Origin of the sequence: Stenotrophomonas sp. 2694 (assembly GCF_040548715.1) — a bacterium.
Classification (GTDB): domain Bacteria; phylum Pseudomonadota; class Gammaproteobacteria; order Xanthomonadales; family Xanthomonadaceae; genus Stenotrophomonas; species Stenotrophomonas indicatrix.
This window is the reverse complement of record NZ_JBEPSG010000013.1, coordinates 1-56017: the sequence shown is the minus strand read 5'-3', so window position 1 is coordinate 56017 and position 56017 is coordinate 1. Positions and strand designations below refer to the sequence as shown.

The window sequence follows — 56017 nt, the reverse complement described above, 5'->3', positions numbered from 1 at the left end:
TCCAGGCGCAGCAGCTTGCTGACGTCACGGGCGATCAACAGCCAGTAGTCGGACGAATAGGGAATCAGGCGCAGGTTCAGGCGGATCGCAGGATCGACCGGCGAGGGCACGTCCAGGATCGGTTCTGCATTGCGGCCACCGGCCAGCCAGTGGGCCAGCGGCATCGGCTGCAGGCGTTCGACCAAGGCCTCACCCAGATCGCCCGGATGATGCAGGCCGAGCAGGGCCGTGGCCGCTTCGTTGAACCACTGCACGCGCTGGCTGTTGCGGTCCAGCACCACCACGGCGTCGGGCAGCGCGGCCGCTGCAGCGCGATAGCTGCGCAGCATGTCCAGCAGTCGCCGCTTGCGTACGCGCATCTCGACCTGGTTGCGGTACAGCAGGCGGTCCAGCTCGTTCCAGACGCCGGTGCCTTCGGCGGCGGTGTCCCAGCGCTGGCGCGCGGTCAGCCGGCGCAGCACGCGGCGCAGCCGCCAGTAGTGCCAGACCAGCGTCGCCAGTGCCGCCAGCGCGATGCACAGCCACAGGTGGCCAGTGAACCAACCGACCAGACCGGCCAACAGCAACACGGTGGCCACGGTGGCCAGTGTCTTCAACCAGGCAGAGCGGATGTGGCGGGGCATTGCGGTCTCGTCGTGGGTTGCGGCGGTTCACGCAGGTGAACCGGAAGTTATAGCAGAGTTGCCGACGCCGGCACCGTGGGGTGCACGGCGCCGGCACGACGAGGCTCAGGTTGCGGTGGAGAAGCGGTAACCGGCGCCGCGCACGGTCTGCACCATGTTCTCGGCGTTGAACGGTTCCAGCGTCTTGCGCAGGCGGCGGATATGCACGTCGATGGTGCGTTCTTCCACATACACGCTGCCGCCCCACACGTGGTCCAGCAACTGCGCGCGGGTATACACGCGCTCGGGGTGGGTCATGAAGAAGTGCAGCAGGCGGTACTCGGTCGGGCCGATCGGCACCGGCTGGTCGTTGGCGAACACGCGATGGGCGGCACCGTCGATGCGGATCGCACCCACCGCCACGCTGCCGTCCTCGTCATCGTCGCGGGCGCGGCGCATGACCGCGCGGATACGCGCCAGCAGTTCGCGCGCCGAGAACGGCTTGACCACGTAGTCGTCGACACCGGCTTCGAGGCCACCGACGCGGTCGTTCTCTTCGCCGCGCGCGGTCAGCATGATGATCGGCACTTCGCGGGTGAGGGTTTCCTTGCGCCAGCGCCGGGCCAGGTCCAGGCCGCTGGTGCCGGGCAGCATCCAGTCGAGCAGGATCAGGTCGGGGACGCGGTCGGCGATGGCGGTCTGGGCCTCGCGGGCGTCACCGGCGTGGACAGGTTCGTAATCGCCCTTGCGAAGGGCGAAAGCGACCATTTCGCGGATCGCGGGCTCGTCATCGACGATCAGGATGCGTTTCTGCACGAGGGCACCGTAGGGCTCAGTTACTGGAGTGGTGCCAGTAGACTACGGTTTGATGACATGTTTGTGACTGCCTGGCCGGCATCTGGCTTTGCTGCCATCTGCCGGTCATGCCGCACTCAGCGGCGGTCCAGATCCGGGTCCTGCACGCCCTGCCGGCGCAGCTCGAGCACGGTGGGCGTGATCGACTCGATCCGCGCATCCACCCGGGCCCGACCGACATAGTCCAGCGCGGGGTTGCGCTTGAGTGCCTGCAGCTGCATCAGGGCCTGTTCCGGGCGCCCGCCCAGGAACGCCGCCTCGGCATAGGCCTCGCTGGCGCGGACACTGTCGCCGGCCAGTTCACTGGCGCGGGCGTAGCGCTGCTGGAAGACCGGATCGTTACCGCTTTGCGACAGCAGGGGGCGCAGCATCGCCTGCGCGCGCTGGCCCGCGGCCTGGCCTCCCTGCTCGTTCAGGATCTCGGCGTAGGTCAGGGCCACCGGCCGGCTGTTGGGGTGTTCGTGCAGCAGCTGCTCGAAGCGCGCATTGGCCTGGGTGGATTGGCCGGTGCGCGACTCCGCTTCGGCCAGGGCCAGGGCGACCCACAGGCTGTCCGGGTGGGTCTTCAGCAGGTCGGTGAGGGTCTGTCGGGCCTGGCTGGCACCGCTGCGGCCACCGCGCATCGTGGCCAGCGCCTGGCCATAGCGCTGGGCGTCATCCAGACCGTCCTTCTGCCTGCGCGCAAGATCGGTGTACTCGCGTTGCAGGTCGGCCGGGCTGTCGGCGCTGAGCACGCGCAGGCGCTCACGGGCCCAGTTGAAATCGCCACTGGCGCCGCGGCTGAGCTGGCCGATCGGAACCCGCAGCACGCTGCCGGGCAGCAGCGGGTTGATGCCGCGCAGCAGCGGATCGCCCAGGGTCGGGTCGGCGGGATCCACTCGCTCCTTGCGCTCGCCGCTGGGCGTGCGCGTGGTCAGCAGCACCGTGTCCTTCTTCATCTGTTCGGCGCGGGCCTTGGCCTCGCTGATGCGGGTGGTGTTGACCGGGTGGGTGCGCAGGAAGTCGGGAACGCTGTAGCCGCCATCGTTGCCGCGCATCGCCGAGGACATGCGTTCGAAGAAGCCGGCCATCGCATCCACGTCGTAGCCGCTGCGCGACAGCGTGCGGATGCCCAGCCGGTCGGCCTCCGATTCGTTGGAGCGGGTGTAGTCGATCTGCCGTTGCTGCATCAGGCCCATGCCCGAGCTGATCGCGGCCATGGTCGCGTTGCCCGAGGACGAACTGTTGCTGGCCTGGGCGGCAACCACCGCCGCCAGCATCCCCAGCAGGATCGGGATCTGGTCGCGCTGGGCGCGCTCGACCCCGCGCAGCACGTGCTGCTGGGTGACGTGAGCGATTTCGTGCGACAGCACCGCCGCCACCTCGTCCTCGCGCTCGGCCGTCAGCACCAGGCCGGCATTGACGCCGATATAGCCGCCGAGGGTGGCGAAGGCATTGATCTGGCGGTCTTTCATCACGAAGAACGTGTAGGGCTGGCGTGGCTGGTCACTGTTGGATCCGAGGCGGGTGCCCATGGTCTGCAGCCAGTCGTTGACCAGGGGATCGTCCAGCAGGTAGCCATAGTTGCGCAGTTCGCGCAGCATCATCGCGCCGTACTCGGCCTGCCGGGCCGGGGTCAGCAGTTCGCCCGCCGAGGAGCCGATGTCCGGCAGCTTCTCCTGGGCCTGCGCCAGCGGGGCGGCCAGGGCCAGGGTCAGGGCAGCGGTGAGCAGCAGGGGTCGCAAGCGGTCGGTCCTCGGGCAGGGTCGGCCCAGCGTGGCAGGGCAGGGGGCAACCATTCGTTAATCAATCCACAGTGTTGCGGGCGTGGCGTGGAAATTCCAGCGCACCGGTACCATATATGGACCGTCGATCCATCGTGGAGTTTCCCGTGACAGCCCAGTCCGCCGGCGCTACCCCCGCCATCACCATCTATTCCACCGCCGTCTGCCCGTACTGCGTGGCCGCCAAGAACTTCCTCAAGAGCAAGGGCCAGCAATGGACCGAGGTCCGCATCGACCTGGACCCGGTCGAGCGCGAGAAGATGATGGCCAAGACCCGACGCACCAGCGTCCCGCAGATCTTCGTGGGCGACGTCCACGTGGGCGGCTACGACGACATGATGGCCCTGCATCGTGAAGGCAAGCTCGAGCCGCTGCTGGCCGGGCAGGGCCAGGCATGAGCGCGGCCGACGACGGCAGCAAGGACCGGATCGCCGAGTTCACCGACTTCCGCAAGCGCATGAATGAACGCATCCTGGGCGAGCCGAACCAGGTGGTGCGCCGCTTCTTCGCGCTGGATACGCAGACCTACCAGGCCGGCGCGCTGGACGTGAAGACCAAGGAGCTGCTGGGCCTGGTGGCCTCGATGGTGCTGCGCTGCGACGACTGCATCAGCTACCACGTGGCCCAGTGCAAGGACGCCGGCGTCACCCGTGAGGAGTTCTTCGAGACCTTCTCGGTAGGCCTGGTGGTCGGCGGCTCTATCGTGATCCCGCACCTGCGCCGCGCGGTGGACTTCCTCGACCAGCTCGAAGGTGGCGCCGCCGCCCCGGCAGCGCACGAGCACTGAGCCTGGCCGCTACCGCGAACCGGGCCCTCTGGTAGTGCCGGCCGCTGGCCGGCATCTGGTGGACCCAAATCGGCAGAGGTTGCCGGCCAGCGGCCGGCACTACCACGCATGCGCCGGGCCTCCCCTCGATCCCGCAGCCCAGGAGCCCCCTTGTTGTTAAAGGGGCGCGCCGAAGGCGCGGGGATAAGGAGGAATGCGCGGGCAATTCTGCCTGAGCCGGGGACTGGGACCATGGTCTATTTGGGACCTCGGCCCCGGCTCAGGCATAATTGCGGGTGAAACTTCCTTTGCGCCGGCGTTTCCGGGCACGTCCGGACGGCGTTTTTCCCCCTGTTCGGAACATCGATCAATGACGCAGAAAATTACGGTCATCCGCGGCGACGGCATTGGCCCGGAAATCATGGACGCCACCCTGTTCGTGCTCGACCAGCTCAACACTGGCCTGGAGTACGAAGACGCCGACGCCGGCCTGGTGGCCCTGGAGAAGCACGGCGATCTGATGCCGGCGGTGACCCTGGAATCGATCGCGCGCAACAAGGTCGCGCTGAAGAGCCCGCTGACCACCCCGGTCGGTGGCGGTTTCACCTCGATCAACGTCAGCCTGCGCCGGCACTTCGACCTGTACGCCAACGTGCGTCCGGCCCACACCTTCCCGAACACCAAGTCGCGTTTCGACAACGTCGACCTGATCACCGTTCGTGAGAACACCGAAGGTGCGTACCTGGCCGAAGGCCAGGAAGTGTCTGCCGACGGCGAGACCGCTTTCTCCGGCACCCGCATCACCCGCAAGGGCTCCGAGCGCATCGTGCGTTACGCCTTCGAGCTGGCCCGCAGTGTCGGCCGCAAGAAGGTCACCGCCGTGCACAAGGCCAACATCATCAAGTCGACCTCGGGCCTGTTCCTGGCCGTGGCGCGCGAAGTCGCCGCGCAGTACCCGGACATCGAGTTCCAGGAAATGATCGTCGACAACTGCTGCATGCAGCTGGTGATGCGTCCGGAACAGTTCGATGTGATCGTCACCACCAACCTGTTCGGTGACATCATTTCCGACCTGTGCGCCGGTCTGGTCGGTGGCCTGGGCCTGGCCCCGGGCGCCAACATCGGCAAGGACGCGGCGATCTTCGAAGCCGTGCACGGCACCGCGCCGGACATCGCCGGCCAGGGCAAGGCCAATCCGTGCGCCCTGCTGCTGGCGGCGGCACAGATGCTCGACCACGTCGGCCAGCCGGAAAACGCCGAGCGCCTGCGCAAGGCCATCGTCGCCACGATGGAAGCCAAGGATTCGCTGACCGGCGACCTCGGCGGCACCGGCAACACGATGGGCTTCGCCAAGGCGATCGCCAGCCGCCTGTAAGCGGCGGCTCGACTCCGATTGGATCCACAGCGGGGCGCCTTCGGGCGCCCCGCTGCGTTTCACCGGCCAGTAGATCCACGCCATGCGTGGATGGCGGCACCATCTGCAAGGAAAATGATCTGTGCGAAAACCGCACAGATTGTGTGCTCAACGGCGGCTGGTTCGTGCATTCAATGCTCCTCATCCTGTGCCCACTTTCCACCGCACAGGAGCTTGACCATGAACCTCACTGCTTTCGGCCTGGCCGGCCTGATCGGCATGGCTGCCACCGCCCCGGTTGTCGCCGCCGAGCCGGTCCACCCCACCATCCGCCATATGGCCGGCGCTGCGGCTGCCACCTCGCTCGACGCAGCGAAGACGGCCGTGCTGGTGATCGACTTCCAGAACGAGTACTTCGACGCCAGCGCCGCGCCCGGTTTCGCCGGTGGTCGCATGGTCATTCCCGATGGTGTAGCGGCCCTGCGGCAGACGCGTCGCGTGGTCGACTTCGCTGATGCCAACGGCATCCGCGTGATCCATGTGCAGCACGTACTGCCGGCAGGCGCGCCGCTGTTTGCAGAAGGCAGTGTCAACGCGGCATTCCACCGTGACATGCAACCGCGCAAGGGCGAGACCGTGGTGCAGAAGGACAACGTCAGCGTGTTCGCCGGTGCCTCGGCAGCGGCACTGGACAAGGTGCTGAAGGATGCCGGTATCGACACCCTCATCGTCACCGGGCTGCAGACCCATGCCTGCGTTGCCGGTGCTGCACGCGATGCTGCGGCGGCGCCGCGCGGCTACCGGGTGATCGTGGCTTCCGATGCCTCTGCCAGCCGTGATCTGGATCTGGCCAATGGCGGGACCATCGGCCATCGCGCATTGCATGAGGCGTCGCTGGCACAGATCGAGGATGCCTTTGGCGATGTGATGACCACCTCGGCGATTCTGGCCATGCCGGTGCGCAAGGCAGGCAACGGCACTTGATAAGCTGGCGGGGTCCGCAGCCTGCGGGCCCCGCCGACTGGAGCGCGCTGCCGATGGACCATTTCGCCGCCCTGCGAGCCCTGCGCGCGATCGTCGACGCCGGCAGTTTCACTGCCGCCGCCGAGCGGCTGGGTACCACCCATTCGGCGATGTCGCGGCAGCTGCGTCAACTTGAAGAGCACCTGCAGGTGCGGCTGCTGGATCGCAACAGCCGGCGGCTGTCGTTGACCGAGGCCGGACGCGACTACTACCGCGAGGCGGTTGCGCTGCTTGACCGGCTGGAGGCCGCCGATGACCGTGCGCGGGCCGGCCAGGCCCAGCCCAGCGGGCGCGTGCGGGTCAGCGTGCCGCAGGTGGTCGCCAGCCAGGAGCTGCCGCATTGGCTGCCTGGCTTCCTGGCGCGCTATCCGCAGGTTGCGCTGGAACTGTCGGCCGACGATCAGCTCGTCGATGTTGTCGGCGGGGGCTTCGACCTCGCCCTGCGCATCGCGCCGTCCTTGCCTGACAGCCAACTGGTCGCCCGTGAACTGGCGCGATGCCCGCGCATCCTGGTTGCGGCACCGGCGTACCTCGCTCGGCAGGGACTGCCTCGACAGGTGGCCGACCTGCAGAACCACACCTTGTTGGGGTTCAACCCTGTTGCGGCGATGACGCCGTGGCAGCTGCACGGACCGCGCGGTGTCATCGCCAGCGTGGAAGCAGGCCAACGACTGCGCGTGGACGCCACGCCGGCACTGTATGCGGCCGTGCTGGCCGGCATGGGCATCAGTCTGTTCACCGCGCTTACGGTGCAGGAAGATCTTCGCGCCGGCCGCTTGATCCGCGTGCTGCCCAGCTGGCACGGTGGCACGCGCTGCTATTTCGCGCTGTATCCCCATGCGCGTGCGCTGGCGCCGAAGGTGCGCGCGCTGGTCGATCATCTCGCCACGCATTACGCTGCAGCGTCGGGTGCGGCAGGGTAAGTCGCACGGCAGTGGTGAGGAGTGGGGATGGAGCCGGTGTATCTGCTGGTCGCGCTGGGCGCGATCGTCGCGGGGTTCGTGCAGGGCCTGTCGGGATTCGCGTTCGGCATGGTCGCGATGTCGTTCTGGGCGTGGGGGCTGGATCCCCGGCTTGCGGCGACGCTGTCGGTGTTCGGCGCGCTGGTCGGCCAGTTGCTGGCGGTATTCACCGTGCGCCGTGGCTTCAACCTGCGCCTGCTGCTGCCGTTCGTGCTCGGTGGGTTGGCGGGCATTCCGCTTGGCGTGCTGGTGCTGCCGCAGCTGGACATGGCCTGGTTCAAGGCGCTGCTGGGAGGTTTCCTGGCGTTGTGGTGCCCGGTGATGCTGATGGCGCGTTCGTTGCCACCGGTCACCGTTGGCGGCCGGTTCGGCGACGCGCTGGCCGGCATGGCCGGTGGTGTGCTCAGTGGCATCGGTGGCTTCGCCGGGCCGGTGCCGACCCTGTGGAGCACGCTGCGCGGCTTCGGCAAGGACGAGCAGCGCGCGGTCATCCAGAACTTCAATCTGGCGATGCTGGCGGTGACCATGGCCACCTATGTCGGTACCGGCATGGTCACCCGGCAGATGCTGCCGTACTTCGCCATTGTCGCGCCGGCGATGCTGGTACCCACGCTGCTGGGGGCGAAGCTGTATATCGGTATCAGTGAGGCGCGTTTTCGGCAGATCGTCCTCGGCCTGCTGACCGCTTCCGGCGTGGCCATGCTGGCCTCGTCGCTGCCGATCCTGCTGTCCCGTGGGGCGGCGGGATGAGGGGTCAGGTGGGCCGCAGCATGCGGAAGCGTTGATCGGCGGTGATCCGGAAGTAGTCGGCCGGTCCGCCACCGCGCAGGATGGTGTCGCTCGCTGCGGTGTCGTAGACGCCGTCGACGAGCAACCGCGTATCGATATGCACGGCGACCACTTCTCCCAGTACCAGCCAGCCATTGGTGTCATTGCCGACCGCATCACGCAGACGCACGATCTGCGTGCAGCGGCACTCCATGCTCACCGGGCTCTGCGCAACGCGCGGCGGTGCCACCTGCTCCGAGGCCAGTGGTGTCAGCCCTGCCAGGACGAACTCGTCCACGTCGGGCGCGACTGCGCGGCAGCTTTCGTTCATTGCCTGGGCCAGATCGAATGTGGCGAGGTTCCAGACGAACTCGCCGGTGGCTTCGATGTTGCGCAGCGAGTCCTTGCGGCCCTGGCTGCTGAAACCAATGATCGGCGGCGTGTAGTTGAACGCGTTGAAGAAGCTGTAGGGCGCCAGGTTCACATTGCTGTCGGCATCACGACTGCAGATCCAGCCGATGGGGCGGGGGCCGATGATGGCGTTGAACGGATCGTGTGGCAGGCGATGGCCATCGGCCGGGCGATAGCTGTGGAAGCGGCGAGGGAGGGTGTCTGCCATGGGGCGTGTTTCCGCGGGAGTCGAGCGTGCTCGACGCTACAAAAAAAGGCCGCGATCCCGACGGACCGCGGCCTTGTCGTTTACGGCATGGACTGGATCAGCGCTGCTGGATCTTCGACAGCAGGCGCAGGAACTCCACATACAGCCAGACCAGGGTCACCATCAGGCCGAATGCGCCATACCATTCCATGTACTTCGGCGCGCGCTGGGCCACGCCGGTTTCGATGAAGTCGAAATCCAGCACCAGGTTCAGCGCGGCCACGACCACCACGAACAGGCTGAAGGCGATGCCCAGCCAGCTGGCGTCATGGATCACCGGCACGTTGATGTTGAAGAAGCCCAGCACGAACGAGGCCAGGTACAGCAGGGCAATGCCGCCGGTGGCGGCGACCACGCCGAGCTTGAAGTTCTCGGTGGCCTTGATCAGGCCGCTACGGTAGGCGAACAGCAGTGCGAACAGGGTGCCGAAGGTCAGCAGCACGGCCTGGAACACGATGCCCGGGAACTTCATGTTGAACACGGCCGAGATGGCACCCAGGAACAGGCCTTCCACCAGCGCATAGAGTGGTGCGGTGACCGGCGACCATTCCTTCTTGAACACGGTGATCAGGGCCAGCACCAGGCCACCGATCGCCCCGCCCATGGCGTACAGCTTGGCGCCGGCCATCACCTGGCCGTAGTCGTCCACGGTCTGGTTCCAGGCGAAGGCCGCGGTCAGCACGGTCAGCAGCAGCAGGAAGCCGGTCTTGTTGACGGTGCCATTGAGGGTCATGGCCTGGTCGGGGCTGGTCACCACCGAGCCACTGGCCAGATCGAGGAAGGTCGACTCGGAAAGAGCCGGGTTGCCGCTGCGCATGCGAGGTCTCCGTGCGAAATGGGGGCGATTGGGCCATCCGGCCGCTGGCTGCGAGCATAGCCGATGACTGCGCAAGCCGTGGTCATGGCGGGGCAGGGCTGGGATTGCGCGTTGACAGTTCGCAGGGCGCTTGGCCACAATGGCCAGCTCCCCGGGTCCATGCCCGAGGGGATTGCAACACCGGGGTATAGCGCAGTCTGGTAGCGCGCCTGCTTTGGGAGCAGGATGTCGGGGGTTCGAATCCCTCTACCCCGACCAATCCCACGTCACGTCGGATTGGACGCCGTTCCGGTTCGGGCGCCCGTAGCTCAACTGGATAGAGCACCGGCCTTCTAAGCCGGCGGTTACAGGTTCGATTCCTGTCGGGCGCGCCATTGGCGCGACACCGGAACGTAGCTGGCGGATGTGAAGAAGTGCTTGCAAAAGCATGCAGACTCCACCAGAATATCGGACTCGCTTCGGCGGACCTGAACTTCGGTGACAGTCCTCGGGCAACGTATCAAGCGTCAGCGTCGGCAGCATTGGCGGTGAAGCGAAAGTTTCAGTGGTGGCTGTAGCTCAGTTGGTTAGAGTACCGGATTGTGATTCCGGTGGTCGGGGGTTCGAATCCCCTCAGCCACCCCACTGATTCAACCGCATCGGTATCGCCGAAACGGTATTGCAATAAACAGGTCGCCGGCTATAATGTGCGCCTGAGTTTCAAGGGCTGTTAGCTCAGTTGGTAGAGCAGTTGACTCTTAATCAATAGGTCCAAGGTTCGAATCCTTGACAGCCCACCAAGACAGAAGCCATCGGGTCCGCCCGGTGGCTTTTTTCTTCAAGATGTAACCCTTCGCGATGGATCGCCGGTTGCAGTGCTTGTTTCAACGACGTTGAAGAAAGTGCTTGCAACGCCCTCGCGGATCGGGTCATAATTCGCCCCCCGATTTCGGGCTGTTAGCTCAGTTGGTAGAGCAGTTGACTCTTAATCAATAGGTCCAAGGTTCGAATCCTTGACAGCCCACCAGACGAAAGCCACTTGGTCCGCCAAGTGGCTTTTTTCTTGCCTGCGGCAGCGTCGGTAGATCCCCGTCATGGGTGGATATCGCAGGCATTGAGGGGTTCATCCACGCATGGCGTGGATCTACTGAAGCGTGGCTGAAATCAGCGTCACATGCGTCATCAGCATGTTCAATGCTGTGAGCTGCTTCTCACCGGTTGCTGCCGGCATCGCTCCCAATAGTTGTTCCGCGCCGAAGGCGCATGCATGAGGAGTGCTTCGATGACGTTCAACAAGAGCATGGGCGTGATGCTGGCCGCCGTGGTGGTGGTCGCCCTGTCGGGCTGCAGGGCGGACGAGGCGGCCACCGCCGCTGCACCGGACTACGCGCGGACGGTCGAGCGATCTGCGGATGTCGACCACGTCGCTGCACAGCCGGTGGAGGGCCGCGACACCAGGCATCCGGCCGGGGCGACAGGGGAGGCGCTGCCTGCTGGCGCGGTTGAAATGACCCACTCCGCCGATGGCGCCACGCTGGAAACGCCCAGTGGTGATGCGGCCGGCGTCCCTGCGGGCGAAACACCCGAGCCCGCGCCGGCCGCCCGCTGACCCGGATCGGCCTGGGGCGGGATGCGCCCAGGCCGGCTCCAAAGGGTAATTTCCCTGTTCAGTTTTGTGGAAGCCTTCCGCTTTCCGCCCCCGCCTGCAACAATGAACACCTGAGCCGGCCACGCGAAAGTGGCGGAATTGGTAGACGCCCTGGATTTAGGTTCCAGTGCCGCAAGGCGTGGGGGTTCGAGTCCCCCCTTTCGCACCAGGCCGGCCCGTCCCCCGCCCAGTCGGGCATTCCGCGTCAACCCCTGCGCCCGGCCGTGCTGGCGGCGCCGCCCGAATTGGGCGAAACTAAAGGGCTGCGGCAAGCAGGCGCGTCATCGACGTCGTGTCCTTACAACCGTTTCATCCATCATCGAGCCGGGGGCCAGGGCGCCACCGGTGGCAGGAGTCAACATGCAAGCTTCGATTGAAACCATCGGCAACCTGGAACGCCGCCTGAGCTTCTCGCTGCCGGAAGACCGTCTGCAGAGCCACATCAACGGCCGCCTGGGCGAAATCGCCCGCACCACCCGCATCAAGGGTTTCCGTCCGGGCAAAGTGCCGGCCAAGGTGATCGAGCAGCGCTTCGGCGCGCAGGTCCGTGGCGAGGCGCTGGACGGCCTTCTGCGCGAAACCTTCGACGCCGCCGTGCGTGAGCACGACCTGCGCATCGTCGGCAGCCCGCGCATCGACAAGGGTGACGAGGGTGAGTTCTCCTTCGTGGCCACCGTCGAAGTGGTGCCGGACTTCGGTGACATCGACGTCAGCAAGCTGACCGTGGTGCGCCACACCGCCGAAATCACCGATGCCGACATCGACCAGATGATCGAGAACCTGCAGACGCAGCGTCGCAGCTGGTCGCCGGTCACCCGTGCCGCGCAGGACGGCGACCTGGTCGCACTGGAAACCTGGTCGCAGGCCGGTGACGAGCGCCTGCCGGCCGAAGGCACCGAGAAGGGCAGCATCGTGCTCGGCCAGGGCATGATGTTCGAGACCATCGAGCAGGGCCTGGTCGGCATGGCCAAGGACGAAGAGAAAACCCTGGACGTCGAGTTCCCGGCTGACTGGCGCGTGCCGGCGCTGGCGGGCAAGACCGTGCAGGTCACCGTGAAGGTCAGCGACGTGTCCGAGCCGGTCGTGCCGGCCGTCGATGAAGCCTTCATCAAGAGCTTCGGCGTGAAGGGTGGCGACGTCGAGCAGTTCCGCAGCGACATCCGCGCCAACCTCGAGCGTGAGCTGAAGGGCGCACTGATGAACCGCCTGCGTCGTGAAGTCGGTGAGCAGCTGATCGCGGCCTATTCGTCGGTGGAAATGCCGCCGCGCCTGGTCGAGAACGAAGCCCGTGCCATGCTGGCCCAGCAGGTCGAGCAGATCCGCCGCAGTGGCCGCAACCCGGGCGAGATCCCGGCCGACGCCCACGAAGGCTTCAAGGACGCTGCTGCCAAGCGTGTGCTGGTCGGCCTGGTGGTCGGCGAAGTGGCCCGCAGCAACGACCTGCGCCTGGAGCCGAAGCGTCTGAATGAAACGATGCGTCTGATCGCCTCGACCTACGAAGAGCCGGAACAGGTCATTGAGATGTACCGCAACGACCCCCAGCTGATGTCTGGCCTGCAGAACCGCGTGATGGAAGAGCAGGTGATCGACTGGATCGCCGAGCGCGCCCAGCACACTGAAGAAAAGCTGTCGTTCCAGGACGCGATCCGCCAGTAATCCCTGGCGGATTGCCGGATACCCCGCGCCAGCCCTGGCGCGGGGGTGTTTCCCCCCAAGATAGGTACCTCACGAAATGGACAACCGAACCAAAGCCCTGAACATGGTTCCCATGGTGGTCGAGCAGACCAGCCGCGGCGAGCGTGCCTACGACATCTATTCGCGCCTGTTGAAGGAGCGCCTGATCTTCCTGGTTGGCCCGATCGACGATCACATGGCCAACGTGGTGGTGGCGCAGCTGCTGTTCCTGGAAGCGGAAAACCCGGAAAAGGACATCAGCATCTACATCAACTCGCCGGGTGGCGTGGTCACCGCCGGCATGGCGATCTACGACACCATGCAGTACATCAAGCCGGACGTGAGCACCATCTGCGTTGGCCAGGCCGCCTCGATGGGCGCGCTGCTGCTGGCGTCCGGTGCGGCGGGCAAGCGCTATGCGCTGCCGAACTCGCGGGTGATGATCCACCAGCCGCTGGGTGGCTTCCAGGGCCAGGCCACCGACATCGACATCCACGCACGCGAGATCCTGACCCTGCGTGCGCGCCTGAACGAAGTGCTGGCCAAGCACACCGGCCAGTCGCTGGAGACCATCGCGCGCGATACCGAGCGCGACAACTTCAAGAGCGCGGTCGATGCTGTCGCCTACGGCCTGGTCGACCAGGTCCTGGAGCGTCGTCCGGAAGAGTCGATCCAGGCCGGCTGACCGGCACTCACGGGGCCATGGCAGGCCCCGTTCCTGCAGGGTCGGGTGGACTGATGTCCCTCCGGCCCTGTGTTATTCTCGAATCGAACCCCCGTTCAGCGGGTGGGGTAACTGGGTAAGCGAAGCATGAGCGAAGACCGCCAAGGTCGTTCCACGGACACCGGCAAGATCCTCTACTGCTCTTTCTGCGGCAAGAGCCAGCATGAAGTGCGCAAGCTGATTGCCGGTCCGAGCGTGTTCATCTGCGATGAGTGCGTGGAGCTGTGCAACGACATCATCCGAGAGGAGCTTGAGGAAAAGGCGCAGTCGGCGCGCAGTTCGCTGCCCAAGCCGCGCGAGATCCTCGAGGTGCTCGACCAGTACGTGATCGGACAGAACCGCGCCAAGCGGACCCTGGCCGTGGCCGTGTACAACCACTACAAGCGCATCGAGAGCCGCCAGAAGAACGACGAAGTCGAGCTGGCGAAGTCGAACATCCTGCTGGTCGGTCCGACCGGTTCGGGCAAGACCCTGCTGGCCGAGACCCTGGCCCGCCTGCTCAACGTGCCGTTCACCATGGCCGACGCCACCACGCTGACCGAAGCCGGTTACGTGGGCGAGGACGTGGAGAACATCATCCAGAAGCTGCTGCAGAAGTGCGACTACGACGTCGAGAAGGCACAGCAGGGCATCGTCTACATCGATGAAATCGACAAGATCTCGCGCAAGAGCGAGAACCCGTCGATCACCCGCGATGTGTCCGGCGAAGGCGTGCAGCAGGCCCTGTTGAAGCTGATCGAAGGCACCGTGGCCAGCGTTCCGCCGCAGGGTGGGCGCAAGCATCCGCAGCAGGAATTCCTGCAGGTGGACACCAAGAACATCCTGTTCATCTGCGGCGGCGCGTTTGCCGGCCTGGACAAGGTGATCCAGCAGCGCTCCAACGACGCCGGTGGCATCGGTTTCGGCGCCAAGGTGAAGAGCAGCGAGCGCAAGCAGGAAGTGGGCAAGGTGCTGGCTGAAGTCGAGCCGGAAGACCTGATCAAGTTCGGCCTGATTCCCGAGTTCGTGGGCCGCCTGCCGGTGGTCGCGACCCTGGAAGAGCTGGACGAGCCGGCCCTGATCCGCATCCTGACCGAGCCGAAGAACGCCATCACCAAGCAGTTCAAGAAGCTGTTCGAGATGGAGAACGTCGAGCTGGAGTTCCGTCCGGACGCCTTGTCGGCCATCGCCAAGAAGGCGCTCAAGCGCAAGACCGGTGCCCGTGGCCTGCGCACCATCGTCGAATCGGTCCTGCTGGACACCATGTACGACCTGCCGTCGCAGGAAAACGTCAGCAAGGTTGTCGTGGATGAATCGGTGATCGAGCACAAGTCCGAGCCGTACCTGATCTACCAGACCCCGCCGGTCCCTGAACAGAAGGCCGCCGGCGCCGAATGATTCTTTCAACTTGTTGAATAGAAAGAATTTTCTCGGAACGTCTTGCATCTGAAAGCCGATGGCCCCATAACGGGGCCATCGGCTTTTTTTGTCTCCGGAAGATGCCCTCCCGGAGACGGTTTTCCCCTTCCCTGGAGCCCCCATGGCCCGTTCCCCAAGTGAGACCCTCGACCTGCCGGTCCTGCCGCTGCGCGACGTAGTGGTATTCCCGCACATGGTCATCCCGCTGTTCGTCGGCCGCGACAAGTCCATGCACGCGCTGGAACAGGCGATGGAAGCAGACAAGCGCATCCTGCTGCTGGCGCAGAAGTCGGCCGAGACCGATGACCCGCAGGCCGCCGACCTCTACCAGGTCGGCACCCTGGCGCAGGTCCTGCAGCTGCTGAAGCTGCCTGACGGCACCATCAAGGTGCTGGTCGAAGGCCTGTCGCGCGTGCAGGTGACCAGCGTCAGCGAACGCGATGGATCGCTGCACGGCCAGGCCGTGGAAATCGAGGCCGCCGATGCACGTGAGCCGCGCGAAATCGAGGCCATCGCCCGCTCGCTGATGTCGCTGTTCGAGCAGTACGTCAAGACCAACCGCAAGCTGCCGCCGGAACTGCTGCAGACCCTGGCCGGCATCGATGAGCCGACACGCCTGGCCGACACCATCGCCGCCCATATCAGCGTGCGGTTGTCGGACAAGCAGCGCCTGCTGGAAACGCTGGCGGTGGGCGAACGCCTGGAGATGCTGGTCGGCCTGGTCGACGGCGAGATCGACGTGCAGCAGATGGAAAAGCGCATCCGCGGCCGCGTGAAGTCGCAGATGGAAAAGAGCCAGCGCGAGTACTACCTCAACGAACAGATGAAGGCCATCCAGAAGGAACTGGGTGACCTGGACGATGCGCCGGGCGAACTGGAAGAGCTGGCGCGCAAGATCGCCGAAGCGGGCATGCCCAAGCCGGTGGAAGCCAAGGCGCGCAACGAGCTCAACAAGCTCAAGCAGATGTCGCCGATGTCTGCCGAAGCAGCGGTCGTGCGCAACTACCTGGAGTGGCTGCTGGGCGTGCCGTGGAAGAAGCGCAGCAAGGTGCGCAAGGACCTGAAGGCCGCGCAGGACACCCTCGATGCCGATCACTACGGCCTGGAGAAGGTCAAGGAACGCATCCTTGAATACCTGGCGGTGCAGTCGCGGGTGAAGCAGATGAAGGGTCCGATCCTGTGCCTGGTCGGGCCGCCGGGCGTGGGCAAGACCTCGCTGGGCCAGTCCATCGCCAAGGCCACCAACCGCAAGTTCGTGCGCATGTCGCTGGGCGGCGTGCGCGACGAAGCCGAGATCCGTGGCCACCGTCGTACCTATGTCGGTTCGATGCCGGGCCGCATCGTGCAGAACCTCAACAAGGTCGGCAGCAAGAACCCGCTGTTCGTGCTGGACGAGATCGACAAGATGTCGATGGACTTCCGTGGCGATCCTTCCTCGGCGCTGCTGGAAGTGCTCGATCCCGAGCAGAACAACGCGTTCAACGACCACTACCTGGAAGTGGACCTGGACCTGTCCGAAGTGATGTTCGTGGCGACCTCCAACTCGCTCAACATCCCCGGCCCGCTGCTGGACCGCATGGAAGTGATCCGCATCCCCGGTTACACCGAGGATGAGAAGCTCAACATCGCCACCCGTTACCTGTCGCCCAAGCAGATCAAGGCCAACGGCCTGAAGCCGGAAGAGCTGGAGATCGGCAGCGATGCCATCCAGGACATCGTGCGCTACTACACGCGCGAATCCGGCGTGCGCAACCTGGAACGCGAGATCGCCAAGATCTGCCGCAAGGTGGTGAAGGAAATCGCGCTGGGTGGGCCGCAGCCGGTGGCGAAGGCGAAGAAGGGCGCGCGCAAGTCCAAGGCGCTGGTGAGCGTGTCGAGCAAGAACCTGGACAAGTACCTGGGCGTGCGTCGCTTCGACTTCGGCCGTGCCGAAGAAGAGAACGAGATCGGCCTGGTCACGGGCCTGGCCTGGACCGAAGTCGGTGGCGATCTGCTGCAGATCGAATCGACGCTGGTACCGGGCAAGGGCCAGCTGATCCTGACCGGCCAGCTCGGCAACGTGATGAAGGAATCAGCGTCGGCGGCGTTGTCGGTGGTGCGTTCGCGTGCCGAGCGCTTCGGCATCGATGCGGACTTCCTGCAGAAGCACGACGTGCACCTGCATGTACCCGATGGTGCGACGCCGAAGGATGGCCCCAGTGCCGGTGCGGCAATGGTGACCTCGCTGGTGTCGATGCTGACCAAGGTCGCCGTGCGCGCCGATGTGGCGATGACCGGCGAAATCACCCTGCGTGGTCGCGTCACCGCGATCGGCGGCCTCAAGGAGAAGCTGCTGGCGGCCCTGCGCGGCGGAATCCGCACGGTGATCATCCCCGATGAGAACCGCAAGGATCTTGCTGACATTCCGGCCAACGTCACCCGCGACCTGGAGATCGTGCCGGTGAAGTACATCGAGGAAGTGCTCGATCTGGCCCTGGAACGTCCGCTGGCACCGAAGAAGACGCGCAAGAGTGCGCAGCGCGTCACGGTGCGCAGCAAGGCCAAACCGAGTGGAAACGCGCGCGTCAAGCATTGATGCGTCCTGTCGAAATGCTTGAAACCCGCGTCGTTGCTGGCTTTCCAGCTTGCGTGGGGGTAGGGCCGCTGGTATAAAAGCAGCACTCGCGAATGAGTGATCGCAGTCAGCGCTCACTGAATTCGGCGAACCGTTTCCACATGGCAACCGCATGCAGACGTCGTGCGGTTGCTTCCCTGTCGAATACGCGGAACCCACCGCCAAAGGAGTTGTAAAGAATGAACAAGACCGAATTGATCGATGCCGTTGCTGAAGCTGCCGACCTGACCAAGGCCGAGTCCAGCCGCGCTGTCGATGCCGTCGTTGCTGCCGTCACCAAGGCGCTGAAGGACGGCGATGCGGTCACCCTGGTTGGCTTCGGTACCTTCCAGGTCCGCGACCGTGCTGCCCGCACCGGCCGCAACCCGAAGACCGGCGACACCATCAAGATCGCTGCTTCGAAGAATCCGTCGTTCAAGGCTGGTAAGGCCCTGAAGGATGCTGTAAACTAAGCGGCTCGCTGGGGTGCTTAGCTCAGCGGTAGAGCGTCTCCTTTACACGGAGAGGGTCGGGGGTTCGAAACCCTCAGCACCCACCACAGCACCGCGGTAAGTTTGAAATGTGGAGCGGTAGTTCAGCTGGTTAGAATGCTGGCCTGTCACGCCGGAGGTCGCGGGTTCGAGTCCCGTCCGCTCCGCCATTTTCAACGAGGCCCCCGGCCGAAAAGCTGGGGGCCTTGTTTTCTCTCCAACCAACCGGTTGTAGAGAAAACAAAGAGGTCTGCAATACGGAGCGGTAGTTCAGCTGGTTAGAATGCTGGCCTGTCACGCCGGAGGTCGCGGGTTCGAGTCCCGTCCGCTCCGCCATTGCAAAACTCTTAAATCCTCGTGAAAAAACTTTGAAAAAAGTGTTCAGCGGGGTAGGTTTTCAGGAAGTCTTCGGATATACTGAGCGCCTGCAAAGTTTCAAGCGCGGAGCGGTAGTTCAGCTGGTTAGAATGCTGGCCTGTCACGCCGGAGGTCGCGGGTTCGAGTCCCGTCCGCTCCGCCAACTCTAAGAGCCCTCGACGCAAGTCGGGGGCTTTTTCTTTGCGCCGTTTCCATCATTCGATGCGCGCGAACCTGTAGATCGCCTGGGCGGGATGGCGCCAGGCCCTGCTGCCACTGCTTTTGGTCCACGCCGCGAAGCGGGTTACACTGCCGGGCTCGCCAATCAAGCCTTGTGATTCCTCACCATGCTGCAGAAACTCCGCGACAAGACCTCAGGCTGGATCGTCACCGTGATCCTGGGGCTGCTGATGATTCCGTTCCTGTTCGTGATCGACAACAGCTACCTCGGTGGCGTCGGCGCACAGAACGTCGCCAAGGTTTCGGCACCGCCGACCTGGTGGCGCTCGGCACCGTCCTGGTGGCCGGTGCGCATGATGTGGCAGCACCATGAGATCAGTGCACAGGACTTCCGCACCCGTTTCGAGCAGGAACGCATGCGCGAACGCCAGCAGCAGGGCGAGAACTTCGACCCGCGCGCGTTCGAAAGCACCGAGAACAAGCTGGCCGTGCTCGACCAGTTGATCGACGAGCAGGTCGTGCGCCTGGTCGGTGAGCAGGCCGGTGTCGTGATTGGCGACGGCGCTGTGCGCGAATACATCACCACCATTCCGGGCTTCCTGGGCGCCGATGGCAAGTTCAGCGAAAGCAATTACCGTCTGGCCCTGGCCGGTGGCAATCCGCCGCGCACGCCGACCCAGTTCCAGGAACTGGTGCGTGAGAGCCTGCAGCAGTCGGTGATCCCGTCGGGCCTGCAGAATTCCGGCTTTGTCACCCAGGCCGAGACCGAGCGTCTGTTGAAGCTGCTGGGCGAGACCCGCGATGTGGAACTGGCCGCACTGCCGGAAGTTCCGGTGGATACCGCGCCGGTGACCGACGCGCAGATCAAGCAGTGGTACGACAGCCATGGCAAGGATTTCCGCCAGGCCGAATCGGTGTCGCTGGAATATGTCGAGCTCAATGGTGCCAACCTGCCGGCGCCGACTGCGGCCGACGAAGCGACCCTGCGCAAGCGCTATGAAGACGAGAAGGCCAAGTTCACCACGCCGGAACAGCGCCAGGCGGCGCACATCCTGATCACCGGCGACGGTGCTGAAGCCAAGGCCGCCAAGCTGGCTGTCGAAGCAAAGGCGGCAGGTGCCGACTTTGCCGCGCTGGCCAAGGCGAACTCGGAAGATCCCGGCTCCAAGGCGCAGGGCGGTGACCTGGGCTGGGTGGAGCGGGGCGCGATGGTCAAGCCGTTCGAAGATGCACTGTTTGGTGCCAAGGCGGGTGAGGTGATCGGCCCGGTCAAGACCGACTTCGGTTACCACATCATCAAGGTCGCAGCGGTTCGTGGCGGCCAGGGCAAGTCCTTCGAAGAAGTACGCGACACCTTGGCTGCCGAGCAGTTGAAGGCCGACGGCGAGCGCGGCTTCAACGATCTGGCGGGCCGCCTGGTCGATGCCATCAACAAGAGCCCGAGCGACCTGTCCGCGGCCGCCAAGGCGGTCGGCCTGTCGATGCAGACGCTGGGCCCGATCACGCGCACGACCGCCACCGGTATTGCCGCTGATCCGGCCGTGCTGCGTGCCGCCTTCTCCGACGTCCTGGTGCAGGACGGTACCGCCAGCGATCCGATCGCCCTGGGCGGCAGCAGCAACCACAGCGTGGTGATCCGCGTTGCCGCGCATACCCCGGAGCAGGCGCTGCCGCTGGACAAGGCGCGTGAGCAGGTGATCGCCGCGATCCGTGCCGACCGTCAGCGCCAGGCCGGTGACAAGGCCGCCGATGCCCTGCTGGCCAAGCTGAAGGCCGGCGCGACCCTGCAGTCGCTGGCTGCCAGCGAGAAGCTGCAGCTGAGCCCGATGCCGGGCCTGCCGCGCAGCCAGCCGGTGCCGACCCCGGAGATCAACCGTGCGATCTTCAGTGCGCCGCTGCCTGCCGAAGGCAAGCCGAGCTACGGCAAGGTCGACGTCAACGGCCATGCGCTGGTCTTCGCGGTGAACAAGGTCAACCCGGGCGACATCAAGGAAGTGACCGCCGAACAGCAGAAGCAGCTGAAGGACCAGCTGAGCCAGATCGACGGCATGGCTGCTGCCAAGGCCTACATCGAGGCGATGCGCAAGAAGTTCTTGATCCAGACCACCGAAGCGAACCTGTAAGCCCTCCGGCGGGCAGGAACGAAAAGGCCCGGCATTGCCGGGCCTTTTTTGTTGTCGCAACCCTGATCGATCCGTGACCTGCGCGATGAGTGCCGACCAAGGTCGGCCGCTACCAGAAGCGAAGCGACCTGCTCCTGCTCTTCATCCTTCAATCCGTGGGTGCCACCGGAAACCATCAGGGGACGGGCGGGGTGGGCGCGCGGGGGTGTCCGCGGCATGGATGCCGCGGCCAAGCCCCCAAGGATGGGTTCACGGCGTCCCCCGTGGGTCCACCTCGCTCGTCCCAACTCATGAATGCTGCTGCCGCCACCCGCGAGGGGCTTCGCCGTTGGCCGGAAACGGCGTGTCAGCGCCGCACCGACCTCAGTCTTCGACGCGCAGTACCGCGCCTGGCTTCAGCACGCTGCTGCCGCTCAAGCCGTTCAGCGACAACAGCGCCTTCACCGGCATGCCGTAGCGGCGGGCGATGGTCCATGCCGATTCGCCATTGCGAACGGTGTGGCGACGGTTGCGCGGGCGATCGGCAGCCGAGGCGACCACCTTGGCCACCTGCGGGCTCGGCGCGGCGCTGGCGGTGCTGGCCACTGCGGTGGCAACGGCCGTGCTGGCGATGTCGGCAACGTCCGCGTTGGACGCCGAAACCGGGGCCAGTACGCGGGCCGTGCCCGACGGGCGGTTGCCGGCGGCCAGTGCCGGATTCAGGCGGGCGATCTTCGCCGGGTCCAGCGCGCGCTGGGCGGCCCACTGCTGGACGCTGGTGCCCGCCGGCAGGGTGTGGTCCTTCAGCACCGGCACCGTGCGGTCCAGCGAGGCCATCACGCCCGGCTGATCTTCCACGTCTTCCAGCACGCAGGCCAGGGCATGCAGCTTCTCGACGTAGGCATGGGTGACCGGCGACAGCCCGGGCAGGCCGGCCGGTTTGGCGTTCTGCGCATTCATGCCGGCCTTGCGCATGGACTGCAGCACGCGGTATTCACCGGCGTTGTAGGCCATGGTGGCCAGGCGCCAGTCACCGCCGAACATGCCATGCAGGGTCTTCAGGTAGCGCACGGCGGCCTGGGTGGACTCCACTGCCGACAGTCGGCCGTCGTAGTTGTTGCTCATCGGTACGCGATGGTTGCGTGCCGTGGTGGCGATGAACTGCCACAGGCCGGTCGGGCCGCTGCCGTTGCGGGCATTGGGCCGGTAGCCACTTTCGACGAAGGGAATCAGGGCGAATTCGGTGGGCAGGTTGGCTTTGCGCAGCTCTTCGACCACATAGCCGAACAGCACCAGCGCGTCGTCATCCTGGTTGGCCAACCGCGAAGGCGCATGGGCGAACTGCTTCTGCCAGCGCGGGCTGGTGGCTTCGGCGTCACAGGTAGGTTCTGCAAGGCCGTCGCGGAAGCTGGAGAAGATCTCCTGGCCGTTACGTACCGATGCGGCCGGCAGCGTTGACGGATCCAGCGGCAGGGCCGAGGCGGCGGTCAGGTTCTGGCTGATGCCGGCGCCCAGCGATTGTGCGCCGGCAGTTCCGGCCAACCCCAGGACGAGACCCAGGGCCAGCGGCAGACTTCGGCGACTCATGCGCGGAAGCCGTCTTTCCAGTGCCGGAGACCGGCCATGACGTCGACGTCGTCCACGACTTCGCGCCCCAGGTGCGCCGACACGGCCGCGCGGATGGGCGCCGTGTGGGTACGCAGGAACGGATTGCAGGCAATTTCATCGGCCAGGGATACTGGCAGGGTGGAACGGTCATCGCGGCGCATGGCCAAAGCCTCCTCTTGGCGCTGCAACAAGGCAGCGTTGGCGGGGTCGACATGCCGCGCGAAGACGGCATTTGACACGGTGTACTCGTGAGCGCAACACAGCAGCAGTTGCGCGGGCAGGGCACCCAGCTTGCGCATCGATGCCAGCAGCTGGGACGGCGTACCTTCGAACAGGCGTCCACAGCCCAGGCTGAACAACGAATCTCCGCTGAAAAGCTGTTCAGCGGTGTGAAACGCGATGTGGCTGCGGGTGTGCCCGGGGACGGATAGTACGTGGAACATCCGGCCCAGTGCCTGAACACGTTCACCTTCACCCACCCGCTCGGTGGCCATCGGGATGCGCTCGTCGACCGGTGCGACCACGCGCACGCCGGGGAAACTCGCCTGCAGCGCCGGTACCCCGCCGATGTGATCGTCGTGGTGATGGGTGAGCAGGATGGTGTCCACGCGCACGCCTTGGGCAGCCAGCGCCAGTACCGGCGCAGCGTCGCCGGGATCGACGACCACGGCAGCACCGTCGTCGGCGATCAGCATCCAGATGTAGTTGTCCGCAAATGCGGGCAGGGCAGTCAGTCGCATAGAATTGGACCATGCCCGCGCTGCAGAGCACCCGTCAAGCGAGCCAGGCCCCGTGGTTCGACAGTGAACCGGCGGAGGCCCTGCGCGTGCTCGAACGGCAGCTGCTGCTGCCGCAGCTGTCGCTGCTGCCGACCCGGCCCTGGTTGTGGATCGCCCCCAGCGCCGCCTGGCTGGCGGATGCGCAGCTGGGCGGTCGGGGCCTGCGCCTGCATCGCCAGGGCAGTGGTTACGCCGGCGATACCCGCTGTGCCCTGCCGTTGCCGCTGCCCAACGAGAGCGTCAACGCCATCGTGCTGCAGCATGTGACCGTCGGCGATGCCGACCATCTGCTGGACGAATGCGAGCGCGTGCTGATGCCCGGCGGCCATCTGTGGCTGACCAGCCTCAACCCGTTCAGCCCGTTCCGCACGCGCTGGCGCCAGCACGGGCTGGTGGTGCGCACGCCGCAGCGGATCCGCCAGCTGCTTGAGCGCCATGGGCTGGAATGCGAGGACATGCGTTACCTGGGGCCGATGTGGCAGGGTGCCGGCAGCCGCCGTCGCGGCGGCTGGGCCCCCCTGCGCGCGGCCTGCCTGTTCCACGCTGAAAAACGCACGCTGGCCCTGCCCGGGCCGACCCCGTTGCCCGTGCGTTGGCACGGCACCGTTGCTACCTGATCTGGAGTTGTATTGAAAACCATCGAAATCCACACCGACGGTTCCTGCCTCGGCAATCCCGGCCCCGGTGGCTGGGCGGCGCTGTTGCGCTACAAGGGGCACGAGCGCGAACTGAGCGGTGGCGAAGCGCATACCACCAACAATCGGATGGAGCTGATGGCGGCCATTTCCGGCCTGGAGTCGTTGACCGAGCCCTGTGAGATCGTCCTCTACACCGATTCGCAGTACGTACGGCAGGGCCTGACCCAGTGGCTGCCGGGTTGGATCCGCAAGAACTGGAAGACCGCCGGCGGTGACCCGGTGAAGAACCGTGAACTGTGGGAGCGCCTGCAGGCCGCCACGCTGCGGCACCAGATCGACTGGCGCTGGGTGAAAGGCCATTCCGGCGACCCGGACAATGAACGTGTGGATACCCTGGCCCGCAACGCCGCGATCCAGATCCGCGACGGCAGCCCGGTAAACTGAGCCCATGCGTCAGATCATCCTTGATACCGAAACCACCGGCCTGGAGTGGAAGAAGGGCAACCGCGTCGTCGAAATCGGCTGCGTCGAGTTGTTCAAGCGCCGCCCGACCGGCAATACCTATCACCAGTACCTGAAGCCGGACTGCGAATTCGAACAGGGTGCGCAGGAAGTGACCGGCCTGACCCTGGAATTCCTCGCCGACAAGCCGGAGTTCGCGCAGGTCGTGGAGGAGTTCCTGGCCTTCATCGATGGCGCCGAGCTGATCATCCACAACGCCGCGTTCGACCTGGGCTTCCTCGACAACGAGCTGTCCCTGTTGGGAGAGCAGTACGGGAAGATCACCGACCGCTGCACGGTGATCGATACCCTGGCGCTGGCGCGCGAGCGCTTCCCGGGCCAGCGCAACTCGCTCGACGCCCTGTGCAAGCGACTGGGCGTGGACAACTCGCACCGCGCCCTGCATGGCGGTCTGCTGGATGCGCAGATCCTGGGGGATGTGTACATCGCGTTGACCTCGGGCCAGGAGGAGATCGGCTTCGGGCTGGGCGATGACGATGCCGGTGGCGCTGCGGCGTTGCAGGCGTTCGATGCGTCCAAGCTGCTGCCGCGGCCGCGCGTGGTGGCCACGCCGTCGGAGCAGGAAGCGCATGCGGCGCGTCTGGAACGGCTGCGCAAGAAGGCCGGCCACGCGTTGTGGGACGGCCCGAAGGTGGAAGAAGCCGCGAGCGCGTAGGCGCAGCGGTGGCGTGCGAAATGCAGCCACGCATGGCGTGGTGATGCGTGTGAAATGCAGGCACGCATGGCGTGGCTCTACTGTAGATCCACGCCATGCGTGGATGGCGTGGATCAGTGGCAGCGCACCAGGATCACGGTGATGTTGTCCGAGCCGCCGCCGTCGAGGGCGGAGGCGACCAGGCTGTCCACGCATTCCTGCGCGCTGGCGTCGTCGAAGGCGAGGGTGCGGGCGATGCCGCGGTCATCCACTTCCTCGGTCAGGCCATCACTGCACAGCAGCAACTGCATGCCCGGGCGCAGCTCGCCGCTGGTGGTCGCCACGTTCAGGTGTGCCGGGTCGGTGACGCCCAGTGCCTGGGTGACCACGTTCCGGTGGGGATGGGCGCGCGCCTGCTCGGCGGTCAGGTTGCCCTGCGCGACCAGTTCCTGCACCACGCTGTGGTCCTGGCTGAGCTGGGCAAGTTGGCCATCGCGCCACAGATAGGCGCGGCTGTCGCCGACCCAGGCCACTTCGTAACGGTTGCCCTGCACCCGTGCAGCGACCACGGTGGTGCCCATCGGCAGGCTGTCGTTGCGCCGGCGCGAGGCGCGGATGATCTCTTCGTCGGCGGTGCGGATCGCCTGCGCCAACGGCGCGCCACGGCGGATCTCACGCACGATGGTCTCGCGCGCCAGTGCGCTGGCCACCTCGCCGCAGGCGTGCCCGCCCATGCCGTCGGCTACCAGCCACAGGGCCAGCTCGCCGTCACCGTAATAGGTGTCCTCATTGAGCTCGCGGCGCAGGCCGGGGTGGGTGAGATGTCCGAATTCGATCATGGTGGGTGCTGGGCGAGGGGGTAATGCCGGGGAGAACGGCATCATCACGGCCAAGCGGACATCCGGCAAGCCATGCAGTCAGGAAAATTTCACTTCATTGGGCGCAATGACTTGTCGTCAGCCGCGCTTCCTCGTATGATGCGCGTCCCCGGTTCGCCGGGGAACATCTGGAGAGGTGGCAGAGCGGTTGAATGTACCTGACTCGAAATCAGGCAGGCGTTTATAGCGCCTCGGGGGTTCGAATCCCCCCCTCTCCGCCAGATTAAAAAAGAAGGGCTGCCGAAAGGCAGCCCTTCTTTTTTAATCTGGCGCGGGGATGCGACGACGCTTCGCGCGTCGCCCCAAACGTTGCGATGCAACGTTCGGGCCCCTCCCTTTGCCGGCCTTCCTGCGGATGCTTCAGTAGATCCACGCCATGCGTGGATGCTGTTCGCGTGCGGCGGGTTACCATGTACGTCATCACCTGCTGGAGCCGCCACGATGACCGCTGAAATCCTCGTCCCCGTTTCATTCGGCGAGCTGCTGGACAAGATCTCGATCCTGCAGATCAAGTCCGAGCGCATCAGTGACGAAGGCAAGCTGGCCAACGTACGCAAGGAGCTGTCCGCGCTGGAAACCACGTGGATGGCGCACCCGGCGGCAGTGAAGGACATCGCCAAGCTGCGCGCCGAGCTGAAGTCGGTCAACGAGCAGCTGTGGGAGATCGAGGACGACATCCGCCTGAAGGACAAGGCGCAGGCGTTCGATCAGGGGTTCATCGACCTGGCGCGCAGCGTGTACCTGCGCAACGACGAACGCGCACGCATCAAGAAGGCGATCAACCTGGCGCTGGGTTCGGCGTACGTGGAAGAGAAGTCCTACCAGGATTACACGCAGCGCGCGTAATCCCGGGCGGCCCGACGCAGTAGATCCACGCCATGCGTGGATGGATCTCCCGGGTTGCGGGACGGTGCGGACCAAGGTCCGCACCCCGTAGACAGCGCTCAGCTGCCCGGCGTGCCACTCACCCCAGATGGTCGGCGACGTAACGCTCGAACGCGGCAATGCCGTCCTCGACGGTGATCAGTTCCATCACGTCGTCGAATTCGATCTTGGTGCCCCACTTGAGGTCGGCTGCCTGCTTGCCCAGATACTTGCGCGCCGCGTCGTCGTAGCGGTCCGCGCAGTAGCGGCGGTCCGAATATGGGCCGCTGCGGTTCGGGTTGCTGGCCGCATGCAGGCCCAGCACCTTGGTACCCATTGCGTTGGCAATGTGCATCGGGCCAGAGTCCGGGGTCATCACCAGGTTGGCGCGGGCCAGCAGGGCCGGCAACTGCTTGAGCGTGTCCTTGCCGACCAGGTCCAGCGCCGGAACATCCAGCTGGGCCTGGATGGCGTCGGCCATGCTGCGCTCCAGTTCGCTGCGGCCGCCGCACAGCACGACCCGCCAACCGCGCGTGACGGCATGGTTGGCGACCTCGGCATAGCGGTCGGCGTACCAGTTGCGGCGCACGTGGCTGGAGCAGGGCGAGATCATCAGCACCGGCCGGCCATCGTCCTGCCATTGCGCAGCGGCCCAGTCATAGGCTGCCTGCGGCACGGCCAGGTCCCAGCTGACATCGGTCTGGCGCAGGCCCAGCGGCTCGCAGAAGCTGCCGATGGCATCAAGCACATGGATGCCCGGGCGATCAGGGATGCGTTCGTTGATGAAGAGGCCGTGCAGATCCTTGGAGCGGCTGCGGTCGTACCCGATGCGGCGCTCGGCAGGAATGAAGGCGGACAGCACGTTGGCGCGGAAGGCCACCTGCATCTGCAGCAGGGCCTCGAAACGCCCAGGCGGCAACTGCTTGCGCAGCTCCTTCACTCCGGCCATGCCGGTCTTCTTGTCGTAGGCGTGGAAGGTGACGCCCGGCAGGCCATCGAGCAGCTTCTGCCCGACCTTGTCGATGATCCAGTGGATCGGCGTGTCCGGGCGCGCGGCCTGCAGGGTGCGCACCAGCGGCACTACGTGGGTCACATCGCCAAGAGCGGACAGGCGCAGAAGACACAAGGAGGAGGACGCTGATGCCATGTGTTGTTAGACTCAAAGGAATGGTCGCATTCGACGCCAATGAAGCGCTGACGCCATGCCGCGAGGGTCGCGGCATCGGGGCCATTCTGTTCGACCGCGAGCGGCTGCGGCAAGCCGACATCGGTCTGTTCTCGCCACAGCACTGGGCCGGCAAGGCCCGGCCGGTGGGTGAGGGCGGCCGTGGCAGCGCCTGGTTCGTGGATGCGCCGTTCGGCGCCAGCGTACTGCGGCACTACCTGCGCGGGGGGCTGGCGGCCCGGATCAGCCACGACCAGTACATCTGGCGGGGGGCGGACCGGACCCGCAGCTTTGCCGAATTCCGGCTGATGCGCGCGCTGCGCGAGAAGAAGCTGCCGGTGCCCAGGCCGATTGCCGCCTTCTACATGCGTGAAGGCCTGCGCTACCGCGCCGCGATCCTGATGGAACGGATCGAAGGGGTGCGCTCGCTGGCCGACCGCGCACTGGTGGCCGGGCGCGGGGCGCCGTGGGAGGAAACCGGGCGGATGATCGCGCGCTTCCACCGTGCCGGGCTGGACCATGCCGATCTCAATGCGCACAACATCCTGTTCGATGGCAACGGGCATGGCTGGCTGATCGACTTCGATCGCGGGGTGATCCGCATCCCGGCCACGGCCTGGCGCGAGCGCAATCTCAAGCGCCTGCTGCGCTCGCTGGTCAAGCTGCGCGGTGAGCGCAGCGTGGAAGACGTGGAAAAAGACTACGCGCGCCTGCGTCGCGCCTATGACATGGCCTGGAACCGGGGCACCTGATGGACTGGTCGTTGCGTTTCCTCGGCGTCGGCAATGCGTCGGCGGTCGAGCTGGGTTCGCCGATGTCGGTGATCGAGCGCGATGGCCGGCCCTGGCTGACCATCGACTGCGGCGGCGAAGGCCTGACTGCCTTCAAGGCCCATTACGGGCATATGCCGCAGGCGCTGTTCGTTACCCATGTGCACCTGGATCACGTGGCCGGTTTCGAACGGCTGTTCGTGGATACCTTCTTCAGCGCGCAGCGGCGCGGCAAGGTGCGCCTGTACGTGCCGGCCACGGTGGTGCCGCTGCTGCACAAGCGCATCGGCGATTACCCGAACGTGCTGGCCGAGGGCGGCGCCAACTTCTGGGATGCCTTCCAGCTGATCGTGGTGGGCGATGCGTTCTGGCACGAGGGCGTGCGCCTGGAAGTGTTCCCGGTGCGGCACCACTGGCCGGAGACGGCCTATGGCCTGCGCCTGCAGGGCGCGCTGACCTGGAGCGGCGACACCAGGCCGATTCCGGAAATGCTGGCGCGCTATGCCAGTGACAACGAACTGATCGCCCACGACTGCGGGTTGCACGGCAATCCTTCGCATACCGGGGTGGATGACCTGGAGCGCGAGTACAGCGCCGAGCTGCAGGCACGGATGATGCTGTACCACTACGCCAGCGTGGCCGATGGCCAGGTCCTGGCCGCGCGCGGGCACCGGGTGGCACAGCCGGGCCAGTGTGTTGTGCTGGCCGCGCCGACCGCCCCGCACGTGCTGGCGCAGGATCCGCCGTGAGCAGCGCTGGCGCCGCCGCTTCACCGGCGCTGGCCGCCGAACTGGTGGGGTTGGAACGCGCACTGCATTGCCCGCAGGTGCGCGCAGACCATGAGCGTCTGGCGGCATTGCTGGATGAGGATTTCAATGAGATCGGCAGCTCCGGCCAGTGCTACGGCCGTGAAGCCGCGCTGGAAGAGATCCCGCTGGAGCGTGCGCAGGTGGTGATCGAGTCGGACCAGTACGCCGTGTGGATGCTGGCAGAGTGCTTGGCCCAGGTGCGTTACCGCAGTCGCTATCACGTCGATGACCAACCACAGCGCTGGGTGCTGCGCAGCTCGCTGTGGCGTCAGCATTCAACGGGCTGGCGGATGGTGTTCCATCAGGGTACGCCTGAGGCGCGGTAGCGCCGGGGCATGCCCGGCGAAGGGCCCAACCAAGGCTGGCATCTACCGGAGCGGGGCTTCGCCGAAAAGGCGGTGGCCCCGCCGGCTGACCTCGGCGCCCGCGTCGATCGATACCGTTGCTGCCTTCCGGCCCTGGCGGAGTTTTCGACCTAGCGTCGCGAGGGGCCGACGGGGCCACCATAGAGACGTTGGCCGCCCGGAGGCGGCCGATTCACGGATCAGGGGAAGCAGCGCGTTGTGCGCCGGAGACCACAGCCGGACTGCACATCGGCTTACCGATGGCAGACGCGCATTCTAGCGCAGGCAGGTACGTTGATGCCAGCTTCATGCACTGAATCCGATGTAACCCTGTGCCCCCAGCATCGGCCGGTGGCTGCCGCCGTTGCTAGAATCCGGTCCCAGGAGGAACGACCTCCCCCACATCGGGATTCAATGACCAGGACGGCCTGGCCCTACCAAAGGAGGGCTGTCATGGCCTGGATCTATCTGTTGTTTGCCGGCCTGCTGGAAATCGTCTGGGCCGTGTCGATGAAGCAGTCTGAAGGCTTCACCAAACTCACCCCCACCGTCATCACCATCGTCGGCATGATCGCCAGCTTCTGGCTGTTGGCCGTCGCCATGCGCAGCCTGCCGCTGGGCACCGCCTATACGATCTGGACCGGTATCGGCGCGGTCGGTGCTTTCGTGGTCGGCATCGTGTTCCTGGGCGAGCAGGTCAGCCCGATGCGGATTGGCGCGGCGGTACTGATCGTCGCCGGCCTGGTTCTGATGAAACTCTCCAGCAGCTGAGGCCGGTTACGAATGCGGCGGGAATATGGATATTCCCGTTCTGCAGAAACAAGAGAATATGCATTTTCGGCAAAGTCGTGACGACTGCCGTGATTATTTGACGGCCATCATGAAAATAACGCGCCGGATTCACGTGGTGCTGGCGTTGACGGCCGCACAGTGCGCCCATTCGTCAAGCGAAACCGGGGAGTTTTCGCGCTGACGGACGTGCAGCGGCGCGCAGTTCCTGCAGCGCTTGCACGTGAAAGTGTGACTGTTTTTCAAGGTTGATACCGCAGGTCTTGTTCCCGGGTGGAGCAGGGCAGGACGACATCACCTCCAAAAAACCTGCCTGCTGTGCCACCGGTCATTTCATGGAGATTCACCGATGAACCGCATTTACCGTCTGGTTTTCAACCGTGCCCTGGGTGTGATGCAGGTGGCCTCGGAAATCACCCAGAATCCGACGGGAGGCGGTATCACGGCAACACGGCGCGGGATGAAACTACAGCGATTGGCAGTGGCGTTGGCGGCCACACTGGCCAGCGGCTCGGCGTTTGCAGCCTGCACCACGGCCGGTGCGGTGATTACCTGCGATGGCGCGACGGACCAGAACAATCTTTCCAGTACCGCCAATGGCGTGACCCTGAACATCGCCACCGGCGCGGTGCTGAGCGTGCCGCCGGTACTGGGGGGCACTGCGGTGACGCTGTCCGGCAACGGCATCACGGTGAACAACCAGGGCACGATCGATCCCACCATCAACGGCGGCTTGAGCCTTGCGGCGGCAGGCATGGTGCTGGGCAACAACACTGCCGGTGGCAATACCATCAACGTCAACAACCAGGCGGGCGGCAGCATCAAGGGCCTGGTCAACATCGGTTCGATTCTTGGGTTTGGTGGACAGGCACTGGTCACGCAGAACGCTGCCGGTGGTGTCACCAACATCACCAATGACGGCACCGTGGACATGTCCATCCTCGGGGCGGGGCTGTTCACCACTGCCGACGCCGCTGCCATCGTCAGCTACGGCGGTGCGCAGACCAACCTCACCAACAGCGGCAGCATCACCGGCCGCATAGGTCTGGGCGGATCAACAGCGGGCAACCATGTGATCAACGCCGGCAGCATCACCGGCAGCGTGCACCTGGGCAACTCCACGACGACGGGAAACACGTTCACCGCCGTGTCCGGTTCAAGCGTCAACCGCGGCGTGCTGGCAACGGGCATTGCGGGCGTTCTGGGCACCGTAGGCGTGAATCTGGCCGCTGCCGGCATTGTCGATGGCGGTACCGGTGCCAGCGATCGCCTGCTGCTGCAGAACAGCGCTTCGGGCCCGGGCGCGGGTACCGGCGGGACGGTGACCAACCTCGTTTGGGGCAATTACACTGGATTCGAGAACCTGACCGTCAACAGTGGTACCTGGAATCTGCAAGGTGCCTGGACCGGAACCAGTGCCACGATCAACGATGGCTTGGTCAACTTCAACAACGCGGCGTCATTCGGTACCGGTACCTTCAACGTCAACGGCGGCGCCATCGCGGCATCGGCGGGCGGGCTCACGCTTGCAAATTCCTTTGCGCTCAACACTGGCAGACTGACGTTGGGCGGCACCAACCCCTTCAGCTTGAGTGGTGTGCTGTCCGGTGCTGGCGGCCTGACCGTGACCAACACCGGTGTGGTCACGCTGGGCGGCGCGAACCTGTTCGGTGGTGGCGTCAACCTCAATGCTGGCGGATTGCTGCTGGGCAACGCAGGTGCGCTGGGCAGCGGCAACCTGACGGTAGGTGGTGCCGCGTCGCTGGATACCAGCGGGGCCTTCAATCTCGCCAACAACATCGTCGTCAACGGTGGTGGCAGTCTGAATCTGGTCGGCACCAATGCGTTGACGTTGAACGGTGCGCTGTCTGGTGCCGGCAACCTGGTGAAGAACGGCGCCGGCACGCTCACCCTGGGCGGTGCAAACACGCTTACCGGCAATGTCTCGATCGCGGGCGGCGCGTTGGCGCTCGGTGCAGGTGGCAGCCTGTCACCGACCGCTGCGATCTCGCTCACGGCAGGCACGTCGCTGGACCTCACTGCCGCAGCCAACCAGACCGTCGGCTCGCTGTCCGGGCTTGGTGGAACGGTCAGCCTGGGCACTCGCACACTTGCTCTAGGCGGTCTCGGCAATACCTCCTTCGCCGGCAACTTCACTGGCACTACCGGTGGCCTGGTCAAGGTCGGTACCGGAGTGCAGACACTGTCCGGCAGCAACAGCTTGACCGGTGGTTTTGCCCTGAATGGCGGCGGCCTGCTGCTCGGCAACAACGGTGCATTGGGAACGGGTGTGCTGAGCGTGGGCGGCGAGGTCACGCTGGATGGCACCACCGCAGCGCTCACCCTGGCCAACGACATCACGCTCGGCGCCGGTGGCTCGCTCGCGCTGCAGGGCGGCCAGCCCGTGGTGTTGAACGGGGTGATCTCCGGCGTCGGCAACCTTGGCAAGAACGGCGCATCTCTGCTCACGTTGAACGGCACCAACACGTTCAGTGGCGGCCTCGTCGTCAACGGTGGCGGCCTGCTGCTGGGCAACAGCAGTGCGCTCGGTACCGGCCTGCTGGACATCAACAACGCTGCGACGCTGGATACCTCTTCAGCCCTGACCCTGGGCAATGACGTGATCATCGGCGCGGCAGGTTCGTTGAACGTGCTGGGTGGCAACGCGCTGACACTGGGCGGTGCGATTTCCGGTGGTGGCGGCCTGATAAAGAGCGGGGCTTCGACACTGACGCTCAACGGCGCCAATACCTTCACCGGTGGTTTGAACGTTGCTGCCGGCACGGTGGCGCTGGGCAGTGGTGGCAGCCTGGCCGCGACTGGCGCGGTCAGCCTGTCGGGGGCTGGGGCGGCGCTGGATCTTTCCCTGGGTGGTAACCAGACCATCGGTGCACTGTCCGGCGTGGCAGGTTCCACCGTGGCATTGGGCGGCAATACGCTCACCTTTGGCAGTGCGGCCGACCAGGTCTTCGCCGGTGTGATCAGTGGCGTCGGCGGAGGCCTGGTAAAGAACGGAAGTGGCGTACAGACGTTGACCGGCGCAAACACCTTCACCGGCGGCGTCGCGCTCAATGCTGGCGGTCTGCTGCTGGGCAACAGCGGTGCACTGGGCACCGGCGCGCTCAGCGTCAACGGTGCCGCGACGTTGGACGGCAGCTCTGCGCTGACCCTGGGCAACGCGGTCAACCTCGGTGCCGCGCTGACCCTGGGCGGCAGCAACAACATCACCCTGACCGGCGACATCTCCGGCGTCGGCAGCCTGACCAAGAACGGCGCCTCGCTGTTGACCTTGAACGGCACCAATGGCTTCAGCGGTGGCCTCAACCTCAATGCCGGCAGCGTGCTGCTGGGCAGCAGTGCGGCGGCCGGCACCGGCGCGCTGAACATCGGCGGCAACGTGTCGCTGGACGCGGCGGTTGCGCTGAACCTGAGCAACAACGTGGCCTTGGGTACCGGTGCGATTCTTACGCTCCCCGGCAGCCAGAACATCACGCTGGGCGGCGTGGTGTCCGGCGACGGTGGCCTGGCGAAGAGCGGCGCCACGGTGTTGACGCTCAACGGTGCCAACACCTTCGGTGGCGGCCTGAACCTGGCGGGCGGCGGCCTGTTGCTGGGCAACAGTGGAGCGCTGGGAACCGGCGCGCTGAACGTTGCTGCGAATGCCAGCCTGGATAACAGCATTGCGCTTGACCTGACCAATGCGGTCAACCTTGGCGCCGGCTCGGCACTGACGCTGATCGGCAGCAATGCACTCACGCTCGATGGCGTGATTTCCGGCACCGGCAGTCTGGTCAAGAACGGCGCCGGCACGTTGACCCTCGGCAACGCCAACGGCTTCAGTGGCGGCCTGGCGTTGAATGGCGGCAACCTGCAGTTGGGCAACGCCGGCGCTCTGGGAACGGGTGCGCTCAACGTCGGCGGCAATGCAACGCTGGACACTGCCGCCGCCTACACCGTGGGCAACGCGATCAACCTGGCCTCGGGCACGACGCTTGCCCTGCAGGGCAGCAATGCGCTGACGCTCGGCGGCGTGGTGTCCGGCAATGGTGCACTGGTCAAGAACGGTGCAGCCACACTGACCCTGGCCAATGCGAACACCTACACCGGCAGCACCACGATCAATGCCGGAACCCTGGCGCTTGGCGCAGGCGGCAGCCTGGCTGTCGGGGGTGACGTCACCCTCGGCGGCGCCGGCGCGGGCTTTGACCTATCGGCGGCAACCGGCAACCAGACCATCGGCGCGCTGAATGGCGTGGTCGGTTCGACGGTCGCGCTGGGAGGAAACTCGCTGACCTTTGGTACGGCAGCCGATGCGGTGTTCGATGGCGTGATCAGCGGAGGCGGTGGCCTGGTCAAGGTGGGCGCGGGCGTGCAGACGCTGTCCGCTGCCAACACCTTCGGCGGCGGCGTCAGCCTCAATGCCGGTGGCCTGCTGCTCGGCAATGATGCGGCACTGGGCAGTGGTGCGCTGACCGTGGGTGGCGCGGCCACCCTCGACACCAGCCTGGCGGCAACACTGGTCAACAACATCGCCCTCAATGCCGGCCTGACCGTGCTGGGCAGCAACGCGCTGACGCTCAACGGGGTGATCTCCGGCACCGGCAGCCTGACCAAGAATGGTGCTGCCACGCTGACCTTGAACGGCGTGAACACCTATACCGGCGGCACCAACGTCAACGCCGGCACGCTGGCCCTGGGAGCAGGTGCAAGCCTGGCCGCCAGCGGCATCGTCAACCTGGCAACCGGCGCTACGCTGGATCTCTCCGCGGGCAACGGTGCCCAGACCTTCGGCACCCTGACCGGTAGTGGCACGGTCAACCTGGGCGCAAACTCGATCACTGTCGGCGGACCGACCAACGGTGTCTTCAGCGGATCCATCGCCGGCACCGGCGGCCTGATCAAGGAGGGGACCGGTACTGAAACGCTGACCGGTACCAACACCTTCACCGGTGGCACCCTGATCAATGCGGGAACGCTGGCGATCGGTGCCGGTGGCAGCCTGGCGGCAACCGGTGCAGTCACGCTTTCCGCGCCGGGCACCGGCTTCGACATCTCCGTTGCTGGCAACCAGACCATCGGCGCGCTCAACGGCGTCGCTGGCAGCACCGTGGCGCTGGGCGGAAATACGCTGACCTTCGGCGGCGTTGGCAACGGGACCTTCGATGGCGTGATCGGTGGGACCGGCGGGCTGGTCAAGAACGGTACGGGCATCCAGACGTTGGGCGGCGCCAACGTCTTCGGTGGCGGGGTGGCACTCAATGGTGGCGGCCTGGTGGTGGGCAACAATGCCGCGCTGGGTACCGACGCGCTGACCGTGGGCGCCAACGCATCGCTGGACAGCAGCATCGCTGCGAACCTCGGCAACGACATCGGCCTGCTGGCCGGTGCCACGCTCAACCTGCTTGGCAGCAATGCATTGACGCTGGGCGGGGCGGTCACCGGCGATGGTGGCCTGATCAAGAACGGCGCGGCGACGGTCACCCTGACCGGCAGCAACACCTTCACCGGCGGCACGGTCATCAACAGCGGCACGCTGGCGATCGGGGCGGGCGGCAGCCTGTCGCCGACCGGCGCGGTGAACCTGGCCGGTACCGGCACCTTCGACATCTCCGCCGGCGGCAACCAGAGCATCGGTTCGCTGGCGGGCGTGGCCGGCAGCACGGTGTCGTTGGGGGGCAGCAGCCTGACGCTGGGAGGTACCACCGACGCGACCTTCAACGGTGCCCTGACCGGCAGCGGTGGGCTGGTCAAGAATGGCAGCGGCGTGCAGACCCTCAACGGTGCCAGCACGTTCGGTGGCGGCGTCACCCTCAATGCGGGTGGCCTGGTGGTGGGCAACAACGCTGCGCTGGGAACCGGCACGTTGACCGTTGGGGGCGCTTCCACGCTCGATTCCAGCGGTGCGGTGACCTTGGCCAACAACATGGTGCTCAACGCCGGCCTGACCGTACTTGGCAGCAACGATCTCACCCTCAACGGCAATCTGTCGGGGGCCGGCAGCTTGACCAAGGACGGCGTTGCTACCCTCACGTTGAACGGCACCAACACCTATACCGGCGGCACCTACATCAACGCGGGCACGCTCGCGCTCGGTGCCGGTGCCAGCCTCAGCGCAGGCGGTATCGTCAATCTGGCCACGGGTGCCACCTTCGATCTTTCGGCCGGCAGCGGCACGCAGGTATTCGGCACGCTGATCGGCAATGGCACGGTCAACCTCGGCGCGAACACGTTGACCATCGGCGATGCCACCAATGGTGTATTCAGTGGTTCGATCGGCGGCACTGGTGGACTGATCAAGGAGGGCACCGGTACCGAAACATTGACCGGCACCAACACCTTCACTGGCGGCACCACCATCAACGCCGGCACGCTGGCGATCGGCGCCGGTGGCAGCCTGGCCGCTACCGGCGCAGTGAACCTGGCCAACGCCGGTACCGGTTTTGACATCTCCAGCGGTGGCAACCAGGCCATCGGTACATTGTCCGGCGTTGCCGGCAGCACGATCAGCCTTGGCGGCAACACACTGACCACCAACGCAGCGGGCAACAGCACCTTTGCCGGGGACATCAGTGGCGCCGGTGGCCTGGTCAAGAACGGTGCCGGCGTGCTCGGCCTGACCGGCAGCAACACCTTCGGTGGCGGAGTGGTGCTCAACGCCGGTGGTCTGTCGCTGGGCGGCAGTGGTGCCCTGGGCACCGGCACGCTGACCGTAGGCGGTGACGCCACGCTGGACGGCAGTGTGCCGCTGACCCTGGCCAACAACGTGCAGCTGGCAAGCGGCACGTTGACCCTGCTGGGGGGCACGCCGCTGACGCTGGACGGTGACATCGCCGGCAGTGGCAGCCTGCTCAAGGATGGTGCGGCGACGGTGACCCTGGGCGGCGCCAGCAGCTACACCGGCACCACGACGATCAACAGCGGCACCCTGGCGGTCGCCGCCGGTGGCAGCCTGTCCTCGGCCAGCACGGTGAACCTGGCCGGCGCCGGAACGCTGGACATCAGTGCGGCCGGCAACCAGGCCATTGGTGGCCTGGCCGGTGTTGCCAGCGGCAACGTGGTGCTCGGCGGTTCCACCCTGACCACCGGCGGCAGCAATGCCAGCACCACCTTCGGTGGCACCATCGGTGGCAGCGGTGGCCTGGTGCAGACCGGCACCGGCACGTTGACCCTGACCGGCAACAACACCTACACCGGTGGAACCACCATCAACGGTGGCAGCACCTTGCAGATCGGCAATGGCGGCGCGACCGGTGCGATCGTCGGCGACGTGACCAACAACGGCGCACTGGTGGTCAACCTGTCGGGCAACACGACACTCGGTGGCACCGTCAGCGGCAGCGGTGGCCTGACCCAGGCCGGCAGCGGCACGCTGACGCTGACCGGCAACAATACCTATACCGGCGGCACCACCATCAATACCGGTGGCACCCTGCAGGTGGGCAATGGTGGTGCAACGGGGTCGATCATCGGCGACGTCGGCAACAACGGCAGCTTGGTGTTCAACGTGGGTGGCAACACTACGCTCGCGGGCGCGGTCAGCGGCAGCGGCGGTCTGACCCAGGCCGGTGCCGGTACGCTGACCCTGACCGGCAACAACACCTACACCGGCGGTACCACCATCAACACCGGCGGTACGTTGCAGGTGGGCAATGGTGGCGCCACGGGTGCGATCACCGGCAACGTCAGCAACAACGGCAGCCTGGTGTTCAACGTCGGCGGCAATACCACGCTTGGTGGCGTGGTCAGTGGCAGCGGCGGGTTGACCCAGGCCGGCAGCGGCACGCTGGTCCTTACCGGCAACAACACCTATACCGGTGGCACCACGATCAACACCGGCGGTACCGTGCAGATCGGCAACGGCGGCGCCAGCGGCGCGGTCACCGGCAACATCACCAACAACGGTGGCCTGGTGGTCAACACCGGCAGCACCACCACGCTGGGTGGCAGCATCAGTGGCGCGGGCAGCATCGTGCAGGCCGGCCCTGGCCTGCTCAACCTGGGCGGCAACAGTGGCGGATTCACCGGTACCGGTCAGGTCACCGGTGGTGGCCTGAATGTCACCGGCACCGTCGGTGGCCAATGGACCATCGGCAGCGGCACCACGTTGTCGGGTACCGGCACCATCGGCGGCAGCGCTGGCGGCGTCACCGTGAGCAGCGGCGGTGTGCTGTCGCCGGGCAACGGCCCGGGCAATGGCAGCAGTGGCGGCAACGGTACGGGCGCGATCACCGTGGGCGGCAACCTGACCCTGGCACCGGGCAGCACGCTGTCGGTCGACCTGGGCGCTACCGGCAGTGACGTGGTGCAGGTGGGCGGCAGCGCGAACATCGGTGGTGCATCGGTGGTGGTCAATGCCATCGACCCGAACACCAGCTACCAGCAGGGCCAGCAGTACACGATCATCAACGCAGGCGGCGGCGTCAGCGGGCAGTTCGTGCCTCCCACCACCACCTCGGCGTTCCTCTCACTGAGCCCGGTCTACACAGCGAATGCCGCGCAGCTGAAGATCGATGTGAAGCAGACAGCGGCCTTCGTCACGGCTGCGCAGACCCGCAACCAGCTGGGCGTGGCATCGGCGCTGGACAGCCTGCCGCAGACCGGCGCGGCGCTGGGCCTGTACAACACGCTGCTGGCCTACGACACCGCCACCGCGCGCAACGCGTTCAACCAGCTCTCCGGTGAAGTGCATGCAGCCAGCCGTGCAGTGCTGCTGTACGACAACTACCTGGAAGAGGGCATCCGCCAGCGTCTTGGCAGCGAGTTGCCGACGGTGCGTGGCGAGCGTGCTTCGGCATGGCTGGCGGGTAGCGGCAAGGTGTTCAAGCAGGACGGCGATGGCAACGGTGACGAGATCCGTGCCAACCGCAATGCACTGATGGCCGGCGTCGATTGGAAGCTCGGCGAGCATGTGGTGCTGGGTGCGGCGGCGGGCAGCGAGCGGCTGGACACGCGGCTGTACGATCGCCAGTCGCGTGCACGCCTGCGTGGCAACACCTATGGACTGTATGCGCAGGGCGAGTGGAACAACGGATTTGCGGTCGGTGGCAGTGTGTCGCGCGGCGATTACCGCACGCGCACCACGCGTGAAGTGCCGCTGCTGGCACAGACGCTGCACAGCCGCCAGGATTCGGATGTCACCATCGCCCAGATCGAAGGCAGCTGGACCTGGACCCATGGCAGGACGCAACTGCAACCGTATGTGCAGTTCACCAAACACTGGGTGGACAGCGATCGCGCGGTGGAGCAGGGCGGCAGCGCGGCGCTGGTGCTGGAGGGCGGCAAGGACACGCTCAATGTCAGCACCGTCGGCGTACGCGGCCGCTGGGATGTGGGCAGCGGCGAGCGCTATCCGGCACAGCTGACGGTCGGGCTGGGCTGGCAGCATGCGTCCGGTGACACCGACGTGGCCAGCCGGCAGAGCTTCGCCGTCGGTGGCACTGCGTTCGATGCCTACAGTGCCGTGATGGCGCGCAACGCACTGGTCAGCCAGGTCGGTGTGGCCGTCGGCCTGGGACGCAGCAGCCAGCTGTCGCTGTTCGTGCAGGGCCAGCATGGCGACGGTCGCAACGATATCGGTGGCCAGTTGAACCTGCGCGTCGGGTTCTGAGCCAGCGCGTGTCTTCGACGGATCCACGCCATGCGTGGATCCGTCGAGAGCCGGGTTACAGCACCCGCTGCATCTCCACGGCGTCGATTCCGGCGCCGTGGCCATCGGCTACCACGCGTACCACCTGGAAGCCGAGGCCGGCATAGAAGCCCTGCGTGTGCTGGCTGGTGCTGAGCGTAATGCGCTGGACCGATGGGTCTGCTTCAGCCTGATGCAGGCGGGCCACTGCCAGCGCGCGTCCCAGCCCCTGTCTGTGGCGACTTCGTTCGACCATGCCCCAGCACAAGCTGGCGCTGCCATCGCCGCAGTGCCAGAGGCCGCCGCAGGCCACCACCTGGCCCTCGACCTCGATCACCTGGAAGGCGCGCTGCACGGCATGTTCGTGCAGGAAGCGCTCGAAGTCACCCCGCTCTGCGGGTGCGAAGTAGGTGGGCACGTTGCTGTCGAAGATCGACAGGCAGGCGGTGATGTCGGTGCAGCGGTAGGGGCGGGGTGTCATGAATGACTGTCATCGTGGTGGCGGGCACATTGTGCGCGAGGTCCGGACCATTGATGTCCGGATATGGCGAGCCCGGAAACCGGTCCGGACGCAGACTGCGGGTCCCCGTCATCAGGAGTTTCCATGTCCAACGTTCACCAGAACTTCGTTCAACTCCATCAACGCGCTGGTCTTTATGTGCTGCCCAACGTATGGGATGCCGGTGGCGCCCGCCTGGTCCAGCAGCTGGGAGCTGTCGCGGTGGGAACATCGAGTGCTGCCATGGCGTGGTCCTGCGGTTATGCCGATGGCGGTGCGCTGCCGGATACCGCGCTGCTGCAGCGGGTTTCAGAAATTGTTGGTGTGACCTCGCTGCCGGTCACGGTCGATATCGAGGACGGTTACAGCGATGTCCCCGATGCGGTCGCTGAGCGGGTGCTGCGCCTGGTGGAGGCGGGTGCGGTAGGGATCAACATCGAAGACGGTGCCGGCAGCCCTGCGGCGCTGGTGGGCAAGATCACCGCCATCCGTTCGGCGCTGGGCGGACGATCGCTGTTCATCAATGCGCGCACCGATGTGTATCTGCGCGGCCTGGCCGAACGGGACGAGGCGGTCAGGATGAGCATCGATCGGCTGCAGGCCTATGCACGTGCCGGTGCCGACGGCGGCTTCGTGCCCGGGCTTCACGCGCTGGACGAGGCTGCTGCAGTTGCCAGCGGCGTGTCGCTGCCTCTCAACCTGATGTGGCTGCCGGGGATGGCGCCGTTTGCTGCGCTGTCGCAGGCCGGTGTGCGGCGGCTCAGCGCGGGTCCGGCCTTGTTCATGCACGCATGGACAGCGATGGCTGCGGCGACCACGGATTTTCTCGGCGGTGTGATGGCGATGCCCGAGGGCGCACCGGGCTATGCGGCCTTGAACCAGCTGTTCAGCGAAAGGTGAGGGCGCCAAGGCGGGGCGCGCCGACAGGCTCGACCACGGGCGGGTAGTCGATGCGACCGGGCCGAGGCATCCACGCATGGCGTGGATCTACTGCCATAGCTGGAGGAACAAGCCCCTCTGTTGAGGGGCTGCCCCGACAGGGGCGGGGAGAGGCCGGCGAAGGGAGGGGCCCGAACGTTGCGCAGCAACGTTTGGGGCGAAGCGCGCGCAGCGCACTTCGCGTCCCCAGCCAGATTAATAAAAAGGGCTGCTGTCCGGCTCTATCCCTGCAGGCCGTCGAACCTGGGCGGACGCGGTTCCTTCGGTCATCCACGCATGGCGTGGATCTACTGCCGTATCTGGGGGAACAAGCCCTTCTGTTGAGGGGCTGCCCCGACAGGGGCGGGGAGAGGCCGGCGAAGGGAGGGGGCCGAACGTTGCGCAGCAACGTTTGGGGCGAAGCGTGCGGAACGCGCGTCGCGTCCCCAGCCAGATGATTAAAAAAGGGCTGCTGTCCGGCTCTACCCCTGCAGGCCGTCGAACCTGGGCGGACGCGGTTCCTTCGGTCATCCACGCATGGCGTGGATCTACTGCCGTATCTGGGGGAACAAGCCCCTCTGTTGAGGGGCTGCCCCGACAGGGGCGGGGAGAGGCCGGCGAAGGGGGGGCCCGAACGTTGCGCAGCAACGTTTGGGGCGAAGCGCGCGCAGCGCACTTCGCGTCCCCAGCCAGATAAATAAAAAAGGCCGCCCGAAGGGCAGCCTTTTTTATTTATCTGGCGGAGAGAGGGGGATTCGAACCCCCGAAGCGCGGTTTAGACGCTTACACACTTTCCAGGCGTGCTCCTTCAACCACTCGGACACCTCTCCGGATCCCTGCCATCGGCAAACGCCTCAGCAGGGGCGCAGATTCTAGCGGGCGCAGCGGCAGGACACAAGCACTGGTTTGCAGGGCGAGAGGGCTGGACAGGCGTGGCACAATGGAACATCCGATGGAAGACGGTGGCCTGATGTCCTATCTCGTCCTTGCCCGCAAGTGGCGTCCGAAGCGTTTTGCCGAGCTGGTGGGCCAGGAACACGTGGTCCGTGCGCTCAGCAATGCGCTCGACAGCGGCCGGGTCCACCATGCGTTCCTGTTCACCGGTACCCGCGGCGTGGGCAAGACCACGATCGCGCGCATCTTCGCCAAGTCGCTGAACTGCGAGCAGGGCACCAGTGCCGATCCCTGCGGCCAGTGTGCGGCCTGCCTGGACATCGACGCCGGTCGCTACATCGACCTGCTGGAAATCGATGCCGCGTCCAATACCGGCGTGGACGATGTGCGCGAGGTGATCGAGAACGCCCAGTACATGCCCTCGCGTGGCAAGTACAAGGTGTACCTGATCGACGAAGTGCACATGCTGTCCAAGGCCGCGTTCAATGCGCTGCTGAAGACGCTGGAAGAACCGCCGGAACATGTGAAGTTCCTGCTGGCCACCACCGATCCGCAGAAGCTGCCGGTCACCGTGCTCAGCCGCTGCCTGCAGTTCAACCTCAAGCGCCTGGATGAAGATCAGATCCAGGGGCAGATGACCCGAATCCTCGCCGCCGAGGAGATCGAGTCGGACCCGACCGCCATCGTGCAGCTGGCCAAGGCCGCCGACGGCAGCCTGCGTGATGGCCTGTCGCTGCTCGACCAGGCCATTGCCTATGCCGGCGGTGCGCTGCGTGAGGATGTGGTGCGCACCATGCTGGGCACGGTCGACCGCACCCAGGTGGCGGCCATGCTCGATGCCCTGGCCGAGGGCGATGGCCCGCGTCTGCTGCAGGTGGTGGCGGCGCTGGCCGAGTTCTCGCCGGACTGGAGCGGGGTGCTCGATGCGCTGGCCGAGGGCCTGCACCGCATCCAGGTGCAGCAACTGGTGCCGGGCGCGTCCGCCGCTGCCGAGGGACTGGATGCCAGCGTGTTTGCTGAACGCCTGCGCCCGGAAGTGGTCCAGCTCTGGTATCAGATGGCCCTGAATGGTCGTCGCGATCTGCCATTGGCGCCCAGCCCGCGCGCCGGCTTTGAAATGGCCGTGCTGCGCATGCTGGCGTTCCGCCCTGCGGCTGCCGTGCCGTCGGTGCCGCGTGCTCCGGAATCCTCCGGTGGCAGCGCACCGACCGGTACGGGCCAGACCGGGGGCGGCCTTGCTGGCAGCCACGAGGGAGCTGCACCGGCCGCTGCTGCGGCACCAGAAGCCGCAGCGGTCACCCAGGCAGTTGCGGCACCCGTGTTGGCGGAGGCAACCGCGCAGACGCCGAACCCGGCGCCACAGCGCGAACCCGAGCCGGAGCCCGAGCCGACCCCGGAACCGGATCCGACCCCTGAACCTGAACCGGCTCCGATCGAGGAACCCGGGTCACCGCTGCCGATGAAGGCACAGTTGGCTCCCGAGGCGGCCACGCCCAACGCACCTGCCGAGGCAGATGACCTGCCGCCTTGGGCGACCGACGCGGCTGGCGCGCGCGATGAAGCGCTGGCGGCCGAGATGGCAACGCCCGACGCGGCCATGGTCGCTCCGTGGCACGAGCCGCCGGCGCCGGCTTCACCGCCGGTTGCAGAGGCTGTTGCCGCGCCGGAGCGTTCGTTCCGTGCCGAGGGTATCGACATCGCCCCGGCACCGGTTGCGGCAAAGGAAAAAGCCTCGCCGGCAGGCAGCGTCAGTGACCTGGCCTGTGCCGAAGACTGGCTCGACCTGATCGCCAACAGTGGCCTCAGCGGTCCGTCGCGACAGCTTGCGGCCAATGCGGCCTTCATCAGTTGCCAGCATGGGGTCTTGAAACTGGGCCTTTCGCCCGGATTTGAATACCTGCGCTCCGAGCGCGCGCTGGCAGCGTTGGGCGAGGTGCTGGAAAAGTCCCTTGGTCACGCGCTGAAGATCGTGGTCGAAACCGTGGAAACCGAGCAGGTCCCGGCCGAGACCCTGCACCAGCGCGCCGACCGCCAGCGTGGCGAGCGGCAGCAGGCTGCCGAGGCCATTTTCATGGACGACCCGGAAGTCCAGCTGCTGATCCAGCAGCACGGCGCCCGGGTTGTTTCCGATTCCATCCGTTCTTTTGACGAGTAAGACGACATGCGCGGCAATATCGCCCAACTGATGCAGCAGGCCCAGAAGATGCAGGAAAACCTGCAGAAGGCCCAGGAAGAAATCGCCAAGATCGAAGTGACCGGCAGCGCCGGTGGCGGCATGGTCAGCGTTACCCTGACCGGCGCCAAGGAGTGCCGCAAGGTACGCATCGATCCGTCGCTGGCCAGTGATCCGGAAATGCTGGAAGACCTGATCGCCGCCGCCTTCAACGACGCATCGAACAAGATCGACGCCGAGTCGAAGTCGAAGATGGGTTCGGCCACTGCCGGCATGCAGCTGCCGCCGGGCATGAAGATGCCGTTCTGATGTCCGGCCTGGCACCCGCACTGCCGGGTGCCATGCACTGTGTAGCGTCGAGCGTGCTCGATTGCCCGCAACTTCCAGTCGAGCACGCTCGGCTCTACAGAACACGCCGCCGTGTCCGCACCCCTGCTTGAACAACTGATCGATGCACTGCGGGTGTTGCCTGGCGTAGGCCAGAAGACGGCCCAGCGCATGGCTTACCACCTGCTCGAACGCGAGCGCGAAGGTGGCAAACGCCTTGCCGAGACGCTGGCGCAGGCGGTTGAACGCATCGGTCACTGTGCGCAGTGCCGCGACTTCAGCGAAACCGAGCTGTGCCCGACCTGCGCCAATGGCAGCCGCGAGCGCAGCCAGCTGTGCGTGGTGGAATCGCCGGCTGACCGCCTGGCGATCGAGAACGCCACCGGCTATCGCGGCGTTTACTTCGTGCTGCAGGGGCGCCTGTCGCCGCTGGATGGCATCGGCCCGCGCGAGCTGGGTCTGGAGCAGCTGGAACAGCGCCTGGCCGAGGCGGAGGTGCAGGAACTGATCATTGCCACCAGCGCCACCGTCGAAGGCGAAGCTACCGCGCACTATCTCGCGCAGCTGGCGCGCGCCCGCCAGGTGCGGCCGAGTCGACTGGCCCAGGGCCTGCCCCTCGGTGGTGAGCTGGAGTACGTCGATCGCGGCACGCTGTCGCACGCGTTCGGCACCCGCAGCGAAGTGCGCGATTGAGTCGATGCCGGGCATGCCCCGGCGTTACCGGCCTACAATGCGGAAAACACCCCGCCGAGGCCGACCATGAGCAGCGAAACCCTCTTCAGCAAGATCATCCGTCGCGAGATCCCGGCCACCATCGTCTATGAAGACGACGACGTGCTGGCGTTCAAGGACATCGCACCGCAGGCGCCGGTGCACGTGCTGTTCATTCCGAAGAACGAGATCATTCCGACCCTGGATGACCTGCAGCCATCGCAGGCGCACCTGATCGGCAAGCTGGCGCTGGCCGCCGCCGAGTACGCGCGTCGGGAAGGTTTCGCGCAGGACGGCTACCGCATCGTGATGAACTGCCGTGAAGATGCCGGGCAGACCGTGTTCCATATCCACATGCATCTGCTGGCTGGCGCGCCGCTGGGTCACTTCGGTACGCCAGGGCGTTGAGGCGGCCATCCACGCATGGCGTGGATCTACTGTTGTTGGTGCGCTGTCGATCCACGCCATGCGTGGATGAAAAAAGGCCGCCCGATGGGCGGCCTTGTGCATCATGCGTACCGGGCCTGGACTACCACCAGCCCCAGCCGCGGTAACCGCCCCAGTACGGGCCATACGGGCCCGGGCCCCACGGCCCGTAGGGGTAGGGCACCACATCGACCTGGCGCTGCTCCGGCCACAGGTAGATCACGTCGGCAGACAGCTTCGGCAGCCGGTAGTCGTAATCGCCGATACGGGTGTTGGCGTAGCCATCGATCTTGCCGATGAAGGTCACGTCGCGGCCGGCTTCGAACACGGCCGGATCGTAGAAGCCGGCGCGGCAGGCGATGAAGCGGCCGTCGCTGGCATCGGAAGAGGTGGTGTTCGGGCGGCCACTGCCGTTGAGCGGGCGCGAGATGATCTGGAAACAGGTCTCGCCCTGGCCGGGCTTGGTTTCGATGATCCGGCCACCCCAGCGCACCGGCGTGCCGACCTGCTGGGTGGCAACCGAGTCGCGCGGGGAAACCAGGCTGAACTGTCCCTGCAGCGGCTTGGGGGCCGTGGCGCAGGCCGACAAGGCCAGGGCGGCCACGGCGGTGAGGAGGAACTTGGTATTCATGGGGAGGCTCCGGAAGTCGGGCGATGCCTGCGCAGGTCCCGCAATAATGGGGCGAGCTCGGTACAAGTGCCAGCGTAGCGTGCATCAGCGAAACGCTGGCTGAGTGTGATGAGGGCCGGGTCGGGGCGCTGTGCGTGGACCCGGCGGGCCCAGTGCAGGGCCGGTTCGTGCGGTTCGCGGCCCAGCCCCAGCCGCACATAGCGCTGCCCCAGCCGGTGCCAGGCGCGCAGCAGCGGGTCACGCTCGCGTTCGCCACGGGCCAGCAGCCACGCCATCCACGCCAGCGCCAGCAACGCGGCCATCACGAAGCCGGCCAGCAGCTGTCCAGGGCCGAGGTCGTCCAGCCCGAACGGTTGCAGCAACTGCTGCTGGCGGCGCGCGTCGAAGGACAGCACCAGTTCGTTCCAGCTCCTGCGCATCCAGTCGCCGACCTGGCCCAGCTGCAGCCAGCGGTGCTGCAGGCCGGTATCGGCCCCGGCCTGCAGGCGGTCGTCGAGCGTGTCCAGGATGCGCTCGGGTGCTACTGCCGCTGTCGGATCGATGCGTACCCAGCCGCGTTGCGGCAGCCACACCTCAGCCCAGGCGTGGGCGTCCATCCGCCGCAGCACCCAGTAGTCGCCGATCCGGTTGCGCGTGCCGCCGGCGAACCCGGTGACCACCCGCGCGGGAATGCCGGCATTGCGCATCAGCACCACGAAGGCAGAGCTGAAATGCTGGCAGTAGCCGGCCTTGTACTCGAACAGGAATGCATCGACCGGATCGCGACCGGGGGCCGGTGTTGCCAGCGTGTACGAAAAGTCCGCGGTGATCCACGCCAGGGCGCGACGGACCACGGCGTCGTCGTCGGTGCCCGCTTCCTGCCGCCACTGTCGGGCCAGGCTTGCCGTGCGTGGGTTGAAGCCTTCCGGCAACTGCAGCGCAGCGCGACGCTGGTACGACGACAGCGTGGCATCGAAGCGCTGCGGCGGAGCCGAGTGCAGGCGCCACCGGCTCAGTGCGGACAATGCGCGGTCGCTGCTCAGGCTCAGGGCTGCATCCAGCCGGCTGCCCTCTGGTGCGGCAGTAGGGAGATCCAGCGCGACCAGCTGGCGACGGTCGGTGGGTTCGTAATCGATCTGATAGTCCCAGCCCTCCGTGCCGTGTTCCACGATGGCTGGCGGCAGGCCTTCGGTACGGCGGTCGCGTCGCCAGACATGCCCATCGAACTGGGTCAGTACCGGCCCGCGCCAGTAGCGCTGTGCCGGCGCTGGAACCGCGCCGAAGAACTGCGCCCGCAGGGCCGGGGTGTCGTCGGCCATCAGGTCCAGCCACTTGTCCGGCTCCATCGTGTCCGACAGCCCCGGTGTGCCGACGGCGCGTTCGGGAATGCCCCACAGCGGCGTGGCCAACCGCGGGAACAGCCAGAAGCAGGCCAGCGCCAGCGGCAGGCCGATCAGTAGCAGGCGACCGACACCACGCAGCTGCGTGGTCAGCGGCGGCGGCGCACTGCGGCCTTCACCCTGCGCCAGGCGCTGCAGCGCAATCAGGGCGCTGACGCCGGCCAGCACCGCGAGCACGGTGGTCAGCGGCCCCTGGTCGAGCAGGAAGGCAGCAAACGGTGAAAACAGGGCAAAGCCGAGCAGGCTGCGTGCATCGCGCAGGGTACGCAGCTCGCTGGACTTGATCGCCAGCATCGCCGCCAGCAGCGCGCAACCGGTATCCCGGCCGGGGCGCACCGCCCCCATCTGCCAGACGATGGCAGCAAGCATGCCCAGCACCAGCAGTACCCGCACCGGCATCGGCAGCACGCCGCGCTGTGACAGTGCTGCGGTGACGAGCGCCGCCACGGCGATCAACGCGGCCAATGCGGTGGGCAGCAGCAGCAGCAGCGGCAACAAGGCCAGTGCGGCGCTGGCCAGCGTCCACGTGCGGGTGTTGCGGTCCAGCAGCAGGGCAGGCTCAGTCATGGGGAAGCAATGCCAGCGCGCGCAGGCACAGATGGTGGTGGCCGGCGCCCTGGCCGGGGCCGAGCGGTGGCTGCATCGGCAGCAGCAGCGTATAGCGACGGCCTTCGCGCTCGGCGCTGTCCACCCAGCGTGCCAGCCGCGCGATGCGGGCCTCCTGGCCCAAGGGGGCCAGCGCGCGCCAGTCCAGCACGACCTCGATGCCTATCGGTTTTTCATACTCGCGTACCAGCAGCGTGTCGCGGCGCGCCGAGTGTTTCCAGGCAATGCTGCGGGGTGGATCCCCGGCGCGATACGGGCGCAGCTGGTGCAGTTCCTCGCCGTTGGCATGGGCGCGGGTGTGCAGCGGATCGCTGCCCTGCTGCGGCAGCGGCGGTGCCTTCGCTTCGGCCAGCGGGTAGACCAGCAGGGGTTCTTCCGGCCACACCCATGACCACGCCCTGACCAGGCCAAGCGGCTGGGTGCTGGACAGGCGGATGCGAGGCAGTTCCAGCCAGCCACGGCGTTCGCTGGGCACTTCCAGCGCGGCTTCGCCGCGGCCGTGCGCGGGCAGGTCGAGCCACGCTTCGCTGTTCCCCAGTTGCAGGTGCAGGCCATGGCGCGCCCGTGGGTCGCGCAGCGACAGGTCCACGCGCAGGCGCAGCGGCTGCCCGGCCGGCACCGGCTCGGCGGAGATCGCATCGATCTGTACGCCCGACAGCTGCAGGTGTGCGGCGATGGTGCTGGCGATCGCGGCTGCGGTCAGCAGCAGCGCCAGCAACAGGGCCGGATTGTTGTTGTAATTCAGCGCGCCCAGCAGCATCGCGACCAGCAGGCAGGCCACAAACAGGCCGAAGCGGGTGGGCAGCACATAGATGCGCCGGCGGTCCAACCGCTGCGGCAACGTCTCCGGCGTACGCGGGCGTGCCATCTGCAGCAGTCGCCGGGCATGCGATGCCATCTTCAATCGACCGCGACGGTCTGCAGGATCGCCCGTGCCAGCGCCGGCCCCGTGCTGGACTCGGCTTCGCCCACCAGGCGATGGCCCGCCACCGCCACGAACAGGGTCTGCACGTCTTCGGGCACGACGTGGCCACGGCCGAGCAGCAGCGCATGTGCCCTGGCGGCACGCAGCAGGGCCAGGCCGGCGCGCGGCGACAAGCCCACGCGTACGCCGGCGTGCTGGCGGCTGCGGGTCAGCAGAGCCTGCACGTAGTCCACCAGTGCGTCGCTGACATGCACCTGGCCGACCGCTTCGCGCAGCGTGCGGACCTGGTTGTCGTCCAGCTGCGGCAGCGCGCGGGCGATCAGGTCGCGACGATCGCTGCCACGCAGCAGTTCACGCTCGGCCTGCGCGCTCGGATAGCCCATCGCCAGCCGCAGCAGGAACCGATCCAGCTGCGAGTCGGGCAACGGGAAGGTGCCCGACAGGTCCACCGGGTTCTGCGTGGCGATCACGAAGAACGGATCGGGCAGGGCATGTGTCTGACCGTCGAGGGTGACCTGCTGCTCGGCCATCGCTTCCAGCAGGGCGCTCTGCGTGCGCGGCGGCGCCCGGTTGATCTCGTCGGCCAGCAGCACGTGGGTGAACACCGGCCCGGGATGGAACTGGAACTGGCGGCTGCCGGCGTCGTACACCGATACACCGAGCACGTCGGCAGGCAGCAGGTCGGAGGTGAACTGCACGCGCTGGAAGCTCAGCCCCAGGCTGCTGGCCAAGGCGTGGGCCAATGTGGTCTTGCCGAGACCAGGCAGGTCTTCGATCAGCAGATGGCCGCCAGAGAGCAGGGCCACGAAGGCCAGCCGCACCTCATGCACCTTGCCCAGCACCAGCGCGTTGACCTGGTCCTGCGCATTGCGCAGGGACTGACGCAGTTGATCGGTTAGCATGCTGGGCATGGGGGACGAAGCTGTCATGGTCGTCTCAAGTTCGGTAACCGGTCGATTCTATCCATACATCAATGCAGGGCGAACAGCGCGCACGTACGATTTTTCTCTGGTTATGGACGCTCGTCACAGCGGCCAAACTGGTCGTGGCCGCACGCCTGCCGTTGTTCGTCGATGAGGCGTTCTATTGGCAGGAAGGCCAGCATCTGGCTGCGGCCTATTCGGATCTGCCGGGGCTGACGGCCTGGTTGACCCGGTTGGGTGTGGAGCTTGGCGGCCAGCATGTGCTTGCGCTGCGCCTGCCGTTCCTGGCCATCGGTGCACTGCTGCCGCTGCTGGTATCGCGCATTGCAGCGCGCTGGTTCGGCAATGTTGCCGGTTGGCAGGCTGGCAGCTTGACGCTGCTGATGCCCTTGTCGGCCACGCTGGGCCTGCTGGCCGTACCTGATGTGCCGATGGCACTGGCAGCCGTGCTGTGCCTGGACGCCGGCGCACGCCTGCTGCGCAGCGTCGACGCTTCCTCGGCGGTGAAGCTGGCGCTGGGCCTGCTGATCGGTGCGCTCAGCCACTATCGCTTCATCGGTGTGATCGGCGTCGGCTTCATTGCCCTGCTGGCGCTGCCGCAGGGCCGGCGCATGCTGGCCGATCCGCGCGTCTGGGTGGCCCTGGCCGTTGGCGTACTGGCATGGCTGCCGCTGTTGGCCTGGAATGCCGACAATCACGATGCGGGTCTGAAGTTCCAGGTAGTCGAGCGCCACCCGTGGGCATTCGAGTGGCGCGGCCTGTGGTTCCTGGTGATCCAGCCGATGCTGGTGACGCCCGTCCTGTGCATCGCGATGTGGAAAGTTGCGCTGGCCGGCACCCGCAACGGCGGCGGTGCACGCGTGCAGTGGCGCTATTTCGGCCTGGTCGGTGGCGTATCGACGCTGGGCATCTTCGCCCTGGGCTTCTTCACCGATGTCGAACGCATCAGCTTCCATTGGCCGCTGCCGGGTTACCTGGCCCTGCTGGTGGCGGTGCCGGTGATCCTCAACGGCTGGCCACGCTGGTTGCGGCGTACCGGCTGGTGGCTGGCCGGGCTGGGCATGGTGCTGGCCTTCGGCTATTACCTGATGGCGTCCTCGTCATCGCTGCGCGAGCAGTTGGCCGGCGACAAGTACTACCCGCGCAACTTCGCCGGCTGGCAGCCGCTGGCTGCTGCGGTCCGCGAAGAACTGCAGCAGATGCCGGAAGGCAGCCGCGTGCTGGCCGGCAACTTCAAGGTGGGCGCCGAACTGGGCTTCCAGTTGGGCCGGGGTGACATCGACGTGCTGCCGCATCCGCTCAACGACAAGCACGGCCGCACCGCGCAGTTGGCGCAATGGGGCCAGGTGCATGAAGGTGCGCGCGAGGTGCCGATGCTGCTGGTGCTGTCGCCCAGCGATCAGCGTTTCCGCGATCTGCTCACCCGCTATCACGCCATCTGCGAACAGGTCGGGCCGCTGCCGCCACCGCGCGTGGTCAGCAACGATCACGGATTCCAGCGCTTCCTGCTGTTCCGCCTGCCGGTGCAGCGCGCGCAGGGCGCGTGCGTGACGCCTGCGCTGGCCTACCTGGACTCGCCGGCCAATGGAGACGTGGTGAACGGGACGCTGGCGATCAAGGGCTGGGCGTTCAAGGAGGGCGTTGGCCTGTCGCGGGTTGAAGTGCTGGTGGATGGTCGTTCGATCGGCGACGCCACCTATGGACGAGTGTTCGATATCCGCCACGCCTGGCCGGACAGCACCGATCCGCAACATCCGGCTGTCGGCTTCGACGCAACACTCGATACCACGACGCTGGCACCGGGAAAGCACTGGCTGGGCCTGCACCTGCACGGTCGCGATGGAAGCGTGGAGCAGTGGCAGGAGCAGCCATTCGTGGTGGGCAAGCGCTGAGGCAGCGTGCTTCGTGCCGGGGTTAAGGCACCGCGAATCCGGCCCTGCGCAGCAATCCGCACAGTGCGATCAGCGGCAGCCCGATCAGCGCCGTGGGGTCTTGGTTGTCGATGGCCTCGAACAGGCTGATGCCCAGGCCTTCGCACTTGAAGCTGCCGGCGCAGTCCAGCGGCTGCTCGATCGCCACGTAGCGGGCGATCTCGGCCGCCTGCAGCGCGCGGAAGCGCACCTGGGTCGTATCCATTGCCGAAAGTGATTCTCCGTCTCGGATGAGACTGATGGCCGTGTGGAAGCGCACCGTCTGCCCGGACATTGCCGCCAGCTGCGCGCAGGCCGCCTCGACCGTGCCCGGCTTGCCCAGCGGCTGACCGTTCAGGTCCGCCACCTGGTCCGAGCCGATCACCCAGCTGCCGGGGTGGCGGGCGGCCACCTCGGCCGCCTTCGCGCTGGCCAGGCGCGCCGCCAGCGCCAGCGGTGCCTCGTCGGCCTCCGCAGTCTCATCCACCTGCGGGCGTGCGCAGTCGAAGGGCAGGCCCAGCCGTTCCAGCAGGTCGCGGCGGTAGCGGGAGGTGGAGGCCAGGACCAAGGCAGGCATGCGGGAATTCCGGGGGCGGGGCGCGGCAGTCTGGCCCGGTACCGCCAGCCACAGCAAGCCTTTCATGGCAGTCATTTGACACACGACCTGCCGATCCTTAATATTCGGCGGCTTATGTCCGCGAACGTACCCGAAACGCTGGATGCCTGGCGGATGGTCGTAGCGCGAAGGCGCTTCGACGGTCAGGTTCCCCTGGCTGAATTGACTCGCCTGCAGGGGCTTGTCGCAGATACCGAAGGTGAGTGTAATTACTCGCTGGAATTCGGTCGCGACGAGATCTTGCGGGTATCCTATGTGGAACTGACCATCGATACCGCGTTGCCGCTGACCTGTCAGCGCAGCATGCAGCGTTTCCTGCTGCCGGTGAAGATGACCCAGAGGCTTGGCCTGATCCGCGAGGAAGACGAGGAATCGTCTTTGCCGGAGGAATACGAGCCGTTGCTGGTGCCGGAAGATGACCAGCTGCGTCCGTTGGACCTGGTCGAGGACGAGTTGGTGCTGGCGGTGCCGGTGGTACCCCTGTCGCCGTACGGTGAGGCAGTCGACAAGGACTGGGCGCCGACCGAAGAAGAAATTGAAAAGGCCAATCCGTTCGCGGCGTTGGCGGCATTGAAGAAACAATAGCAGCCGGTTGTCGTCGGCGGCTGCGGCGAAAGCGAAAAGTGTGCTGGACGCTGGCGTCCTGTGCGACGAAACGACGAAGCAAAACGAACCGAGTTTGGAGCAATCCCATGGCTGTCCAGAAATCCCGTGTTACCCCGTCCCGTCGCGGCCAGCGTCGTTCGCATGACGCCCTGAGCGCCAAGCAGCTGTCGACCGACCCGACCACCGGCGAAGTGCATCTGCGTCACCACATCACTGCTGACGGTTTCTACCGCGGCAAGAAGGTCATCCAGACCAAGTCTTCGGCTGTCCAGGAAGACTGATGTGCCGGAAGGTCGCTGCCCGCTGGGCAGCGGCCTTCGCCTTCTTTCCCGGGCACGCCGGTGAACGGCGGCTCGTGCAACAGGAAACATGATGAGCAAGCGGATCTACTCGAGGATCGCGGGCACCGGTAGCTATTTGCCGGAAAAAGTCCTGACCAACGCCGACCTGGAAAAAATGGTCGAGACCTCGGACGAGTGGATCCAGACGCGCACCGGTATCCGTGAACGGCACATCGCTGCCGAAGGCGAAACCACCAGCGATCTCGGCTACCAGGCCGCGCTGCGTGCGATCGAAGCCGCTGGTATCGACGCTTCGCAGCTCGACATGATCGTGGTCGGTACGACCACTCCTGATCTGATCTTTCCCTCCACCGCGTGCCTGATCCAGGCCAAGCTCGGTGTGAGCGGCTGTCCCGCTTTCGACGTCAACGCGGCCTGTTCGGGCTTCGTGTTCGCGCTCAGCGTGGCTGACAAATTCATCCGCTCCGGTGATGCCCGCCATGTGCTGGTGATCGGCACGGAAACCCTGACCCGCATCGTCGATTGGGAAGACCGCACCACCTGCGTGCTGTTCGGTGATGGCGCGGGCGCCGTCGTGCTCAAGGCCGACGAAGAAACCGGCATCCTCAGCACCCACCTGCATTCGGATGGCAGCAAGAAAGAGCTGCTGTGGAATCCGGTCGGCGTCTCGGTCGGTTTCGGTGAAGGCAACAACGGTGGCGGCACCATCAACATGAAGGGCAACGACGTGTTCAAGTACGCCGTCAAGGCGCTGGACTCGGTCGTGGACGAAACCCTGGATGCCAACGGCCTGACCAAGTCCGACCTGGACTGGCTGATTCCGCACCAGGCCAACCTGCGCATCATCGAAGCCACCGCCAAGCGGCTGGAGATGTCGATGGACCAGGTCGTGGTCACCGTCGACAAGCATGGCAACACCTCGTCGGCCTCGGTGCCGCTGGCGCTGGATGCTGCTGTTCGTTCCGGCAGGGTCGAGCGCGGCCAGCTGTTGCTGCTGGAAGCCTTCGGTGGTGGCTTCACGTGGGGTTCGGCACTGCTGCGCTATTGATAGTGCCAGTTACGACAACGTGAAACCGTCGTTACGGCCCCTCTGGGGCCGTAATGCGTTAAAGGAGACTGTCATGGTTGAGCCCATCGTCATCGAAGGGCAGCGCGCCTGGCTGAAGCAGTACGGCGAAGGAAGCCGAGCAGTGGCCCTGGGCCTGCTCAATTTTGTTGCCCGCCGGTTCCATCTCGATGCCCTGCGCCCGCCGCCGCACCGCGGTGGCGACGCCGCGCGCGAAACCGAGGCCCGCCGGCTGGCGGAACTGCAGGCGCAGGGCGTGAACGTGCCCGCGGTGATCGGCAGCGGCCATGCCGCGCTGGTGATCGGCGACAACGGCAGCTCGTTCAATACCTGCCTGCGCGAAGCCGACGATGCAGGCCGCGATCGCCTCGTGGCCGCGGCAATGCAGTCCATTGCCGAAGCACACGCACGTGGCGCCTATTTCGGCCAGCCGTTGCCGCGCAACCTCACCTGGGATGGCCAGAACGTCGGTTTCATCGACTTCGAAGAAGATCCGCTGGAAGTCATGGACCTGGCCGAAGCGCAGGCGCGTGACTGGCTGATGTTCGGCTATGGCGTGGCCAAGTACTACGCTGACCGCCCCGAAAGCCTGCAGGCGATGATGGCCGAGGCGATGAACGGGGTGCAGGCACCGGTACGCGCGCATGTGCACGCCGTCAGCGGCCGTCTGCAGCGCTTGGCGCGGGTGTGCATGAAGCTGGGGCGCTCGGCGCGTGCGCTGGCCCACTCCATCTTCATCACCCATGGCGCCACCACGCTGGGCCTGCTGATGGTGGTCGGCCTGTGCATGGACTGGTTTGCCGACGGCGAGCTGGACATCCTGCAGCTGCTCTGCTGATCGCGGTCCGCCGGGCATGGCCCGGCGCTACCGGTAGCGCCGGGCCAAGCCCCGGGGAACCCCGCACAGGGGGCACTACACACCCCGTCCAAACGCCCCCCGACACCCCCCCCGGACTTTTACCCCCT

48 protein-coding genes, 12 tRNA genes and 1 other RNA gene (1 of these 61 cut by a window edge) are annotated in these 56017 nt (G+C 66.1%); 44 read left to right on the top strand and 17 right to left on the bottom strand.

The window, feature by feature from the left end:
* The 3 genes from phoR to ABIA73_RS15185 form a co-directional block, all read right to left on the bottom strand.
* A protein-coding gene (phoR, locus tag ABIA73_RS15195) for a phosphate regulon sensor histidine kinase PhoR (protein ID WP_025878120.1) crosses the window boundary here: on the bottom strand, positions 1-623 show its start. 709 nt of this gene lie to the left of the window's left edge; only the first 623 of its 1332 coding nucleotides appear in the window; it begins with the start codon at positions 621-623; the stop codon falls past the left edge of the window.
* A gap of 105 nt (positions 624-728) precedes the next feature.
* Positions 729-1418, bottom strand: a complete 690-nt coding sequence (gene phoB / locus ABIA73_RS15190) for a phosphate regulon transcriptional regulator PhoB (RefSeq protein WP_025878121.1) — start codon at positions 1416-1418, stop codon at positions 729-731.
* Positions 1419-1534: 116 nt separating this feature from the next.
* The gene (locus ABIA73_RS15185) at positions 1535-3181 is read right to left on the bottom strand and encodes a M48 family metalloprotease (protein WP_025878122.1); all 1647 of its coding nucleotides are present in this window, start codon (positions 3179-3181) and stop codon (positions 1535-1537) included.
* 146 nt (positions 3182-3327) lie between these two features.
* Here ABIA73_RS15185 and grxC point away from each other — a divergent pair, with 146 nt between their 5' ends.
* The 6 genes from grxC to ABIA73_RS15155 all read left to right on the top strand — a co-directional run bounded on the left by grxC (position 3328) and on the right by ABIA73_RS15155 (position 8075).
* Positions 3328-3618: a glutaredoxin 3 gene (gene grxC / locus ABIA73_RS15180; RefSeq protein ID WP_025878124.1), complete on the top strand. Its 291-nt coding sequence runs from the start codon at positions 3328-3330 to the stop codon at positions 3616-3618.
* The gene (locus ABIA73_RS15175) at positions 3615-4007 is read left to right on the top strand and encodes a carboxymuconolactone decarboxylase family protein (RefSeq protein ID WP_005408260.1); all 393 of its coding nucleotides are present in this window, start codon (positions 3615-3617) and stop codon (positions 4005-4007) included. The genes grxC and ABIA73_RS15175 overlap by 4 nt, the downstream gene beginning before the upstream one ends.
* Before the next feature lie 349 nt (positions 4008-4356).
* Positions 4357-5361: an isocitrate dehydrogenase gene (locus ABIA73_RS15170; protein ID WP_033830456.1), complete on the top strand. Its 1005-nt coding sequence runs from the start codon at positions 4357-4359 to the stop codon at positions 5359-5361.
* 219 nt (positions 5362-5580) lie between these two features.
* Positions 5581-6324, top strand: a complete 744-nt coding sequence (locus tag ABIA73_RS15165) for a cysteine hydrolase family protein (RefSeq protein ID WP_354275976.1) — start codon at positions 5581-5583, stop codon at positions 6322-6324.
* 53 nt (positions 6325-6377) lie between these two features.
* A complete protein-coding gene (locus tag ABIA73_RS15160) occupies positions 6378-7286 on the top strand; it encodes a LysR family transcriptional regulator (RefSeq protein ID WP_025878130.1) in 909 nt (302 codons plus the stop codon).
* A gap of 27 nt (positions 7287-7313) precedes the next feature.
* Positions 7314-8075: a sulfite exporter TauE/SafE family protein gene (locus ABIA73_RS15155; RefSeq protein WP_099782987.1), complete on the top strand. Its 762-nt coding sequence runs from the start codon at positions 7314-7316 to the stop codon at positions 8073-8075.
* 4 nt (positions 8076-8079) lie between these two features.
* On the opposite strand, the gene ABIA73_RS15150 is transcribed toward ABIA73_RS15155, so the two are convergent.
* Together ABIA73_RS15150 and ABIA73_RS15145 are read right to left on the bottom strand one after the other, a co-directional pair.
* On the bottom strand, positions 8080-8712 hold the full coding sequence (locus ABIA73_RS15150; protein ID WP_354275975.1) for a flavin reductase family protein: 633 nt from the start codon (positions 8710-8712) through the stop codon (positions 8080-8082).
* 97 nt (positions 8713-8809) lie between these two features.
* Positions 8810-9568, bottom strand: a complete 759-nt coding sequence (locus ABIA73_RS15145) for a Bax inhibitor-1/YccA family protein (protein WP_025878135.1) — start codon at positions 9566-9568, stop codon at positions 8810-8812.
* A 181-nt stretch (positions 9569-9749) separates the two neighbouring features.
* Here ABIA73_RS15145 and ABIA73_RS15140 point away from each other — a divergent pair.
* From ABIA73_RS15140 to ABIA73_RS15060, 17 genes are all read left to right on the top strand, one after another.
* Positions 9750-9826: transfer RNA gene (locus tag ABIA73_RS15140), tRNA-Pro, on the top strand.
* Between the two features lie 39 nt (positions 9827-9865).
* A tRNA-Arg gene (locus ABIA73_RS15135) sits at positions 9866-9942 on the top strand.
* Positions 9943-10115: 173 nt separating this feature from the next.
* A tRNA-His gene (locus tag ABIA73_RS15130) sits at positions 10116-10192 on the top strand.
* Positions 10193-10271: 79 nt separating this feature from the next.
* Positions 10272-10347, top strand: a tRNA-Lys gene (locus ABIA73_RS15125).
* 151 nt (positions 10348-10498) lie between these two features.
* A tRNA-Lys gene (locus ABIA73_RS15120) sits at positions 10499-10574 on the top strand.
* A gap of 255 nt (positions 10575-10829) precedes the next feature.
* Positions 10830-11156, top strand: coding sequence for a hypothetical protein (locus tag ABIA73_RS15115; RefSeq protein WP_354275974.1), 327 nt, complete (start codon positions 10830-10832; stop codon positions 11154-11156).
* A 123-nt stretch (positions 11157-11279) separates the two neighbouring features.
* Positions 11280-11364 (top strand) — tRNA-Leu (locus tag ABIA73_RS15110).
* Positions 11365-11555: 191 nt separating this feature from the next.
* The gene (gene tig, locus ABIA73_RS15105; RefSeq protein ID WP_025878140.1) at positions 11556-12851 is read left to right on the top strand and encodes a trigger factor; all 1296 of its coding nucleotides are present in this window, start codon (positions 11556-11558) and stop codon (positions 12849-12851) included.
* Between the two features lie 76 nt (positions 12852-12927).
* Positions 12928-13554 carry an ATP-dependent Clp endopeptidase proteolytic subunit ClpP gene (gene clpP, locus ABIA73_RS15100; RefSeq protein WP_025878142.1) on the top strand — a complete coding sequence of 209 codons (627 nt, stop codon included), beginning with the start codon at positions 12928-12930 and terminating at the stop codon, positions 13552-13554.
* A gap of 126 nt (positions 13555-13680) precedes the next feature.
* The gene (gene clpX, locus ABIA73_RS15095; protein WP_025878143.1) at positions 13681-14970 is read left to right on the top strand and encodes an ATP-dependent Clp protease ATP-binding subunit ClpX; all 1290 of its coding nucleotides are present in this window, start codon (positions 13681-13683) and stop codon (positions 14968-14970) included.
* A gap of 142 nt (positions 14971-15112) precedes the next feature.
* Positions 15113-17566: an endopeptidase La gene (lon, locus tag ABIA73_RS15090; RefSeq protein ID WP_025878144.1), complete on the top strand. Its 2454-nt coding sequence runs from the start codon at positions 15113-15115 to the stop codon at positions 17564-17566.
* 218 nt (positions 17567-17784) lie between these two features.
* Complete coding sequence (gene hbs / locus ABIA73_RS15085) at positions 17785-18057, top strand: non-specific DNA-binding protein Hbs (RefSeq protein ID WP_004146343.1); 273 nt, start codon at positions 17785-17787, stop codon at positions 18055-18057.
* Between the two features lie 11 nt (positions 18058-18068).
* Positions 18069-18143: transfer RNA gene (locus ABIA73_RS15080), tRNA-Val, on the top strand.
* 25 nt (positions 18144-18168) lie between these two features.
* Positions 18169-18245: transfer RNA gene (locus ABIA73_RS15075), tRNA-Asp, on the top strand.
* Between the two features lie 89 nt (positions 18246-18334).
* Positions 18335-18411: transfer RNA gene (locus ABIA73_RS15070), tRNA-Asp, on the top strand.
* 107 nt (positions 18412-18518) lie between these two features.
* Positions 18519-18595: transfer RNA gene (locus tag ABIA73_RS15065), tRNA-Asp, on the top strand.
* A 184-nt stretch (positions 18596-18779) separates the two neighbouring features.
* Positions 18780-20735 (top strand): peptidyl-prolyl cis-trans isomerase, encoded by a 1956-nt coding sequence (locus ABIA73_RS15060; RefSeq protein ID WP_032977385.1) that lies wholly within the window; start codon positions 18780-18782, stop codon positions 20733-20735.
* A gap of 363 nt (positions 20736-21098) precedes the next feature.
* Here the strand turns inward: ABIA73_RS15060 and ABIA73_RS15055 are convergent, their stop codons facing one another.
* Positions 21099-22301, bottom strand: a complete 1203-nt coding sequence (locus ABIA73_RS15055; protein WP_032977383.1) for a lytic transglycosylase domain-containing protein — start codon at positions 22299-22301, stop codon at positions 21099-21101.
* On the bottom strand, positions 22298-23062 hold the full coding sequence (gloB, locus tag ABIA73_RS15050) for a hydroxyacylglutathione hydrolase (RefSeq protein WP_354275973.1): 765 nt from the start codon (positions 23060-23062) through the stop codon (positions 22298-22300). Before gloB ends, ABIA73_RS15055 begins: the two co-directional genes overlap by 4 nt.
* Positions 23063-23073: 11 nt before the next feature.
* On the opposite strand from gloB, the gene ABIA73_RS15045 reads away from it, so the two are divergent.
* From ABIA73_RS15045 to dnaQ, 3 genes are read left to right on the top strand one after another with little or no spacing between them, the layout of a single operon-like run.
* The gene (locus ABIA73_RS15045) at positions 23074-23718 is read left to right on the top strand and encodes a class I SAM-dependent methyltransferase (protein WP_025878154.1); all 645 of its coding nucleotides are present in this window, start codon (positions 23074-23076) and stop codon (positions 23716-23718) included.
* A gap of 12 nt (positions 23719-23730) precedes the next feature.
* Positions 23731-24183 carry a ribonuclease HI gene (rnhA, locus tag ABIA73_RS15040; RefSeq protein ID WP_025878155.1) on the top strand — a complete coding sequence of 151 codons (453 nt, stop codon included), beginning with the start codon at positions 23731-23733 and terminating at the stop codon, positions 24181-24183.
* A 4-nt stretch (positions 24184-24187) separates the two neighbouring features.
* Complete coding sequence (dnaQ, locus tag ABIA73_RS15035) at positions 24188-24916, top strand: DNA polymerase III subunit epsilon (RefSeq protein WP_025878156.1); 729 nt, start codon at positions 24188-24190, stop codon at positions 24914-24916.
* Positions 24917-25029: 113 nt separating this feature from the next.
* On the opposite strand, the gene ABIA73_RS15030 is transcribed toward dnaQ, so the two are convergent.
* The gene (locus ABIA73_RS15030; protein WP_025878157.1) at positions 25030-25734 is read right to left on the bottom strand and encodes a PP2C family protein-serine/threonine phosphatase; all 705 of its coding nucleotides are present in this window, start codon (positions 25732-25734) and stop codon (positions 25030-25032) included.
* A gap of 169 nt (positions 25735-25903) precedes the next feature.
* Here ABIA73_RS15030 and ABIA73_RS15025 point away from each other — a divergent pair.
* Positions 25904-25994, top strand: a tRNA-Ser gene (locus tag ABIA73_RS15025).
* Between the two features lie 220 nt (positions 25995-26214).
* Positions 26215-26619, top strand: coding sequence for a DUF6165 family protein (locus tag ABIA73_RS15020; RefSeq protein WP_025878158.1), 405 nt, complete (start codon positions 26215-26217; stop codon positions 26617-26619).
* A gap of 118 nt (positions 26620-26737) precedes the next feature.
* Here the strand turns inward: ABIA73_RS15020 and ABIA73_RS15015 are convergent, their stop codons facing one another.
* Positions 26738-27784 (bottom strand): glycosyltransferase family 9 protein, encoded by a 1047-nt coding sequence (locus tag ABIA73_RS15015; RefSeq protein WP_105163520.1) that lies wholly within the window; start codon positions 27782-27784, stop codon positions 26738-26740.
* 20 nt (positions 27785-27804) lie between these two features.
* Here ABIA73_RS15015 and ABIA73_RS15010 point away from each other — a divergent pair, with 20 nt between their 5' ends.
* From ABIA73_RS15010 to ABIA73_RS15000, 3 genes are read left to right on the top strand one after another with little or no spacing between them, the layout of a single operon-like run.
* Positions 27805-28554, top strand: coding sequence for a 3-deoxy-D-manno-octulosonic acid kinase (locus tag ABIA73_RS15010; protein ID WP_033830466.1), 750 nt, complete (start codon positions 27805-27807; stop codon positions 28552-28554).
* Entirely contained in the window at positions 28554-29321 is a 768-nt protein-coding gene (locus tag ABIA73_RS15005; RefSeq protein ID WP_312401030.1) for an MBL fold metallo-hydrolase, read from the top strand. Before ABIA73_RS15010 ends, ABIA73_RS15005 begins: the two co-directional genes overlap by 1 nt.
* Complete coding sequence (locus tag ABIA73_RS15000) at positions 29318-29707, top strand: nuclear transport factor 2 family protein (protein WP_354275972.1); 390 nt, start codon at positions 29318-29320, stop codon at positions 29705-29707. The genes ABIA73_RS15005 and ABIA73_RS15000 overlap by 4 nt, the downstream gene beginning before the upstream one ends.
* Before the next feature lie 75 nt (positions 29708-29782).
* Here the strand turns inward: ABIA73_RS15000 and ffs are convergent.
* An RNA gene (gene ffs, locus ABIA73_RS14995) (signal recognition particle sRNA small type) lies at positions 29783-29879 on the bottom strand.
* A gap of 299 nt (positions 29880-30178) precedes the next feature.
* Between ffs and ABIA73_RS14990 the strand changes: the two genes are divergently transcribed.
* The 3 genes from ABIA73_RS14990 (at position 30179) to ABIA73_RS14980 (ending at position 40121) form a co-directional block, all read left to right on the top strand.
* Entirely contained in the window at positions 30179-30496 is a 318-nt protein-coding gene (locus tag ABIA73_RS14990; RefSeq protein WP_032977375.1) for a DMT family transporter, read from the top strand.
* Positions 30497-30521: 25 nt separating this feature from the next.
* The gene (locus ABIA73_RS14985; RefSeq protein WP_309910701.1) at positions 30522-30698 is read left to right on the top strand and encodes a hypothetical protein; all 177 of its coding nucleotides are present in this window, start codon (positions 30522-30524) and stop codon (positions 30696-30698) included.
* Between the two features lie 165 nt (positions 30699-30863).
* Positions 30864-40121 (top strand): autotransporter-associated beta strand repeat-containing protein, encoded by a 9258-nt coding sequence (locus ABIA73_RS14980; RefSeq protein ID WP_354275971.1) that lies wholly within the window; start codon positions 30864-30866, stop codon positions 40119-40121.
* 55 nt (positions 40122-40176) lie between these two features.
* Here ABIA73_RS14980 and ABIA73_RS14975 read toward each other — a convergent pair whose 3' ends face one another.
* Positions 40177-40620, bottom strand: a complete 444-nt coding sequence (locus ABIA73_RS14975) for a GNAT family N-acetyltransferase (protein WP_263929799.1) — start codon at positions 40618-40620, stop codon at positions 40177-40179.
* Between the two features lie 123 nt (positions 40621-40743).
* On the opposite strand from ABIA73_RS14975, the gene ABIA73_RS14970 reads away from it, so the two are divergent.
* The gene (locus ABIA73_RS14970) at positions 40744-41538 is read left to right on the top strand and encodes an isocitrate lyase/PEP mutase family protein (protein ID WP_088101172.1); all 795 of its coding nucleotides are present in this window, start codon (positions 40744-40746) and stop codon (positions 41536-41538) included.
* 755 nt (positions 41539-42293) lie between these two features.
* Here the strand turns inward: ABIA73_RS14970 and ABIA73_RS14965 are convergent.
* Positions 42294-42386: transfer RNA gene (locus tag ABIA73_RS14965), tRNA-Ser, on the bottom strand.
* A gap of 122 nt (positions 42387-42508) precedes the next feature.
* Between ABIA73_RS14965 and dnaX the strand changes: the two genes are divergently transcribed.
* From dnaX to ABIA73_RS14945, 4 genes are all read left to right on the top strand, one after another.
* Entirely contained in the window at positions 42509-44605 is a 2097-nt protein-coding gene (gene dnaX / locus ABIA73_RS14960) for a DNA polymerase III subunit gamma/tau (protein WP_354275984.1), read from the top strand.
* 6 nt (positions 44606-44611) lie between these two features.
* A complete protein-coding gene (locus ABIA73_RS14955) occupies positions 44612-44932 on the top strand; it encodes a YbaB/EbfC family nucleoid-associated protein (protein WP_025879376.1) in 321 nt (106 codons plus the stop codon).
* 111 nt (positions 44933-45043) lie between these two features.
* On the top strand, positions 45044-45643 hold the full coding sequence (recR, locus tag ABIA73_RS14950; protein ID WP_025879377.1) for a recombination mediator RecR: 600 nt from the start codon (positions 45044-45046) through the stop codon (positions 45641-45643).
* A gap of 66 nt (positions 45644-45709) precedes the next feature.
* Positions 45710-46069, top strand: coding sequence for a histidine triad nucleotide-binding protein (locus ABIA73_RS14945; protein WP_032977365.1), 360 nt, complete (start codon positions 45710-45712; stop codon positions 46067-46069).
* 121 nt (positions 46070-46190) lie between these two features.
* Here ABIA73_RS14945 and ABIA73_RS14940 read toward each other — a convergent pair whose 3' ends face one another.
* From ABIA73_RS14940 to ABIA73_RS14925, 4 genes are read right to left on the bottom strand one after another with little or no spacing between them, the layout of a single operon-like run.
* The gene (locus ABIA73_RS14940) at positions 46191-46718 is read right to left on the bottom strand and encodes a Slp family lipoprotein (protein WP_025879379.1); all 528 of its coding nucleotides are present in this window, start codon (positions 46716-46718) and stop codon (positions 46191-46193) included.
* The gene (locus tag ABIA73_RS14935; RefSeq protein ID WP_313283057.1) at positions 46715-48664 is read right to left on the bottom strand and encodes a transglutaminase TgpA family protein; all 1950 of its coding nucleotides are present in this window, start codon (positions 48662-48664) and stop codon (positions 46715-46717) included. Before ABIA73_RS14935 ends, ABIA73_RS14940 begins: the two co-directional genes overlap by 4 nt.
* Positions 48657-49601, bottom strand: a complete 945-nt coding sequence (locus ABIA73_RS14930; RefSeq protein WP_354275970.1) for a DUF58 domain-containing protein — start codon at positions 49599-49601, stop codon at positions 48657-48659. Before ABIA73_RS14930 ends, ABIA73_RS14935 begins: the two co-directional genes overlap by 8 nt.
* A 2-nt stretch (positions 49602-49603) precedes the next feature.
* Entirely contained in the window at positions 49604-50557 is a 954-nt protein-coding gene (locus ABIA73_RS14925; RefSeq protein WP_059063237.1) for an AAA family ATPase, read from the bottom strand.
* 44 nt (positions 50558-50601) lie between these two features.
* Between ABIA73_RS14925 and ABIA73_RS14920 the strand changes: the two genes are divergently transcribed.
* Positions 50602-52443, top strand: a complete 1842-nt coding sequence (locus tag ABIA73_RS14920) for a glycosyltransferase family 39 protein (RefSeq protein ID WP_354275969.1) — start codon at positions 50602-50604, stop codon at positions 52441-52443.
* 22 nt (positions 52444-52465) lie between these two features.
* Here ABIA73_RS14920 and ABIA73_RS14915 read toward each other — a convergent pair whose 3' ends face one another.
* Complete coding sequence (locus ABIA73_RS14915) at positions 52466-53038, bottom strand: Maf family protein (protein WP_223482020.1); 573 nt, start codon at positions 53036-53038, stop codon at positions 52466-52468.
* A 114-nt stretch (positions 53039-53152) separates the two neighbouring features.
* On the opposite strand from ABIA73_RS14915, the gene ABIA73_RS14910 reads away from it, so the two are divergent.
* From ABIA73_RS14910 to ABIA73_RS14895, 4 genes are all read left to right on the top strand, one after another.
* The gene (locus tag ABIA73_RS14910; protein WP_354275983.1) at positions 53153-53662 is read left to right on the top strand and encodes a YceD family protein; all 510 of its coding nucleotides are present in this window, start codon (positions 53153-53155) and stop codon (positions 53660-53662) included.
* Positions 53663-53769: 107 nt separating this feature from the next.
* The gene (rpmF, locus tag ABIA73_RS14905) at positions 53770-53964 is read left to right on the top strand and encodes a 50S ribosomal protein L32 (protein WP_025879386.1); all 195 of its coding nucleotides are present in this window, start codon (positions 53770-53772) and stop codon (positions 53962-53964) included.
* Positions 53965-54055: 91 nt separating this feature from the next.
* Positions 54056-55033 carry a beta-ketoacyl-ACP synthase III gene (locus tag ABIA73_RS14900; protein WP_025879387.1) on the top strand — a complete coding sequence of 326 codons (978 nt, stop codon included), beginning with the start codon at positions 54056-54058 and terminating at the stop codon, positions 55031-55033.
* Between the two features lie 73 nt (positions 55034-55106).
* A complete protein-coding gene (locus ABIA73_RS14895; protein ID WP_140228415.1) occupies positions 55107-55889 on the top strand; it encodes a BUD32 family EKC/KEOPS complex subunit in 783 nt (260 codons plus the stop codon).
* Positions 55890-56017: the final 128 nt, after the last annotated feature.

Excerpts from the sequence above, each read along its gene's own strand:
- ABIA73_RS15175 (WP_005408260.1), top strand. The coding sequence starts at position 3,615 with ATGAGCGCGGCCGACGACGGCAGCAAGGACCGGATCGCCGAGTTCACC.
- ABIA73_RS15170 (WP_033830456.1), top strand. The coding sequence starts at position 4,357 with ATGACGCAGAAAATTACGGTCATCCGCGGCGACGGCATTGGCCCGGAA.
- ABIA73_RS15165 (WP_354275976.1), top strand. The coding sequence starts at position 5,581 with ATGAACCTCACTGCTTTCGGCCTGGCCGGCCTGATCGGCATGGCTGCC.
- ABIA73_RS15160 (WP_025878130.1), top strand. The coding sequence starts at position 6,378 with ATGGACCATTTCGCCGCCCTGCGAGCCCTGCGCGCGATCGTCGACGCC.
- ABIA73_RS15155 (WP_099782987.1), top strand. The coding sequence starts at position 7,314 with ATGGAGCCGGTGTATCTGCTGGTCGCGCTGGGCGCGATCGTCGCGGGG.
- ABIA73_RS15150 (WP_354275975.1), bottom strand. The coding sequence starts at position 8,712 with ATGGCAGACACCCTCCCTCGCCGCTTCCACAGCTATCGCCCGGCCGAT.
- ABIA73_RS15145 (WP_025878135.1), bottom strand. The coding sequence starts at position 9,568 with ATGCGCAGCGGCAACCCGGCTCTTTCCGAGTCGACCTTCCTCGATCTG.
- ABIA73_RS15115 (WP_354275974.1), top strand. The coding sequence starts at position 10,830 with ATGACGTTCAACAAGAGCATGGGCGTGATGCTGGCCGCCGTGGTGGTG.
- tig (WP_025878140.1), top strand. The coding sequence starts at position 11,556 with ATGCAAGCTTCGATTGAAACCATCGGCAACCTGGAACGCCGCCTGAGC.
- clpP (WP_025878142.1), top strand. The coding sequence starts at position 12,928 with ATGGACAACCGAACCAAAGCCCTGAACATGGTTCCCATGGTGGTCGAG.
- clpX (WP_025878143.1), top strand. The coding sequence starts at position 13,681 with ATGAGCGAAGACCGCCAAGGTCGTTCCACGGACACCGGCAAGATCCTC.
- lon (WP_025878144.1), top strand. The coding sequence starts at position 15,113 with ATGGCCCGTTCCCCAAGTGAGACCCTCGACCTGCCGGTCCTGCCGCTG.
- hbs (WP_004146343.1), top strand. The coding sequence starts at position 17,785 with ATGAACAAGACCGAATTGATCGATGCCGTTGCTGAAGCTGCCGACCTG.
- ABIA73_RS15060 (WP_032977385.1), top strand. The coding sequence starts at position 18,780 with ATGCTGCAGAAACTCCGCGACAAGACCTCAGGCTGGATCGTCACCGTG.
- ABIA73_RS15055 (WP_032977383.1), bottom strand. The coding sequence starts at position 22,301 with ATGAGTCGCCGAAGTCTGCCGCTGGCCCTGGGTCTCGTCCTGGGGTTG.
- gloB (WP_354275973.1), bottom strand. The coding sequence starts at position 23,062 with ATGCGACTGACTGCCCTGCCCGCATTTGCGGACAACTACATCTGGATG.
- ABIA73_RS15045 (WP_025878154.1), top strand. The coding sequence starts at position 23,074 with ATGCCCGCGCTGCAGAGCACCCGTCAAGCGAGCCAGGCCCCGTGGTTC.
- dnaQ (WP_025878156.1), top strand. The coding sequence starts at position 24,188 with ATGCGTCAGATCATCCTTGATACCGAAACCACCGGCCTGGAGTGGAAG.
- ABIA73_RS15030 (WP_025878157.1), bottom strand. The coding sequence starts at position 25,734 with ATGATCGAATTCGGACATCTCACCCACCCCGGCCTGCGCCGCGAGCTC.
- ABIA73_RS15020 (WP_025878158.1), top strand. The coding sequence starts at position 26,215 with ATGACCGCTGAAATCCTCGTCCCCGTTTCATTCGGCGAGCTGCTGGAC.
- ABIA73_RS15015 (WP_105163520.1), bottom strand. The coding sequence starts at position 27,784 with ATGGCATCAGCGTCCTCCTCCTTGTGTCTTCTGCGCCTGTCCGCTCTT.
- ABIA73_RS15010 (WP_033830466.1), top strand. The coding sequence starts at position 27,805 with ATGGTCGCATTCGACGCCAATGAAGCGCTGACGCCATGCCGCGAGGGT.
- ABIA73_RS15005 (WP_312401030.1), top strand. The coding sequence starts at position 28,554 with ATGGACTGGTCGTTGCGTTTCCTCGGCGTCGGCAATGCGTCGGCGGTC.
- ABIA73_RS14990 (WP_032977375.1), top strand. The coding sequence starts at position 30,179 with ATGGCCTGGATCTATCTGTTGTTTGCCGGCCTGCTGGAAATCGTCTGG.
- ABIA73_RS14985 (WP_309910701.1), top strand. The coding sequence starts at position 30,522 with ATGGATATTCCCGTTCTGCAGAAACAAGAGAATATGCATTTTCGGCAA.
- ABIA73_RS14980 (WP_354275971.1), top strand. The coding sequence starts at position 30,864 with ATGAACCGCATTTACCGTCTGGTTTTCAACCGTGCCCTGGGTGTGATG.
- ABIA73_RS14975 (WP_263929799.1), bottom strand. The coding sequence starts at position 40,620 with ATGACACCCCGCCCCTACCGCTGCACCGACATCACCGCCTGCCTGTCG.
- ABIA73_RS14970 (WP_088101172.1), top strand. The coding sequence starts at position 40,744 with ATGTCCAACGTTCACCAGAACTTCGTTCAACTCCATCAACGCGCTGGT.
- dnaX (WP_354275984.1), top strand. The coding sequence starts at position 42,509 with ATGGAAGACGGTGGCCTGATGTCCTATCTCGTCCTTGCCCGCAAGTGG.
- ABIA73_RS14955 (WP_025879376.1), top strand. The coding sequence starts at position 44,612 with ATGCGCGGCAATATCGCCCAACTGATGCAGCAGGCCCAGAAGATGCAG.
- ABIA73_RS14945 (WP_032977365.1), top strand. The coding sequence starts at position 45,710 with ATGAGCAGCGAAACCCTCTTCAGCAAGATCATCCGTCGCGAGATCCCG.
- ABIA73_RS14940 (WP_025879379.1), bottom strand. The coding sequence starts at position 46,718 with ATGAATACCAAGTTCCTCCTCACCGCCGTGGCCGCCCTGGCCTTGTCG.
- ABIA73_RS14935 (WP_313283057.1), bottom strand. The coding sequence starts at position 48,664 with ATGACTGAGCCTGCCCTGCTGCTGGACCGCAACACCCGCACGTGGACG.
- ABIA73_RS14930 (WP_354275970.1), bottom strand. The coding sequence starts at position 49,601 with ATGGCATCGCATGCCCGGCGACTGCTGCAGATGGCACGCCCGCGTACG.
- ABIA73_RS14925 (WP_059063237.1), bottom strand. The coding sequence starts at position 50,557 with ATGACAGCTTCGTCCCCCATGCCCAGCATGCTAACCGATCAACTGCGT.
- ABIA73_RS14920 (WP_354275969.1), top strand. The coding sequence starts at position 50,602 with ATGCAGGGCGAACAGCGCGCACGTACGATTTTTCTCTGGTTATGGACG.
- ABIA73_RS14915 (WP_223482020.1), bottom strand. The coding sequence starts at position 53,038 with ATGCCTGCCTTGGTCCTGGCCTCCACCTCCCGCTACCGCCGCGACCTG.
- ABIA73_RS14910 (WP_354275983.1), top strand. The coding sequence starts at position 53,153 with ATGTCCGCGAACGTACCCGAAACGCTGGATGCCTGGCGGATGGTCGTA.
- rpmF (WP_025879386.1), top strand. The coding sequence starts at position 53,770 with ATGGCTGTCCAGAAATCCCGTGTTACCCCGTCCCGTCGCGGCCAGCGT.
- ABIA73_RS14900 (WP_025879387.1), top strand. The coding sequence starts at position 54,056 with ATGAGCAAGCGGATCTACTCGAGGATCGCGGGCACCGGTAGCTATTTG.
- ABIA73_RS14895 (WP_140228415.1), top strand. The coding sequence starts at position 55,107 with ATGGTTGAGCCCATCGTCATCGAAGGGCAGCGCGCCTGGCTGAAGCAG.